Source organism: Planotetraspora mira (assembly GCF_016863275.1).
GTDB lineage: Bacteria > Actinomycetota > Actinomycetes > Streptosporangiales > Streptosporangiaceae > Planotetraspora > Planotetraspora mira.
Window position 1 is genome coordinate 222,015 of record NZ_BOOO01000020.1, and the last position, 56,541, is coordinate 278,555.

The window sequence follows — 56,541 nt, forward strand, 5'->3', positions numbered from 1 at the left end:
CGTCAGGCGGGACTGGCCGCTCTCCGACTACCAGACGGTGTTCGCCGTGGAGCCGGGCAGCGCGGAGATGCCGAGCGCGGGCCGCCCGTTCACGGCCGAACTGGTGGCGGGCCTCGTCTCCCGGGGGGTCACCGTCGCGCCCATCACCCTCCACACGGGCGTGGCCTCGCCGGAGAAGGACGAACCGCCCTATCCCGAGTGGTTCTCCGTCCCGCGGCGGACGGCGGACCTGGTGCGTCTCACGCGGGAGACCGGCGGCCGGGTCGTCGCCGTCGGGACCACCGTCGTCAGAGCGCTGGAATCCGCCGCGCTGGACGGCCCCGTCCGGGCGGCCGACGGATGGACGTCACACATCGTCACTCCGGCCGGGGGCGTCCGGGCGGTCGACGGCCTGATCACCGGCCTGCACGAGCCGCGGTCGAGCCATCTGATGATGTTGTCGGCGATCGCGGGCGAACCGCTGCTGTCGCGCTCGTACGCGGCCGCTCTGGAAGAGGGCTACCTGTGGCACGAGTTCGGGGACACCCACCTGATCGTCTGATCCCCCCGAGAAGCTACGCGGCCACCGGCTGACGGTGCGTCTCCACGACGCCCGCGCGGACCTGGGCCTCGGCGATCCTCGCGAGAGTCCTCCGAGCACGGCGCGGATCTCCGCCGCGGGGCACCTGCACGCCGGGGAAGAAGGTGACCTCGGCGACCAGGTCCCTGATGGCGACGACCCGCATGATGGACGCCACGAGCGAGTCGTCGCCCACGTAGGACGGCCCGGTCGACAGCTCCTCGCCCTGCCGGAACCGCAGCGCCATCGGCCGTACGGGCACGCCCGCGTCGATGGCCGCCTGGAACACGGCGGGCCGGAACGGGCCCATCTCGCGCCCGCACCAGGTGGTCCCCTCGGGGAAGGCGACCACTGTGTCCCCGTCCCGCAGGGCGGCGGCCACGTCGTCGATCGCCTGGGGCAGGGCGGACAGGCGGTTCCTGTCGATGAACAGCGCACCGCCGCCCGCGGCCAGGGTCCGGATCACCGGCCACTCGGCGATCTCGCTCTTCGCCAGCAGCCGGCAGGGGGTGATGGCGGCGACCACGATCGGGTCGAGCCAGGAGATGTGGTTGCCGACGAGAAGCGTCCCGCCCTCCCCTTCGGGTACGGCACGGGCCTCCAGGGAACCGCCGACGAAGGCGAATCCCCGCCGGGCCTCGATCTTGATCCCCAGCGCCCTGATCAACATCCGCGACCACATCATGGTGAACCGCTTGCGCTGCGCCGTACTGCTCAGGCGGGCGACGAAGGCGAGCGGGACGCCCGAGACGACGACGGCCAGAGCACCCAGGACCCGAGCGGCGCGCCGCAGGGGCCCCGCCATCGCGAGGGGCTCCTCCATGCACTCGCTCGGCATGCACGGGGAGACCGGGAACCACGGCGAGGTGGTCACCGGCAGATGGATGATCGTGCTCACAGCATGTCTCCCAGGAAGTGCCGCAGGTAGCGGGTGTCGACGTTGGCCATCGACAGCAGGACGAGGAAGTCCGCGCTGCGGAAGTCGGGGTCGTGAGCGGGAGCCCCGCACACCCAGGAGCCGAGGCGCATGTAGCCGCGCAGCAGGGACGGCAGCACGAACCGGTCCGGCAGGGGCGCCCCGGTGCTCGTCCACGGCTTGCGGGGCGTGACGCGGTACTCCTCCGGGCCGAGCGGCACCCGGTCGACGACTCCGCCGGCGACCGCGCCGCCGTCGTCGAGCGGCACCGAGCAACATCCGGTCAGGTAGCCGTACCCGCCGTTCACCATGTAGTTGGCGATCCCCGCCCACATGAGGCCGACGACCGCACCCGCGCGGTGGTCCGGATGCACGCACGTGCGGCCCACCTCGACGAGGTCGCTCCGGATGCCCGCGAGCCTGCTGAGATCGAACTCGGCGTCCGAGTACAGCCGGTCCGAACGTCCCGGCGGCAGAAGCCGGTAGGTTCCCACGACGGTGTCACCCTCGCGGACCAGCAGGTGGTCGCAGTACGCGTCGAATCCGTCGACGTCGAGCCCGCTCACCGGGGAGTCGAGGACGGCGCCCATCTCCTGGGCGAACACCTCGTACCGCAGTCGCTGGGCGGCTCTGACGTCGGCGGCGCTCTCTGCGAGCCCGACGGTGTAACGACCGGTGTCAAGGGAGATCGTCATGGGCGCGTCCTTCCTCAAGGTCTCCGTGACCATGACGTCATGCGGAAATGACTGTGATCTCTCACACGTGCGGCAGTGAGGCGTCCGCATGGTGAACCTCGTGCACAGTGGTGAGGCTTCGCCCAGTAACCTCAAACAACGTGAACCAGCGCACGCTCCTGATCACGCTCACAGGTCCGGATCGCCCGGGCGTCACCTCTCGCCTGTTCACCGTCCTGGCCGGGTTTCCCGTGACCGTCGCCGACGTGGAACAGGTCGTCATCCGTGGGCGTCTGACGCTCGGCGTCCTGGTCGCCTACGCCGGCGGCCCGCCCACGGGCACCGGCGGCACGATCGGCGGGCTCTGGACCGCCGTCGAGCAGGTGGCCGCCGATCTCGACATGGACCTGGAGATCGCGACCGGCACGGCGTCGCAGGAGAAGCGGCGGCGCGGCCGGCTGCACGTCACCGTTCTCGGCGCGCCCCTGCTGCCCGCCGCCATGGCCGGCATCGCCGGAAGGGTCGCGGCCAGCGGGGCCAACATCGACCGCATCGAGCGGTTGTCCAGCTACCCCGTCACCTGCATCGAGATGGCGGTCTCCGGCGCCGATCCGCAGGCCATGCGGGCGGAACTCGCCGCCGAGGCGGCGCTGCAGAAGGTCGACGTGGCCGTCCAGCGCAGCGGCCTCAGCCGCCGGGCCAAGCGGCTCATCGTCATGGACGTCGACTCCACTCTGATCCAGGGCGAGGTCATCGAGTTGCTCGCCCGGCACGCGGGCTGCCTCGACGAGGTCGCGCGCGTCACCGAGCAGGCCATGCAGGGCGAGCTCGACTTCGCCGAGTCGCTGGTCAGGCGCGTGGCGTTGCTCGAAGGGCTGTCCGAGCAGATCTTCGAGAAGGTCGTCAAGGAGGTCGTCCTCACGCCCGGGGCGCGCACGCTGGTCCGGACGCTCAAGCGCCTCGACTACCGCTTCGCCATCGTCAGCGGCGGCTTCACCCAGATCACCGACGCCCTGGTCGCCGATCTCGGCATCGACTACTCGGCCGCGAACACGCTGGAGGTCGTGGACGGCAGGCTCACCGGCCGGGTGATCGGCGAGATCGTCGACCGGCCGGGGAAGGCGCGCGCGCTGGAGCGCTTCGCCGCCCAGGCGGGCGTGCCCCTCAGCCAGACCGTGGCGGTCGGCGACGGCGCCAACGATCTCGACATGCTCGCCGCCGCCGGCCTCGGCATCGCCTTCAACGCCAAGCCGGTCGTACGGCAGGCCGCCGACACCGCGCTCAACGTGCCCTACCTGGACTCGATCCTCTACCTCCTCGGGATCTCCCGCGACGAGGTGGAGGCGGCCGACGCCGAGGACGGCATGGTCTCCCGCTGGGACTGAGCTTCAGGCGGCCGCCGCCTCGGGCGTCACGTAGGCGAACGCGGACGTGGCGGCGTCGCACAGGCGGACGGTGTCCACGCTCAGGGACCGGAGGGCCTGGTCTGCCACGGCCGTGCGGATGAGGGCCCGCCGCACCTCCGTCCGCGTGTCGCGCGGATCGGCGTCCAGCTCCGCGAGACGCCGCCCCGCGAGCCGCCCCACCGAAGCGGCGACCACCGCCAGCTCGCAGTCCACGTCACCCGTGAAATCGAACGGTTCGCCGGCCTGTACGGCTTGCGCCGTCGTCTCCAGCCGCCGCGCGACCGTCTCGAGCACCTCGGGCACATGGCCGGGATCGCCCGGATCGTCCCGCAGAACCGAGGTGACGGATATCAGATCGTCCCGCACCCGCTGAGCGGCCTCCACGGCCTCTTGGACGGCGTGGGGCACCGTCCCACCGGGCTCGTGCGCGATGTAGTCCAGGGACAGGGCCACCGCGTCCGCGTCCAGCTCGGACTGCTTGATCTTGACCTCGGCCTTCTCCACGGACGGCTTCCCCCGGGCCACCCCCGCAAGTGTGCGGGCGGCTCCGGCATGGGCCGTCAACATCCGGGCGACCCGGTCGGCGAGCCTGACGGTCTCCCCCCGGGGCCACAGCAGGCGCGTACAGGCCACGGCGATCAGCCCGCCGAGGATGGTCAGCAGGATCCGGGACTCCACGACCCCGGTGCCCGCCGGCAGCTGGAAGTCGATGAGCAGCAGCACGCACATGGTCATGAACGTCGACCAGTAGGCCTGATGGACCGACGCCATGCCGAAGGCGAGCGCCGCTGACACTCCGATCAGCAGTCCGAGCCACCAGTAGCCGGGGTCGAAATGGAGGATCGCCACTGTGACGAGCCCGCCCACCGTGCTGCCTCCGATACGCGCCCACACCCTGGCACGCGTCTCGCCGTACGTCGGCTGAACCGTCACGAGGACGGCGATCACCAGCCAGTGCGGGTGGGGCGGCTTGAACAGCACGATGATCGTGGAGGCGAACGCCGTACCGAGGAGGACCCGGAGCGCGTGCCTGACCCGGGGATTGTCGAAGGCGAACGACAGGCGGAGCTCCGGAGGTGTCTTGGGCCGTGCCGTGAGGGTGGGGAGCACGTTGCGGGTGGCATGGAGCGCCCGCGCGGCGCCCCCCGCCTTCGTCAGGGCCTGCCCGATGCGCTCGGCGCAGTGCCCGATCTGCCGCAACAGGACCAGGACCAGCAGTTCCCGTTCCTCGTGCGGGCGGTCCGCGCGCACCTCGTTCACCCGGGCCTCATAGGCGGGAAGCGGGTCCTCGGTGGTGGCGGGGCCTTCTCCGATGAAGGAGCGCAGGGCCTGGGCCAGGGAGTGCGTCAGGTCGTCGGCACCGGCCCTCTCCGCGGCGGCCGGGGCCCGCCCCTGGACCGCGACGTACATGCCGTGCAAGGCCACCGCCTCGTAGAACACCCGCCGGAGCGCCACGGCCACCTTCTCGGCGTCCCGTGATCGGCGTTGCCACCGGTGGCGGACATAGGCCATCAGCGCCTCGACGAGCGAGTCGCCTGCCTTGCGGCGGAGAACGTCCCATTCGTGGGAGTCGCGCTGCGGATCGGCGGCGGCCTCCACCAGGTCGGCCACCGCCTCGGCCGTCTGGGACAGCAGCAGGGCCAGCGGGCGGGTCCGCCGCCACGGCCAGGGAAGAGTGAGCAGCGCGCTGGCGAGCAGCCCGCCGAGCAGTTGCAGGCCCGTGTGCGCGAGGGGGTCGATGGGCAGCGGGTTGGCCGCCGTGAGCAGGAAGGTGAGCGCGGGCGTGATGCCGATGGGCCGCACCAGCACGCCGAGCCCGCCGAGCGCCGAGGCGGCGGGCACGATCAGCCAGCTCTCACCCGAGATGACGATGCCGAGGACGGTGCCCACCGCGAGCGACACCACCACGCCGAGCATGAACGTCCTGCTCACCCGCGCCGGGTCGAGGAGGGCCCTGCTGGCCACCAGCCACGCGCCCAGCCCGACGGTGGCGCCGCCGATCAGGTGCCCGGTGACGATGCCGACGAGCAGGGGGATCACCAGGGAGGCGGCCCCGGTCAACCCGAAGCCGAGCGCGAGCCGGGGATCCGCGGGCCTCAGCGCTCGGATGGTGTTGGCGAGCAGTAGGCGCAGGTCGTCCTCCTGCCGGAATCAGGGATTGTGCGTGCGGATCAGGCGTCCCGTCCTGGGCACGACCTCCTCCCAGGGCGCCGTGAACTCGATCACGGCGAAGGCTCCTGGGGGGAATCGATCGTCCTGCGTGCCGGTGAGGCTCAGGACGAGCTCATGGACTCCGGGGTTGTGCCCCACGAGGACGAGGGTGTCCACCTCCGGGTCCGTACGGCGGAGCAGTTCGAGCAGCTCGTCGGGGTAGGCCTCGTAGATCCCGCCCTCGAACTCGATGGGCGCGTCCAGGCCGAGCAGTTCGGCCGTGCGGCGGGTGCGGACGGCCGGGGAGGACACGATGAGCCCCGGTTCGAGCGGCCGGATCAGATCGCCCGCTTCCCTGGCGTTGCGCTCCCCGCGCGCCGTGAGCCCGCGCTCCCGGTCGGCCAGCCCGGCGACGTGCTCGGCCTTGGCGTGTCTCACCACGATGAGCGTCTTCACCTGACCGCCTTCTCCGACGCGTCCGGCACGGCCGGGCTCTGAACGGCATCCGGCGTTATCGGGCCCTGGACCGCGTCCGGCGTGATCGGGCCCTCGGCCGCGGCCGGGCTTCCGGCGGATCGCGGCGTGGTGGCGACGCCCTGGAACGTCATCCCGCAGCCCATACGGCGAGGCCGACGATCACAGCGAACATCACCAGCATGGCCAGCAGAACCAGTGCCAGACCCCGGCCTCCGGAGGGTTCGTCCATAACAGCCCAGTGTATGGAGAGAGGGTCCCCCATGGTCATGGGGGACCCTCTCGTCAATCGACCTTCGCCGCCGGAATTCAGCTTCCGACGGTCTCCGGGGCACGCTCCTCGTGGTCGTTGTCGTTGTCGTCCGAGGAGGCGATGCTGACCGACCGCCGCTTGGACACGACGACCGCGCCCACGACGACCCCCACGGCGAGGACCGTCACGCCGACGCGGATCGCCACGTTGTCGGCGTAGGTGACGACCGCCGGGGCGATCAGGAGGGCGACCAGGTTCATGACCTTGATCAGCGGGTTGATGGCCGGGCCCGCGGTGTCCTTGAACGGGTCGCCGACGGTGTCGCCGATGATCGTGGCCTCGTGCGCCGGTGAACCCTTGCCGCCGTGGTGGCCGTCCTCGACCAGCTTCTTGGCGTTGTCCCAGGCACCACCGGAGTTGGCCAGGAAGACCGCCATCAGGGTGCCCGCCGCGATCGCACCGGCCAGGTAGGCGCCCAACGGCGCGTAGCCGAGGGCGAAGCCGACCGCGATCGGCGTCAGGACCGCGAGCAGGCCGGGCGTGGCCAGCTCCCGCAGCGAGTCACGGGTGCAGATGTCCACCACACGGCCGTAGTCGGGCAATTCGGTGCCGTCCATGATCCCCGGCTTGGTGCGGAACTGCTCGCGCACCTCGTAGACGACCCGGCCGGCGGCGCGTCCGACCGCGGCGATGGCCAGTCCCGAGAACAGGAACACCACGGCCGCGCCGATGATCAGACCGACGAGGACGTTCGGCGAGTCGATGGACAGATTGAAGCTCGCGAACGAGCCCAGCGCGTCCTTGACGCCCTGCGACGCCGTCGCCAACTGCCCTTCGACCGCCGTCCGGAACGAGCCGAACAGCGCCGTCGCGGCGAGCACGGCCGTCGCGATCGCGATGCCCTTGGTGATGGCCTTCGTGGTGTTACCGACGGCGTCCAGAGAGGTGAGCACCTGGGCACCCTCCCCTTCCACGTCGCCGGACATCTCCGCGATCCCCTGGGCGTTGTCCGACACCGGGCCGAAGGTGTCCATGGAGACGATGACGCCGACCGTGGTCAGCAGCCCCGTGCCCGCCAGGGCGACGGCGAACAGCGCTATGGTCACGTTGCCGAAGCCGAGCAGGAACGCGCCGTACACCGCGCCGCCGATCAGCAGCGCCGAGTAGACGGCGGACTCCAGGCCGACCGAGATGCCGGCCAGGATCACGGTCGCCGGTCCCGTGAGCGAACTCTTGCCGATATCCCTCACCGGGCGGCGGTTGGTCTCGGTGAAGTAGCCGGTGAGGACCTGAATGGCACTGGCGAGGACGAGGCCGATGAGCACCGCGCCGATCGCGATCAGGCGAGGGTCGGAGCTGAGCCCCGCGATCGCCGGGCTGACCCCGCTGAGCCCGGAGAAGCTCGACGGCAGGTACACGAACGCGGCCACCGCGACGAGGACGGCGGAGATCCCGGCCGAGATGAAGAAGCCGCGGTTGATGGCCGACATGCCCGAACGGTCGCCGGAGCGCGGCCGGGTGGTGAAGATGCCGATGATGGCGGTGATGACGCCGATCATCGGGACGATCAGCGGGAAGACCAGACCCTCGGTGCCGAAGGCCGCCTTGCCGAGGATCAGGCTGGCGACGAGCATGACGGCGTACGACTCGAACAGGTCGGCCGCCATACCGGCACAGTCGCCGACGTTGTCGCCCACGTTGTCGGCGATGGTCGCCGCATTGCGCGGGTCGTCCTCGGGAATGCCCTGCTCGACCTTGCCGACCAGGTCGGCGCCGACGTCCGCCGCCTTGGTGAAGATGCCGCCGCCGACACGCATGAACATCGCGAGCAGCGCGGCGCCGAAACCGAAGCCTTCGAGCACGCTCGGAGCGTCACTCTTGTAGATGATCACCACGACGGCCGCACCGAGCAGACCGAGGCCGACGGTGAACATGCCCGCCACACCGCCGGTGCGGAACGCGATGCGCATCGCGAGCTTCTCACCGGATTCACGGGCCGCCGCCGCCACGCGGACGTTTCCGCGGACCGCCAGCCACATGCCGATGAAGCCCGTGAGCGCGGAGAACACCGCGCCGATCACGAAGAAGACCGACCGGCCTACGGCCACGCTGGTCGAATCCGCAGGCAACAGGAACAGTAGGAAAGGAATGAGGACAACGAACACGGCAAGTGTCCGGAACTGCCGTGTGAGATATGCGGCGGCACCTTGCTGTACGGCATGCGCGATGTTCTGCATGCGTTCGGTGCCCTGACCTGCGGCGAGCACTTCTCGCACCAGACCGCCGGCGACCGCGAGGGCCAAAAGGGCCACCGCCGCGACAACGACCACGAGTGTGAGATGGGAACCGCTAAGTGCCACCGCTGTGCCTTCGCCAGCGGCTAGATAGGCAGACATCCGTCCTCCTCGGCCAGACGGGTTGGATTCTGCCCGGAGGGCGCTGCTGACGGTGTACCTGCCGGTCCTAGCGGCGCACTTCCGGGTGATTGGCAAGTGCCGCTTCCGGTTGCATCCGCAATACCTTGGCCGGTGCCGGGAGTCTACGCAGCGACGCCGCGGATATGAAGGCCTCTCGCCTCGGTAATTAGGACCACGTCCAGTAATGGTGCAAGTTTTGCCCCGCCCGATGGTCCTTTTGACCAGGTGAGTCAGGATGCGGGCCTCGCGTGTCACTCCTGTTACGGCGGGCCTTAAAGGGGATATTCAAGATGCCCTTAATGTGCTCAGGAATGGCCGTTCGCCACACTGTCACCAGGGATGACGCGGTTCCAATTACCGGCAGGCCGTTTTCCGGCCGGTCTGGTGCGACGCTCGACCGCCGGGGGGCGATCGCTCACGAGCATGCGAGCCGCGGGATACGCGGCCTCCGAGCCTCAGGGATGTGCCGCCTGGATGGAGCGGCTCGACCGGACGGCCGGAAGCCTCGGCGGCACGGCCGACTTCATGTTCCAGGATGTGGAGCGGCCCTTGCAGTGATTGACGGAGGCACGCGGAAAACCGCCCCCGCTCCCGGGGGCGGACACCCGCTCCCGGTCAGATCGCGGCGATCCCGTCGACCGACGCGGGCCAGCTCATCCTGATCCGCATGCCCTTGGGACCCGGCACCACTTCGACGTCGTCGGCGAGCCCCGCGATGACCGCGACACCCAACTCCGCCATCTCATCAGGCATGAAAGCGCCGTCGACGTCCAGGACGTAGGGCTTCGGCTCCTCGCTCGGGGCGGCGTCGGTGACGGTCACCTCGAACCGGCCCGCGTCATCGCGTAACTCGATGCGGACAGGCTCACCCGGGCAGTGAAGGCGATGCGCCTCCACCGCCCGCGAGCACGCCTCTCCGACCGCGAGGCGGACCTCGTCCAGGATCGCCTCCGCCACCCCGGTGCGCCGGGCGATGGCCGTCGCGACCAGTCGCGCCGTACGCACGTGGGCCGGCAACGCGCTGAACGTCAACTCGACGGTGGCCATGTTGGCTCCTCGGCCGTCACTTGTCCCGGCCGTGGGCTTCCTTGGCCTCTTCCACCGAGGCGTAGATGCCGAAGACCTTCGTGAGACCGGTGATCCGGAAGATCTTCAGAATGCGCTCCTGCGTGCAGACGAGTTCGAGTGACCCGTCGTGCGCCCGGACCCGCTTGAGCCCGCCGACCAGCACACCAAGGCCGGTCGAGTCGAGGAAGTCCACCTTCTCCATGTTCACGAGAAGGTGGAAGTTGCCCTTGTTGACCAGGTCGATCAGCAGCTCACGCAGTCTGGGCGCGGTGTAGACATCGATCTCACCCTCGACATCGACGATGGTGAGACTGTCCTCGGAATGGTGGTCCAACTTCAGATCCACAGATCCTCCAGCGCCGTACTTGCGTAGGTCTCGATGAGAGTCGTGCATCCTGGTAGCCCCAGAACCATGACCCTGACGCGCGGCATTCAACCACGCTCCGACTCCGTGTCTATACGAAATCACGACTCCGGGCGACTCTCCCCGCAGATGGCAAACTGGAAACCAGTGACTCCGTTTACTTCTCCCTCGGAACGATCAGGCCCCCTTCTCGGCCGCCTGCTCGCTGTTCCCGCACGCCAGCGGCGTGTCACCCATGTGGAGCATGTTCCAGCACGTCAGGCGGGTCAAGTCCATTGGCCGGATTGGGCTCCTGAACTGCTCGTTACGCGCTTGGTGAACCAGGGCGTCCCGGGCCTCTGGCAGCACCAGTTCGAGGCCGCCGAGCATGTTCACCGTGGCCGAAACGTGATCATCGCCACAGGAACGGCCTCGGGAAAATCCCTGGCCTACCTGGTTCCGGCGGTGACGGAGATCTTCTCCGGCGGCACCGTGCTCTACCTCACCCCGACCAAGGCACTGGCCGCCGACCAGCTCAGGACCGTCAGGGGATTGCGGCTCGCGCAGGTGCGCGCGGCCACCTTCGACGGCGACACCCCCACCGACGAGCGCCAGTGGGTCCGCCAGCACGCCAACTATGTCCTGACAAATCCGGATATGTTGCATCGGTCGGTCCTGCCCCGGCACGCGTCGTGGTCGTCCTTCTGGCGACGGCTGCGGTTGGTCGTGGTGGACGAGTGCCACGGCTATCGGGGCGTCTTCGGCTCCCATGTCGCCCAGATCCTGCGCCGGCTGCGCCGGGTCTCCGCCAAATACGGCTCTCAGCCCGTGTTCCTGCTGGCCTCGGCCACCGCGAGCGAGCCCGCTCTCGCGGGAATGCGCCTGACAGGCCTTGAGATGGCCGAGGTGACGACGGACGCCTCTCCTCGGGGTTCGACCACCTTCGCCCTGTGGGAGCCTCCTCTGACCGATCTGCGGGGCGAGGGCGGCGCCCCCGTCCGGCGGACGGCGACCGCAGAAGCGGCCGACCTGCTGTCGGATCTCGTGATCGAGGACGTCCGCACACTGGCGTTCGTCCGATCTCGGCGCGCCGCCGAAACGGTCGCCCTCGCCGCGAGGCGCAACCTGGAGGAGATCGAGACGGGCGAAGGACTCGCCCTGCCGTTCGGCGCCGATCTCGTGGGATCGGCTCCGCCGTACGGCCAGGACCCCGCGGGACCGACGGTGCGACGGGCCGGGGAGTTCGAGGAGCCGGCCCTGGCGCGCGGTGAGGAACTCGAGGAGCCGGCCCTGCCGTACGGACCGGGCCTGGGGGGACCGGGCCTGGGGGGACCGGCGGTCGCCGGCGACGGCGGCCCGCATGGGGAGACGCTCACGAGCAGGGAATCCGAGTCCGAGGATGGCGCCCGCATTCTCGACGGCCCACCGGCCGGCCGGCTGGCGGACCGGGTCGCGGCCTATCGAGCGGGCTACCTGGCCGACGACAGGCGTGTGCTGGAGAAGGCCCTGCGTTCGGGAGCCCTGGTCGGCCTGGCGACGACCAACGCGCTGGAACTCGGCGTGGACGTGTCCGGCCTCGACGCCGTCCTCATCGCCGGATGGCCGGGCACCCGCGCCTCCCTCTGGCAGCAGGCGGGCCGGGCCGGGCGCGCGGGGCAGGACGCGCTGGCCGTGCTGATCGCGCGCGACGATCCTCTGGACACCTATCTGGTCCACCATCCCGAGGCGTTGTTCGGCCGCCCGGTGGAAGCCATCGTTCTCGATCCGGACAATCCGTACGTGCTGGCGCCCCATCTCTGCGCAGCCGCCTCGGAGATCCCGATCACCGACGACGACCTCGAGATCTTCGGCCCGGCCGCCCGGGACGTGCTGGACGATCTGGTCGCCCGCGGGCTGCTGCGCCGACGTACGACGGGATGGTTTTGGACGAGCCGAAACAGGGCCGCCGACCTTGCGGACATCAGAGGATCGGGCGGGAGCCCGATCCAGGTGGTCGAGTCCGGCACCGGGCGGCTCCTGGGCACGGTCGACGAGTCGTCGGCGCACACCACCGTCCACACCGGGGCGGTCTACCTGCACCAAGGCGAGACGTTCGTGGTCGAGGAGCTGGAACTCGACGCCGGGGTCGCCCTGGTCTCCACGGCCGAGCCCGACTATTCGACCTTCGCCAGGGACGTGACGGACATCCGCGTGATGGAGTCGCTGCGGTCTCAGGCTTTCGGTCCCGGTGAGCTGCATTTCGGCTCTGTGGAGGTCACCCATCAGGTGGTCTCCTACCTCAAGCGCCGCCACCAGACCGGCGAGATGCTCGGTGAGGAGCCTCTCGACCTACCGGCCCGGACACTGTGCACGCGCGCGGTGTGGTGGACTCTGCCCTCCGCCGCTCTCATCCCGCTGACGGCGGACCCGGACGGCAAACCGGTCGATCTGGGCGGCGCGGCCCACGCGGCCGAGCATGCCTCGATCGGCCTCCTCCCGCTGTTCGCCACGTGCGACCGCTGGGACATCGGCGGCGTCTCGACAGAACTCCACCCCGACACGGGATTGCTCACCGTCTTCGTCTACGACGGTCATGAGGGTGGTGCGGGGTTCGCCGAACGAGGGTACGCCAAAGCGGCCGAGTGGCTCTCCGCCACCCGTGAAGCGATCTCCTCCTGCGAGTGCGAGAGAGGCTGCCCGTCCTGCATCCAGTCACCCAAGTGCGGCAACGGCAACGAGCCTCTCGACAAGGCCGGCGCCCTCCGCCTTCTCGGCGTGCTGCTGGGCTCCTGATCGGCTCACCGGCCCCCCACGCCGCTCACGGCTCCCTGCGGCGCCGTCCGGTGTAGGGATCGTCGTCGTCCCCGATCCATTCGCCCTCTGCCGGTCGGTAGAACCTTCCCTGATCGGCCGCGTCCTCCACCGGAACCTGCTCGAGGGGGCCGGTTCGATCGGTGTCCGCGGGCACGGGGGAGGCCACCAGCACGGGTTGCGACCTTCCCGCCCCGCTGACGAGCACGATGGAGGGACGCCTGGCGATCGTGGTGGCGGTGCCCCTGACCAGCCCCCACGTGGTGGTCGCGGAGGTTCCCGAAGCGGAGCTTCCTGAAATCGTCGGCGCGAGTCCCGGATGACGACGCGTGGCCGCCGGCGCCAGGGCGGGAACGCCCGTCCCGCCACCGGCGGAACCCGGAGCGACGGCACGCAGCCCGCCCGTCCAGATGCGGCTCCCCGCCCCTGCAGGCCGGGCCACACTCGCGCCGGCGCCGATCGGCACCGCCGCCACGGCTCCGGCACCTGAGGGCGCGTAGACGCCCTTGCGGCGCTTCAACCGGCCGCGCACGTGGGCGCCCAGGAGGAGCGCCGCGCCGACCAGAGCGAGCAGGATGCCGTAACCGGGTCCGCTGAGCAGCGAACCGGACGGCTCCAGGACGGGTTCGCCCGCCATGGAACCCGGAGGAGCGACCTCCGGCGGGGTCGCGTCCGCATCGGGCAGGTCGGGAAGAGTGAGACCGGCCTTCGAGGTGCCGCCGGCCAGTCGCTGGAGGGGCTGCGATCCGGCCGTGGCCGTCGAGCCCCGAGTCGGGACGGAGGAGGTCGCGGAGGGCGACGCGGAGGACGACGTCACCACCGAGGACGTCGCGGTCGGAGTCGGCTGCGCCGCGACCGGCATGTTCAGGTAGGAGACCGCGGATCCGCTCGAAGCGACGGTGCCGCCCGAGCCGTCGGAACGCACTGCCTTCACGGAGAACCCGACCCGCTGACCCGCCGCCCCCGCGGGAACCGTGAGACTCGCACGGCAGGACGAGCCCGAGCACGCCGTGGCCAACGGGATGGCTTCCGACTTCGCCGCCGTCGTGCTGGAGACCGTGTAGGACCGCAGATCGGGTTCGGACCCCTTGGCCCACGTGACGACCACGTCAGAGGTGCCCGTGAGCACGGCGTTGACGGCGGAGGGCGCGGCCGGAGGCCTGCTGACCGTGAACGTGGACGTCTTGTAGGTCTTCGCCGTGATCTCTCCGCGGAGCGACACCGTGAAGACGCCGTTCGGAACGGCCCCGGGATCGAACGAGCCCTTGATCGTCTGATTGAGACCGCCCTGGGCGACCCTCCGCCGGGGTACGGACGGTCCCTCGACGTAGAGGCCCATGCTCAACTGCAGAAGGCCGGTCTTGGCCGAGATCGTCACCGGGCCCGAGGTCTTGATGACCTCTCCAGCCGATGGTGAGGTGATGCCGCTGGGTGCCGCGCTCGCCGGGGCGGCGCCGACCATCAGAACGGACACCGTCGCGAGCGGCACGACTCCCGCCGCCACGGCCAGGCTGCGAAGCGCGGTCACGACCCATCCTTCCGCCAAGAACCGGCCTGGGACCCGATCCCGAGGAATCTTCAGGATGACCGGGAGTACCCGAAACCTTAGCCAGTCGTCCACTCTTAGACGCCGCGTCCAAGAAGTCGTGATTCTATTGCGACGAACACCCACGGTCACATATCCCTGTAAACCTCCCCATGCCAGGATCATCGGGCTGCTCACGACTTCACGCCGACTGGTCCCGCCCTTGCCACGGCGGCAGCCGTACGACTGCCGAAAACCGGAAGCGCGAAACGCACGGAGACCGCGACGGTGGCGATCCCGTCCGAAATCGAGCACCTGTGCACTCGCGCCCCGTTGGCGTCCGCCACCGTCCGCGCCCGCGCGCAGCCGTCCTCCAGGGCGGACGCCGCCCGGGCCGCCGCGGCGAGCGCGCTGAGATCGGCCGCGCTCTGCGCGCGGTGCCGTGCCACGCGGGCGACCGCGACGTCCACGACGGCCATCGTCGTGATCCAGACCACCGCCATGATCGCGATCATCCACACCGTCGCGGAGCCCTTGTCCGGACGTCCCGACCACCTCATGGCCGTACGCCCGGCTCGAGCATGGAGACGGCCGACGTCTTCACGTCGACGGCAGGCGACATCGGACCCCACGCAGGCTCGACCCGGACGGAGACCTCGACACGGGCGACCTCCGCACCGGAGGAGACGTCGATCCTCGCGTTCGCCGGGACCGACCGGGCGACGGCCTCGCGGACGGCCCCGGCCGGCTCACCTCGCGCGGCGGCCCGGGCGCCCGCCCGGGCCGCGTCCACGCATTGGAGATGCACACCGACGACGGTGACCGCCCACAACGAGGCGGCCAGCACGATCACCAGAGCCGGAAGGGCGACGGCCGTCTCCGCCGTCACCGAGCCCCGCTCCCGCCTCGGCCTGCCGATGCTCACCGGTCCCGGTTGTGCCGAGACCACATCGGCCGACACAACATCGGCCGAGACCACGTCGGCCGAGGTACCGGGGCCCGGAGTGCCCACGCTCCGAGGTGACGCCACGATCCTTCGCACGCTCTGTTCCTCCCTTCAGGACTCTCTTCCGGAATCTGCCGCGAGCCCCATTCAGCCGGCCAGCTTGAGCGCCTTCTGAATGAGCGCGGAGAGCATCGACCTCACCTCGGCACTGGTCACGATCTTGAAGAGCAACGCGGCGAATCCGCAGGCGGCGATCGTCCCGACGGCATACTCCGCGGTCGACATGCCGGCCTCGGCCCCCGCGCGGGCTCTCGCGAATGCTCCTTCCGCGACTCGCGAACGGGCGTCGACGGAAGCTTCGGCCGGCGCGTCCGTCCGAGCCCCCTCCCGGCCCCCGCTCCGAACTCCCGCCCGTCCTCGGGCGGGGGTCTCCGCGCAGACGAGAAGCGTCCACTGCACCCCCGCCCGGTGGGCCGCGGCCCGGACGGCGCCGACCACGCGCCGAATGAACTGAGCCGGCGCCTGCTCGACGCCGAGGGATGTGGGCTCCGCTCTCCAACCGACCATCGGTCCTCCTGACACCCTGGGACGGCCCATCCGCCCGCTGCCGGAGCCACGTTGCTGGATTTCGCGTCGCCTTCTTCGCGGCGAATCGGCATCTGTGGATGAGTCGCTTCCTGAGCGGCACCTGTGGATTCCAGAAAGCACGAGGCCACGCGGCATTGCCCGGCCGCTGCCCGCATCGGCTGTCCACAGCTGTGGAAGACGCTGTCCACAACGCCTGGAGGCTTTACGCGCGACGCGATGGACCGGCGCGCTTCACACCGGGATCGCATCGATGGTCACGGCAGAAGGATCTGTGTCGCCAAACCCGCGACCACAGGCACGATCCCCAGGAACACGAACGCGGGGAGGAAGCACAGACCCAGAGGCGCCACAGCCTGGACTCCGACCTTGCGAGCGGCGGCCGCGGAGGCGGCCCGAGAGACCTGGCGCGCGTCATCGGCGAGCCGCGTGAGCGCGTCGGCGACGGGAGCCCCGTTCCGCGCGGCCCTGATCATCGTCCGAGCCAGCGCACCCAGCGGCGGGTCGCTCCCGACGGCCGCCCAGACGTCCTCCGGGTTCGCCCCGAGCCGCACCTGGGCCGCCACCCAGGAGAGCCTGTCGCCGAGAGGTCCGCCAAGGGCGTCCGCCGTGGTCTCGATCGCCCCGCTCAACGGCTGACCAGCCCGCAGGCAGGCCGCCATGAGGTCGGCCGCGAACGGAAGATCGGCGGTCATCCGCTCGCGGCGACGGCGCGCCTCGGCCGGCTCCCGTCTGCCGACCATCACGAGCACGCCACCCGCGACCAGCACGCCCACCACCACCCCCGGGAGACCGCCCACGAGCAGGAAGGCGACGAACCCCACCGGCGCCGCGACCGCGAGCGACGGCACAGGGACATCACCGCCGGAGCCGTCCGTCGTGCCGGGACCACTCGGTACGCGGATTCCGCGGAGCCGCTCCACCGGGGACATCGCAACCGGCCAGGCCAGCACCGCGAGCACGGTGAGGGCCATCGCGGTCATCACGATCATGTCGCCCGACCTCCCGGCACGCGCCTGCGCGGCTCCTGATCGACCGGCTCCCGTCTCTTCGGGGACCGTCCCTGCGCTCCGGCGACGAGACGACCGGTCCACCAGACACCCGTCGCGTCGAGCGCGAGGCCGATGGTCAGGCAGCCGAGCCCGGCTGGGCTGCCCAGCAGGAACGACACGGGACTCATGCCGAGACCCGCCGCCATGAGGAAGCCCAGCAGGGGAAGGCCGGCCAGCATGCGGGCCGTCGCCCGCGGACCCGCGAGCTGCGCGGCCACGTCTTGCCGATGAGACTCCTCGGCGCGGAGCGACGCCGCCAACCGCTCGACGAGCGCGACGAGGTCGCCCCCGACGGTCACACTCACCTGCCAGCAGGCGGCGAGCCGTACAAGCCCCTCCCCGCCCTGAAGAGGAGCGGCGCGAGCGAGAGCGGCCGGAACGTCGCCGCCGTCGCGGGCCGCGGCGACCACCGGCAGCAGGGCGGCAGCGTCGGGCACGGTCATGGCGGAGACCGCTCTTGCCAGCGCTTCGCCCGCCTGTTTCCCCGCGGCGACCTCGGCGGCCACGCCCTCGCACAGCTCGATGCACGCCGCGCGCCAGGCCGCCGCCTCGGCCATCGGGCGCCGGCGTTCCACCAGCGCCTTCCACACCGCGTGGCCGGGTCTCGGATCACGCACACCGAGAACGGCGGCCAGTCTCTCGGCCTGGGCACTCGGGCCCGCGCCGACCCAGGCCGCGACCATGGCGGCCAGGACGGCTACGGCGACCATGAGATCTCCGGGCACAGCCGGCTCAGCGCGTCCAGGGCTGGGCCTGGACTGACACGTCCGCCGGCCGCGAACGTCAGCGCGGGCACGGCGACCACCAGCCCGGAGGCTTCGCGTTCGAGCAGGCAGACCTCCGCCACCCGGCGACGCCCGCCGCCGGGCTCGCGGACGAGATGGACCACGAGGTCGAGGGCGGCCGCGATCTGACTGTGCACGGCCTCGCGGGAAAGACCGGCCGCGCACGCGAGCGCCTCCAGCCGGGCGGGCACATCCGTCGCCTTGTTGGCGTGCAGGGTGCCGCAACCGCCCTCGTGACCGGTGTTGAGCGCCGCCAGCAGATCGACGACCTCACGGCCGCGCACCTCGCCCACGACCAGACGGTCGGGCCGCATGCGGAGGGCCTGCCGTACCAGGTCGCGAAGACCGACGCCTCCGGCGCCTTCGAGGTTGGGCGGCCGGGCCTCGAGCCGCACCACGTGAGGGTGGTGGGGGCGCAGCTCCGCGGAGTCTTCGACGAGGATCAGGCGCTCTCCCGGATCGGCGAGGGAGAGCAGACTCGACAGGAGGGTCGTCTTCCCCGTGCCTGTGCCGCCGGTGACGAGGAACGCCTGGCGCGCGGCCACGATGGCCCGCAGGACCGCCGCCCCGGATCCCGTGACGAGCTCCTCGATCGTGAAGACGCGGCGTGACGGCAGCCGGAGCGACAGACAGGTGCCGTCGGGCGCGATGGGCGGCAGCACCGCGTGCAGGCGCACCCCGCCTGCCAGGCGCGCGTCCACGTAGGGGCTGGCGTCGTCGAGCCGCCGCCCGGCGGCGGCCGCGAGACGCTGGGCCAGCCGCCGGACCTCTTCGTCGCCGGGGAAGGTGACCGACGTGCGGCGCAACCCGTCGCCGTCGTCGATCCACACCTCGCGCGGGCCGTTGACCAGGACGTCTGTCACGCCGGGCTCGGCCAACAGTCCTTCGAGAGGGCCGGCGCCGATGAGCTCCGCCTTCAGGACACGGGCGATCGCGAGGACCTCGGCGTCTCCGAGCACCGCACGCTCGGCTCGCAGTGCGGCGGCCACCTGCGCCGCGGTGGGCGGTGCACCGGCCCGCGACAGCCGTGCCCTGACCGCCTCGGCCAGCTCCGCCGAGACGGTGTTCACCGTGGTCACGGCGCGAGCTCCGACAGCAGTTCGGAGCAGAACCGGCCGAGCGGGGTGCGGCCGAGCGGGGGCGGATCGCCCCGATCCAGCGTCTCGACGAGACCGCGCGACTCGGGAACGAGCCCCGCGCAGGGAAGGTCCAGGGCCGTGGCGACGACATCCGGTTCGAGCGTCCCCGCGCGGATGACCGCCCGCAGGTCGCCGGTGTGACGCCGGAGCAGCGCGAGCGTCTGGGCCGCCGCGAGAGTCCCCCGGACATCGGCCTGGACCACCACCAGCGTCGCCGTCGCCCTGGACAGGGCCTCCGCCTCCCCTTCGCCCACCGTTCGCGGGAGGTCGACGACCACCAGATCGCACCCGCGCCTGGCGGCGTCCAGCACGGCTCGCATCGCCTCCCGTGGAATGTCCGCCGGCTCGCCGCGATGCCAGGACAACACGGTGAGCTCGCCGAACGTCGGCAGCGCGCCCTGGAGCGCGGCGAAGCTGACCCGGCCCTCCCGCCCGACGATGTCCGGCCAGCGGGCCCCGGTCGCCTCCTCCTGGCCGAGGACGACGTCGATGCCCCCGCCCAGGGGGTCGGCGTCGATGAGCAGCGTCCTCGCCCCCGCGCGCGAGGCCGTGAGGGCCAGCGAGGCCGACAGGACCGTCGCGCCGGCGCCTCCCCTCCCGCCGACGACGCACACCACGGTGCCCGACCTGGTCACAGGGTCGGCCAGCTCGCCCAACTCCTCGACCAGAAGCCGCTCCTCGTGAGGCAGTTCGAGCACGGCCTGCGCCCCCACGGCCACGCATCTGCGCCACATGTCCGGATCGTTGCGCACCCGGGTCACGAGCAGCACGTTCGGCCGGGGAGGCGGCGCGACGGCGGCGAGGGCGTCGGCGAGATCACCTCCGACGACCACGAGCGGGGCCCGGGTCCAGTACGGCCGGGCGTGGCCTGCCGCGTGGGCGACGTCGATCTCCACTCCGGCGGCTGCGGCGATGCGCAGCAGATCGTCGAGGAGATCCTGGTCGTCGGTGATGGCCAAGGGCCGGTGCATCGGTCTCTCCCTGTCGGTCGGGGAGACCACCGTGCGCCGTCACGTCTTCCCGCCCGGCGCCCGAACGCGGCTCTGTGGATGAGGACCGGCCTGTGGACGACGGTGTCGTCCCACGGCCGCGGCGGCTCAGGCCGTGCGGCGGAAAGTGGAAGAGAAAGCAGGCGACCCCCGCTGGGGGGGAGAGCGGGGGTCGCCAACCGGTCCGGCTCTGGGGGGGTAGAGCCGGCTCCGTATTAGAAGAAAGCTTTAAGTAGGAGGCCACCGCGTGACAAGTCGCACATGCTAGGCCTCCTTAGGAAGAGACACACCGTATGCTGCCCGATCGATATGAGGTTCGTCGAGCATCCTCTCTAAACTGAGTCAGTTTTTTTCACTGAGTCAGTCTCGACTGTGGACATCCACTTCCGGTTCCGGTAGGGCCACCGGTCACACCGAGTGAAACCAGCAACCCGTATCGGTCGAGTGAGCCCCAACTACGGAGACTCTCCCTTACCGCCATAAGACCATACGAATGCCTGTTTCCGGAAGAGCGTGATCGTCGTAAAGGTCTTGGTCCCGGGGTTTCCAACCGAAGCAATCGGACGTAGAAAGGGCTTACGGGCTGCAAGGTCCGCGTACGGCCGCAGGGCACCCACGCGCGACCAGCCGCGGGAGGCGTGCCGAGACGGGCTTGACCCGGTCCGGCAAATTCGAGGTGCACGCTTGGTAACCCAGTGTGACGTACAGGCGACGGCGTTCCATCCCAGGGACGCCGTCCGCTTTGCCCCCAGCTGATTTCCCGTTTCCCCGGCGAAACCGGGCCCGGCGGCAATGCATGCCGTTCCCCGGCTTTGCGCGGCTCCACGTTCTCCCCTTTCGCCACCTGTATCAGCGCGACAGCGCTTCGCATACGGCGGTGGTCTCGCGGGCTCCCAGGACGGTGGCCGCGGCGCAGTGCCGCACCCACGTCCCCACGCCCTCGGCGGTGCCCGTGAGATAGCCCCGCAGGCTCTCGCCGTACGCGTCGCCGAGATCGGCGTGACCCACCTCGACGGCGACGAGCGACTTGGGATCGAGCCCGTACTCCACGAGCGTGAGCCGCGCGGCCGCCCGGGCGACCACGCCGTCCACGACACCGAACGGCCGGAGCACGGCGAGCTCGGCGTGCACGATCGCCGACAGGACGAGGGCCGGCGCCTGTGAGGTCGCCGAGACCAGCTCCGCCAGGGCGGCCATCCGCGCCGCGGCCTCCTCAGGACCCGGCGCCGCGCCGAGCCCGAGCGGGTCCGCGGAGGTCGGCGCGGTTCTCGGCCGGCCGGGATCAGAGGTCAGGCCCGTCGCCGCCAGGGTGTGCAGGCGGGCGAGGACCTGGGGAGGGGCCGATCGCCAGGTCTTGCCGAGCCGTCCGAGCTCGGCTGACGCCCGCAACGCCCCCTGGACGACCGGGTCGGTCACCTCGCCCAGCCGGAGCGGCTCCAGCCCGACCTCGACGCCTTCCAGCGACGCCGAGGCACGCGCGCCGCGGAGGGCGGACTCCGCCGACACCTCGGGGCTCCGACGGCGCAACAGCCGATGTCCGTAGAGGCGGTCGACCGCCTCTCGCGCCTCCTGGACGGCCTGGGGCACACCAGGCAACGCGGCGACGGCGGCCAATGGGTCGTTCACAGAGATCGACCTTACCGGCCAGTAGGGGTCGTTCGGCGAGCCGGTCGAGCCGCTGAGCGCAGGAAATGCACACTTGTCCCTCTAAAGGGCTGATTTCCCAGCCATAGCGCTATTAACGGAGACAAGAGGTGGTCACACCGGCTGGTCGTAGGCTGCCTGTGGACCTACCTGGATTACTTGTACTTTGCGCCCCTGGCCTGGTGAAGTGGGACACACACATCCATGGCTTGGCCGAGGCGGCCGAACGAAAGTGATTCCACAACGCTGTGAAGGAGTACGGAGTGGCCCCCGAGACCCCCGGTCACGAGACCCAGGAGACGCTGTCGAACCTGCTGAGTGAGACGCGGCGGTTCGCACCACCGGCCGACCTGGCAGCGGCCGCGAACATCACGGCGAGCGCCTACGAGGAGGCGGCCGAGGACCGGCTCGCCTTCTGGGAGCGCGCGGCCGAACGGCTGACCTGGGCCCAGCCCTGGGAGACCACCCTGGAGTGGAATCCCCCCTTCGCCAAGTGGTTCATCGGCGGCAAGCTGAACGTGGCCTACAACTGCGTCGACCGCCACGTCGAGGCCGGCAGGGGCGACAAGGTCGCCTACTACTGGGAGGGCGAGCCGGACGGCGACAGCCGGACGATCACGTACGCGGACCTCCAGGTGGAGGTCTCCAAGGCGGCCAACGCCCTCGAGGAGCTGGGCGTCCGCAAGGGCGACCGGGTCGCCATCTACATGCCGATGATCCCCGAGCTGCCGATCTCGCTGCTCGCCTGCGCGCGCATCGGCGCCATCCACTCGGTGGTGTTCGGCGGCTTCTCCTCGGCGGCCCTGAAGAGCCGCATCGACGACGCGGACGCCAAGATCGTCATCACGGCCGACGGCGGCTATCGGCGCGGGGCGCCGAGCGCGCTCAAGCCGACGGTCGACGAGGCGGTGGAGCAGTGCCCGGGCATCGAGCACGTGCTCGTCGTCCGCCGGACCGGCCAGGACGTCGCGACCACCGACAAGGACGTGTGGTGGCACGACATCGTCGACCGCCAGCCGTCCGAGCACGAGCCCGTGCCGCACGACGCCGAGGACCCGCTCTACATCCTCTACACGAGCGGCACCACCGGGAAGCCCAAGGGGATCCTGCACACCACCGGCGGCTACCTCACCCAGTCGGCCTGGACGCACCACGCGGTCTTCGACCTCAAGCCGGAGAGCGACATCTACTGGTGCACGGCCGACATCGGCTGGGTGACCGGGCACTCCTACATCGTGTACGGCCCGCTCGCCAACGGCGCGACCAGCGTGATCTACGAGGGCACGCCCGACACTCCCCACCGCGGCCGGTTCTGGGAGATCGTGCAGAAGTACGGCGTGACGATCCTCTACACCGCTCCCACGGCGATCCGGACGTTCATGAAGTGGGGCGACGACATCCCCGCCAAGTACGACATGTCCTCGCTGCGGGTGCTCGGGTCGGTCGGCGAGCCGATCAACCCCGAGGCGTACGTCTGGTACCGCGAGCACATCGGCGGCGAGCGCTGCCCGGTGGTCGACACCTGGTGGCAGACCGAGACGGGCGCCATGATGATCAGCCCGCTGCCCGGCGTCACCGCGGCCAAGCCGGGCGCGGCCATGCGGCCGCTCCCCGGCATCGTGGCGGACGTGGTGGACGACCAGGGCGTGTCCGTGCCCGACGGCGGCGGCGGCTTCCTCGTCGTCCGCGAGCCCTGGCCGTCGATGCTCCGCACGATCTGGGGCGACGACAAGCGGTACATCGACACCTACTGGTCACGCTTCGACGGGATGTACTTCGCCGGCGACGGCGCCAAGCGCGACTCGGACGGCGACCTGTGGCTGCTCGGCCGCGTCGACGACGTCATGCTGGTCTCCGGCCACAACATCTCGACCACCGAGGTCGAGAGTGCGCTGGTCAGCCACCCGAAGGTCGCCGAGGCGGCCGTCGTGGGGGCGACCGACCCCGTCACCGGCCAGGCCATCGTGTCGTTCGTGATCCTGCGCGGCAACGCGGAGGAGGGCGCGGACATCGCCACCGAACTGCGCGCCCACGTGGCCAAGGAACTCGGCCCGATCGCCAAGCCGCGTCAGATCATGATCGTGCCCGAGCTGCCCAAGACCCGTTCCGGCAAGATCATGCGTCGCCTGCTCCGCGACGTGGCCGAGAACCGCTCGCTCGGTGACGTCACCACGCTCACCGACAGTTCGGTGATGAACCTCATCTCCGAGAAGTTGCCGAGCGCCAAGAGCGAGGACTGAGCCGGTCGGCTCACCTGGGGCGTGGGTGCTCGGCACCCGCGCCCCTTCGCATGCTTCGGTAACCTTGTCCCCAGGTGTGCCGGGAAGTCTGGTCGGCGAACTGACAGAAGCCGATCCGTGGGAGAGACAATGGACCGACCCACCGAGGGACGGCCACCCAGATCCACCGTCGGGTACGCCCAGCGGATGGCCGAGGCCCTGCGGGCGGAGACCATCGGCGGCATCGTGGTCCTGGCCGCCACCGCCATAGCGCTGATCTGGGCGAACTCCCCATGGGGCCCTTCGTACGACGCGTTGAGGAATACCGTTGTCGGCCCGACGCACCTCACGCTCTACGAGTGGTCCGCCGAGGGCCTGCTCGCGATCTTCTTCTTCGTCGCCGGCATCGAGGTCAAGGAAGAACTCGTCCATGGCGAGCTGACGAGCCTCAAAGGCGCCGCCCTGCCGGTGATCGCCGCTTTCGCGGGCATGGCCGTACCGGCGCTGTTCTATCTGGCGGTCAGCTGGGGCACTCCAGGCGCCACCAGAGGGTGGGCGATCCCGACGGCCACCGACATCGCGTTCGCCCTGGCCGTGCTCGCCGTGACGGCTTCGGCGATGCCCGCCGCGCTGCGCGCCTTCCTCCTCACGCTGGCCGTGGTGGACGACCTCGGGGCGATCACCGTGATCGCCCTGTTCTACAGCGAGAGGGTGCACCTTCTGCCGCTGCTGGGGGCGGCGGCAGTCCTCGCCATGTACTGGTTCCTCCAGCGGCGGCGTTTCCGCCATGTGGTCGTCTATGCGGCGCTCGGCGTGGCCGCCTGGACGCTCATGCACGAGAGCGGCGTGCACGCGACGGTCGCCGGGGTGCTGTGCGGGCTGCTGACCAGGGCCGGCAACGAAACCGACGGCCGGCTCTCTCCCGCCGGCCGTGCCGCCCACTTCGCACGTCCCCTCTCGGCCGGTCTCGCGGTACCGGTGTTCGCGTTCCTCGCCGCGGGGGTGAAGCTGGACCCGGCGTCACTCGGCTCGGTCTTCACTGACAGGATCGCCCTCGGCGTCGTCGTCGGGCTGGTCGTCGGCAAGTTCGCCGGGGTGCTCGGAGGGGCCTGGTTGTCGGTGCGCCTCGGGTTCGCGAGGATCAGCGACGACCTGCGCTGGCATGATCTCGCGGCGGTGTCCGTCCTCGCCGGGATCGGTTTCACGGTCTCGCTGCTGATCGGCGACCGGGCCTACCCGGGCTCCGATCGCGTGACCACGGCGGTGCTGATCGCCAGCCTGATCGCCGCGGCGCTTGCCGCCGCCCTTCTTCACGTGCGCGTACAGGCGCGAACACGACATGATGTTCTGTAGACGCAGATAGGAGATCGCTGATGCCCGAGGACGAATCGCTCGGCGCGCTGGTCGCTCAGGCCAGCCATCAAATCTCGACCCTCGTCCGTTCGGAGATCGAGCTGGCCAAGGCTGAGCTCAAGTTCGACGCGAAGCGGGTCGGCGTGGCCGCCGGGCTGTTCGGGGCCGCCGCCTTCATCGCGCATCTGTGCCTGATCCTGGCCTCGTTCACCATCGCGTACGGCCTGGTCGCGCTTGGGATGTGGACGTGGGCCGCGTTCCTCATCGTCACGGTCTTCTACCTCGTGGTCGCCGTAGGGCTGAGCTTCGTCGGGTACCGCCGTCTCAAGGGCCTGTCGGGAATGAAGCGCACCGCCCGGTCACTGAAGGGCCTCGCGAGCACCACCGAGGCCGACGCGGCGCCCCCGACCACCCCCGCGACGTCCAAGCCCTCTCCTCCTCCGCCGTACACCGGCCCCACCGCCGGACAGGTCGGCGCACACCGGGAGTCCATCAGCGATGGCACTTGACGAGTCCGTGGTCCGGGTCGAGGGCCCGTGGACCCACCGCGACGTCCACGCCGGGGGCACCCGGTTCCACGTCGTGGAGGCGGGTGAGGGGCCGCTGGTGCTGCTTCTCCACGGCTTCCCCCAGTTCTGGTGGACCTGGCGGCATCAGCTCGCGTCCCTGCCCGCCGCCGGTTACCGTGCCGTCGCGGTCGATCTCCGGGGGTACGGCGCGAGCGACAAGCCTCCTCGCGGGTACGACCTGCCCACGCTCGCCGTGGACGCCGCCGGCCTGATCCGCGCACTCGGCGAGACCGGGGCCGTGGTGGTGGGCCACGACTGGGGCGGGCTGCTCGCCTGGACGATGAGCGTGCTCGACCCGAAGACGGTGCGCCGCCTGGTCCCCGTGGCCGCTCCGCACCCCCTGCGGATGCGCGCGGCTCTGCTGACCGACTTCTTCGGGCAGATACGGGCCAGCGGGCACGCCTTGGGGTTCCAGGTCCCGATCGTGCCGGAGCGCCGGCTGACGGCCGACGGAGGCGCGCTCGTGGGGCGGCTGATCGACGCCTGGGCGGGCCCGGAGTGGCCACCGGGCGACGTGAGGCGTACGTACCAGGACGCATTCCGCATTCCGGGAGTCGCCCACTCGGCCCTGGAGTACCACCGCTGGTTCGGGCGTTCGACGCTCCGGCCCGACGGGCTGCGCTACGCCAGGCAGATGCGGACGGAGATCGAGGCGCCCACCCTGCAACTGCACGGCGCCCTCGACACATGCGTGCTCCCCCGGACCGCCCAGGGTTCCAGCAGGTACGTCGCCGCGCCGTACCGGTGGAGGCAGATCGAGGGGGCCGGGCACTTCCCCCACGAGGAACGGCCGGACCAGTTCGACGCCGAATTGATCTCCTGGCTCACCGACCCCGAACCCGACCGATGACCCCCAAGCCCCGCTCCCCCTTGGGCGTGATCATGCACAAGTTCGTGGAAAGGCCACCTGACCTGGCCACTCTCCGATCGTGATCATGCACAGGTTCGGCAAGTGCCGTCCCGACCTGCGAAAACCCCCTCCGTGATCATGCAAGAGTTCTCGATCAATAACCATGAGCAGGCTGAACACTGTTCGTGATCATGCGATGCGGAGAAGACATGCGCGACCGTGATGAAGCAGGCAGACCACGCAGTTCCCGTCCCCGGGACGACTACGGCAGGCCGCTGCCGTACGGCACGGAAGGTGTGCCGCGCGTTCCGGACGACTACACCCCGGATGCCCTGCAGGCGCTTCGCGAGGCGCGCCGGTTCCTCGAGACCGGCCGCCCGTTCCACGCGCACGAGGTGCTGGAGGCACGCTGGAAGACCGGCCCTGCCGACGAGCGGGAGCTCTGGCAGGGGCTCGCCCAGATATGTGTCGGTTTGACCCACATTCAGCGGGGCAACCCGTCCGGGGCCGTCGCCCTCCTGGCCCGTGGAGCCGCCCGTCTCGGCTCGTACGGCTCTCGCAGGCCGTTCGACCTGGATCTCCGGGCGATGACCTTGGCCGCCGATCAGATCATCGTTGAGATCGACTCGGGGACCTCCGACGCGGACATCGCGATCGCCCGCATCGTGGGACATCTGGGCTGAGATGGGCCTCGCGACCGATGGACCGCATGATCACGCATCGGGTCCGGCCAGGTCAGGCCGGGGACGGCCGAATCCGTGCATGATCACGAATGGCGCCTTCGCAGGTCATGCGGCATTTTCCCGAAACCGCGCATGATCACGGAGGGGGTTTTCGCAGGTCGGGACGGCAATCGCCGAACCTGTGCATGATCACGCCCAAAGGGTGGCCAGGTCAGGCCACCTTTCCACGAACCTGTGCATGATCACGCCTGACGACGTCACGCCTGAGGGGTCAGTCGCATTCCTGGGTGCCTACGCGGGCTACTGCGGCGCTGCCGTCCTCGGCGTCGGGAAGGACCTCCTCGGCCGTGAGCGCGTAGCCCGTCTCCGGCTGGTCGGTGGCCGCCGCGAAGATCACGCCGAACACCTTGCCGTCCGGGCTGAGCAGAGGACCTCCCGAGTTGCCCGGCTGGACCTTGCCCCGGATCGCGTACACCTCCCGGTCGACCTTCCGGTGGTTGTAGATGTCGTACGACTCCGCCCGCTGCTTGACCCTGATCCTCGCGGCGAGCGGGGTGAAACCGTGACCCTTGGGGTATCCGGCGATGACCGCGCTGTCGCGACTCTCGGCCGAGTAGTCGAAGCGAAGCGGCTGCACCTGAAGGTCGGGCACGTCGAGGATGGCGATGTCCCTGTCGGGGTTGTAGAGCACCACACGGGCGTCGTGGCCGGCCCCCGTGGAGTCGGTGACCCGGAGGTCCCGCGTCACCCCTGCGACCACGTGGGCGTTGGTCATGATCTTGTGGGCTGCGTAGACGAATCCGGTGCCCTCGATGCGCTTGCGGCAGGACGGCGCGGTGCCCTGCACCTTCACGATGGACTTGCGAGCCCGGGTGAGGTTGGGACTGCCGGTCAGCACCCCTTCGTCGGGAGGCGCCACGTTCTGGCCGCCGATGGAGGTGATCACCTGGGGCCACTCGGAGGAGTCGACGAAGTCCCTGAACGGCTTCTGCAGCGCCCGGACGCCACTCGGCATGGCGTCGTCGACCGTCTGCCAGACCACCGATCCGTTGACCTGGTCCTTGATCACGGCGAGGCTCATCGAGACCATCAGCGACCCGAGCAGCCACGCGATGAGCAGGACGGACAGGCCGCTGGCCACCGAGCCGCCGAAGGCGTCCACCGTCTTCGCGGGCTCCCAGGCCACGTGGCTGCGCACCACCGCCCCGACCGTGGACGACGCGAACTGCCCCACCGTCGCCGCCAAGAACACGATCACGATGGCCAGCAGCGCCCTCTCGATGTCGCCGCTCAGGATGGCGCCCGCGATCGGCGGCGCGACGAACATCCCAAGCAAGGCTCCGCCGACGAATCCGATGAAGCTGAAGGCCCCGATGATGAAGCCCTGCCGATAACCGGATACGGCGAAGGCCACCACGAGGCCGATCAGTATGAGATCCAGGAGATCACCGCGCACAGTTTCAACGGTATCCAGCCGCGACCCTCATCGTGCAGGCGTCCCACAGGTCTGCTCGATATCGTGACGTCATGGAGGCAGGGGACGGACGATCCGCCGACGGCGAAACCCAGCGTGAGCAGGCCCGTCGGGGCTCCGGAGGGCCGACCGGCGATCACGGATCCGGTGTCGGCGAACTCATCCGGATGGCGCTCGACGACAAGGACCCGGACGGGACCACACGTTGGCAGGCCATCACCGCGCTGCAGGCACGAGGTGACCTGGAGACGTTCACCGTGGCCAGGCGGCTGTGTGCGAGCGCGTCCGCCGTCGAGCGCGTGCTCGGCGTGGACATCCTCGGGGAGCTGGGCCGTGACCGGCCGTTCGCCGACAGGACCCTGCCCGTCCTGCGCTATCTCGCCGTGAGCGAGAGCGATTCCCATGTGCTCTATTCGGTGCTCATCGCTTTCGGGCACCTGCGCGACGTGCGCGCCCTGCCATCCGTGATCGAACTCTCGGGGAGCGACGATCCCGTGGTCCGGTACGGCGCGGCCTACGCGTTGCCCAACGTCATCGGCGACCCGCCCGACCCGGCCGGGCTCTCCGCGCTGCGACGTCTGACATCGGACACGGACGAGGACGTCGCCGACTGGGCGACGCTCGGCCTGACACTAACCTCGGGCGGCCAGGTCAAGGACTTCGGGAGGCAGATCCTCGATCCGTGACCTGTCCCACGGCCGCTCGAATCCCGCCGCGGACAACACGCCGTCGAGAACTCCCGCGGTGAATCCCCACACCAGCAGACCGCGCACGCGGAACGCGGGGTGCGACACGGCTCCGGCGGGATAGCGGAGCTGGAGCCGGTTGGCCGGATCGACGAGTTCGGCGACGGGGATCCGCTCCACCGCCTCCACCTCGTCCGGCGAGGCGGCGTGCACGGCACACGGCGTGTGCCACCAGGCCAGCACCGGCGTCACCCGGTTGTCGCTCCGCGACACGTACAGCTCGGACATGGTGCCGACCACCTCGACGCCTCGCGGGTCGAGACCGGTCTCCTCCTCGGCCTCACGCAAGGCGGCGCCGATCGGGCCGTCGTCTTCGGGGTCCAGACCGCCGCCGGGGAATGCGGGCTGCCCGGCGTGCACACGCCCCTTGGAGCTGCGCTGGATGAGCAGGATGTCGGGACCCTCCGACCCCTCCCCGAAGAGCAGCAGCACCGCCGCGCGCCGGCCGTCGCCGTTGGCGGGCGGCCGCAACGCGGCAGGCACCCGGGTCCGTACGGCTCCCGCCGCCAAGTCGGTCAACCAGCCGGGAACCACGTGCACCTCCGATGAGCGCTGACTCGGCCCTTCGGGGGCCTGAGCCGACCAGCCTGCCGTACAACGATCGTGGAGCGCTCAGGCTTCCCACTGAGGGGAAATCGTGCGCGGCGCCGTGACCGGCCGCCCGGAGTCACGAGAACGGACCGGACTTGACCAGCTTCCCGGCCTCCTCGGGATCGGTGGGGCCGGTGCCGTACGACGGGCAGAGCGCGGCGAGCGGGCAGGCGCCGCAGGCCGGCTTGCGCGCCTGGCAGATCCGGCGGCCGTGCCAGATCAGCCGATGGGACAACATCGTCCACTGGGACTTGGGGATGAGGTCCCCGACCTCGTGCTCGATCTTCACGGGATCGGTCTCCGTGGTCCACCCGAAGCGGCGGGACAGCCGCTGGAAGTGGGTGTCCACGGTGATCCCCGGAACGTTGAAGGCGTTGCCGAGGACCACGTTCGCGGTCTTGCGGCCGACCCCCGGCAGCTTGACCAGCTCGGCGAGGGTGGAGGGGACCTCTCCTTCGTGCCGTTCACAGAGTGCCTGGGCCATGCCGATGATGCTGTTCGTCTTCGCCCGGAAGAACCCGGTTGATTTGATGATCCCCTCGAGCTCCGCCCGGTCGGCGGCGGCGAACTCGGCAGCTGTCCGATACTTCGCAAAAAGGACCGGAGTAACCATATTTACCCTTTTGTCCGTACACTGCGCCGAGAGGATCGTGGCGACCAGCAGTTCAAGGGGGTTGCCGAAGTCGAGCTCGCAATGAGCGTCAGGATAGGTTTCGGCGAGGATTCGATTGATCCGCCGGGCACGACGCACCAGAGCGAGCCGGGACTCGACAACCGATGGGACTTTGCGGGACACCCCGTAAGCCTATGCGGAAGGCGTGGGTCACAATGGCTAGCACGGAGCCGACGACCGAGCGCGAACCACAGTAAAGGAGGCACCGTGAGCACCGAAGAAGTACTGAGCAAGGCTCCCCTGTTCTCCGCGCTCGACCGTGAGAGCGCCGCGGCGCTGCGGACCAGCGTCACCGAGGTCGAGCTGCCCAAGGGCCGTACGCTCTTCAGCGAGAACGAGACGGGAGACCGGCTCTATGTGGTGCTCGAGGGCAAGATCAAGTTAGCGCGAACAGCCCCCGACGGCCGTGAGAACCTGTTGAGCGTCCTCGGCCCGGGTGAGATGTTCGGCGAACTGTCCCTCTTCGACCCTCGCCCTCGTACGGCGTCCGCCATCGCGTTGACCGACGTCCGGCTCGCCGGGCTGGGGCACGACGATCTGCGTCCATGGCTGACCGGCCGTCCCGAGGTGGCCCTCCATCTGTTGCGCGCTCTCGCGCAGCGGCTCCGCCGTACCAACGACGTGCTGGCCGACCTGGTCTTCACCGACGTTCCCGGCCGCGTCGCCAAGCAACTGCTCGACCTGGCCGACCGTTTCGGGAAGAAGACCGACGACGGCATCCGGGTGCACCACGACCTCACCCAGGAGGAACTGGCCCAGCTTGTGGGCGCCTCACGGGAGACGGTGAACAAGGCTCTGGCCGACTTCGCCCAGCGAGGCTGGCTGCGCATCGAGGCCAAGGCCGTCGTGATCATGGACAGGGAACGGCTCTTCAACCGCTCGCGCTAGAGCGTCTTGAGGTAGTTGAGCTGGGCCGCGACCGACATCTCCGCGGCGGGCCACAGTGACGCGTCCACGTCGGCGTACACGATCTCGACGATCTCGCGGGCGTCCTTGGCTCCCTGCCTGATGGCCGCGCGGATCTGCTCCAGCCGCTGACGCCGGTGAGCGATGTAGGCGTCGAGCACGCCGATCGGCTCGGGCAGCACCGGCCCGTGGCCGGGAAGCAGCGCCTCGGCCTCGAGCATCTCGGCGCCGCGCCTGAGCCTGTCGAGGCTGCGAAGATAGTCGCCCAGATCCCCGTCGTGGGCGATCACAGTGGTCCCCCGGCCGAGGATCGTGTCACCGGTGAGCATCGCGCGGTCCTCCGGCAACCAGAAGCACAGCGAGTCGAACGAGTGCCCCGGCGTGCCGACGACCCTGACCTCCGTGCCGCCGGCCGTGACCACGTCCCCGTCGCCGAGTCCCTCTTCCCCCAGCCGATGCCGGGGATCGAGCGCGCGGACCGGCGCGCCCACCATCTCGGCGAACCGCCTGGCGCCACCGCTGTGATCCTCGTGCCCATGGGTGAGCAGGATCGCCGTCACCCTGCGCTCCCCCAGGTGACCGGTTATGCGCTTGAGGTGCGTCTCGTCGTCCGGACCCGGATCGACGACCAGCACGTCGTCCGACCGTCCCACGACCCACGTGTTCGTGCCGTCGAGGGTCATCGGCGAAGGGTTGGGGGCGAGCAGGCTGATGGCGCCGGCCGTACCCGATCCGTCCGGGCCGTCGACCGGGATCCGCAGTCCGCTCATGCCGAGTCCCGCGTCGCGTTGGGGAGGCGGTAGTCGATGTCGGGGACGTCCAGCACGACCTGGCCGTCATGCTCCCTGGCGGACGGCATGAAGGTCGTTATCGTCTGGTCGTTCGCGAACACGCCGTCGATCCTCTCGAACGCCGCTATCTCGGTCAATGTATGAAATGTCGGTGGCATGAGCATGATCTCGCCTGCCCTGGCCCGGGCGAGTGCGGTGTCCGCGGTCATCCATGCCACGACGTCCGCCTCGCCGCCCACGTCGCGCGTCCGCTGGCCGGCGGGGAGGGCGGCCACGAAGAACCGCGTGTCGAATCGCCGGGTCTCGATCTCGGGCGTGATCCAGTGCGCCCAGGCCTTCAGCAGATCGGACCTCAGCACGAGCCCGCGACGGTCGAGGAACTCGGCGAACGAGAGGGTGCGGTCGATCAGCGCCAGGCGGTCGGCCTCCCAGTCGTCGCCCGTGGTGTCCGCCACGACGGTCTCCGGGTCGGGCCCGGCGAGCAGGACTCCGGACTCCTCGAAGGTCTCCCGTACGGCGGCGCAGACCAGGCCCCGGGCGGTCCGCTCGTCGGCCCGGAACGCCTCACCCCATTCGGCGGGCGAGGGACCGGCCCAGCCGACGGCATGATCGGTGTCGCGGGGGTCGACCGATCCTCCGGGGAAGACATAGGCGCCCGCGGCGAAGGCCATCGTCGCCTTGCGCTTCAGCAGGTAGACCTCGAGGGGATCGTCCCGGAGCAGCACGACGGTGGCGGCGTCACGGGCGGGGACAGGGATGATCTGGCCGGCCAGGATGCCTCGCGCACGTTCCCCGAACTCTCCCGGCAGCGGAATGCCCACGTGCGTCCTCCTAGCAGAACATCACTCGGTTTCCGGAACCTCATGCTATTCACCCCGCCGCCCCAATCACACACCCCTCGCGCGTGATCATGCACAAGTTCGTGATCAATAGGCCCGAGCTGCGCCGATGCATATCGTGATCATGCACAGATTCGAACAAGCCTGCCCCGACCTGGCCAAACACGCTTCGTGATCATGCGCACATTCGTCCAAACCCTTGACCACCTGCACAAACAAGCTCCGTGATCATGCACGAGGTCGGCACGCGATCGTCATACCGTCGCCCGACAAGGCCGAGGTCATCCGCGTGCATGATCACGAAGGACATCGGCACAGGTCAGCCCGCACAACCACGAAAGTGTGCATGATCACGAAATGCATAAGCACAGCTCAGGCCCATTGATCGCGAACCTGTGCATGATCACGCCCGGAGATGGGGCTGGTCAGCGGCCCCGTCTCCGAAGGTGTGCATGATCACGCGCAAAGAAAGGGGGGTTAGGGGTGGAGCTGGGCGATGATCTCGACTTCTACGGGGGCGTCGAGGGGGAGGACGGCGACGCCGACGGCGCTACGGGCGTGCTTCCCCGCATCCCCGAAGACCTCTCCGAGGAACTCGCTCACTCCGTTGACGACCTGCGGCTGGCCGGTGAAGTCCGGCGCGCTGGCGACGAACCCGACGACCTTCACGATCCTGGCGATCTTGGAAAGATCTCCGACGACCGACTTCAGGGCCGCCAGGGCGTTGAGCCCGCAGATACGGGCCTGCTCCTTCGCCTCGTCGGCCGAGACCTCAGCGCCCACCTTGCCGGTGACGGCAAGCTTCCCGTCGACCAGCGGCAGCTGGCCCGAGGTGTACACGTAGTCGCCCGTCCGTACGGCGGGCACATAGGCGGCCAGCGGGGGCACGACCTCGGGCAGCACGAGCCCGAGGTCGGCGATCCGCTCTTCCGGCGTCGCCATCACTTGGGCCGCTTCATGTAGGCGACGAGCTGCTCAGGGTTGGGCCCCGGGACGACCGAGACGAGCTCCCAGCCGTCTTCTCCCCAGTTGTCCAGGATCTGCTTCGTCGCATGCGTCAGCAGCGGCACCGTGACGTACTCCCACTTGGTCATGCGCACAGGCTATCGATGCCGCCGCCCCCGTCGCTCTCGCCTGCGCCCGTTCCATGGGACACATGAGGCGCCACCCGGATCGCCGCTGCCGCCCGGGCCAAGTCTTGCCAAATCGACGTGCAAGCCATCCTGCGCGGTTCACCACGAAGTCGGGCGAGATGAATCGGCATGTGACCGTTGGGTAGCCTTCCAAGCGTGGGCGAGTGGAGCAGGCCGGCCGACCGGCACAGCTGTGGCGGGGCCCGCGCATCGACCCCGTCAGGCAGGCCGGAGGAGGCGAAGTGAGACAGCCAGCCGGCAGAAAGAGCGCAGCCCGTGACTCCGACTGGGAAGGCGTGCGGCTGCACGTCGTGACCGGGAAGGGCGGCACCGGCAAGACCACGGTGGCCGCGGCGCTCGCCCTCGCACTGGCCGCGGGCGACCGCAAGGTGTTGCTCGTCGAGGTCGAGGGACGGCAGGGCATCGCCCAGGTCTTCGACCTTCCGCCGCTGCCGTACGAGGAGCGGAAGATCGCTGTGGCGCCCGGAGGCGGCGACGTCTACGCGCTGGCGATCGATCCGGAAGAGGCCATGCTCGACTACCTCGAGATGTTCTACGGCATCAAGCGCATGGGCAAGGCGCTCACCCGGATGGGCATGATCGACTTCGCCACGACCATCGCGCCCGGCCTGCGCGACGTCCTGGTCACGGGCAAGACCAGCGAGGCCGTACGGCGGCGCGACAAGTCCGGGCGGAGGGTCTATGACGCGATCGTCATGGACGCTCCCCCGACCGGCAGGATCGCCCGCTTCCTCAACGTCACCCAGGAGGTCGCCGGGCTGGCCAGGGTCGGCCCGGTCAAGAACCACGCCGACATGGTCCGCGGCGTCCTCGCCTCGCCGGAGACGGCCGTGCACTTCGTGACGCTCCTGGAGGAGATGCCCGTCCAGGAGACGCTCGACGGCATCGCCGAGTTGCGTACGGCCAAGCTCCCCGTCGGGGGCGTGTTCATCAACATGGTCCGGCCGACGACCCTGCCGGACGCCGTCCTCGACGCCGCCGCGGCGGACAGGTTCGACCTCTCGGAGCTCGCGCTCGGGCTGAAGGCGGCCGGGCTCGCGGACGGCAAGGCCGACGCGTCGCTGATCGCCGAGGCCCTCGCCCTGGAGGTCTCGGAGCATGCCCTCCGTACGGAGCTGGAAAGGCGCGAGCGCGGCACCCTGGACACCGCCGGCGCCCCTCGGTACGACCTGCCGTTGCTGGCCGACGGCGTGGACCTCACCGGCCTCTACGAGCTCGCCGAGGCCATCAACGGCCAGGGCGCGGCATGACGGCCGCATACTCGTCCGATCGGGCAGAAGAGGTTGATCTGTGAGCAGGACCGCCCCCGCGCTGGACATCGACGCGATCCTGGACGACGACGCCACGCGGATCATCGTGTGCTGCGGCTCGGGCGGCGTCGGGAAGACCACGACGGCGGCGGCGCTCGGGCTGCGCGCCGCGGAGCGCGGGCGGTCGGTCGTGGTGCTCACCGTCGACCCCGCCAGGCGACTGGCCCAGTCCATGGGTCTCAGCGAGCTCGACAACACCCCCCGCCGGATCACCGGTAACGGCAGCGCGGCCGACAGGGTCGACGCGGCGAACGGCGGTGAACTGCACGCGATGATGCTCGACATGAAGCGGACCTTCGACGAGATCATCGAGGCCCACGCCGACCCGCAGCGGGCGCAGCAGATCCTGACCAACCCGTTCTACCAGTCGTTGTCGTCGAGCTTCTCCGGCACGCAGGAGTACATGGCCATGGAGAAACTGGGCCAGCTCCGCCGTTCGGGCGACTGGGACCTGATCGTGGTCGACACCCCGCCGTCGCGGTCCGCCCTCGACTTCCTGGACGCGCCGGAGCGGCTCGGGCGGTTCCTCGACGGACGGCTGATCCGCATCCTCACGGCCCCGGCCAAAGCCGGAGGACGAAGCGCGTTCAAGCTGCTCAACGCCGGCTTCGGCATCATCGCGGGCATGCTCACGAAGGTGCTCGGAGCGCAGGTGCTGAAGGACATCCAGACCTTCGTGTCGGCCCTCGACGCGGTCTTCGGCGGATTCCGGCAGCGCGCCGAGCAGACCTACCGTCTCCTGCAGGCGCCGGGCACCGCCTTCCTCGTCGTCGCCGCGCCGGAGCGCGACGCCATGCGCGAGGCCTCCTACTTCGTCGAACGGCTGGCCGACGACCGCATGCCCCTGGCCGGTGTGGTGGTCAACCGGGTGCACCAGGCATCGGCTTCCACGCTGTCCTCCGCCCGGAGTTACGCCGCCGCCGAGGATCTGGAGGCGCGCGGCGAGCACGACCTGACGGTCGCCGTGTTGCGGTTGCACGCCGATCGCATGCAACTCGCCGCACGTGAGCAGCGGGAGCAGGAACACTTCACCTCGGCGCACCCCACGGTGCCGCTCGCCCAGGTGCCCGCCATGCCGGAAGACGTCCACGACCTGGCGGGACTGCGCCAGATCGGACGGCTTCTCGCGTCGTAGCGTCGTGCCGCGTCGCAGGTGTCACGACGCGCACGCGGCGGTCTTCTCGTCGCGGCCACCGTGCCACGCGGTGACGGCGTGGCAGGCGTGGCATCGGTGATGGATGGAGGGGGAGACGCGGAGAGCGCCTGCCACGAAACCCGAACAGCCGGGGTACCGGCCGTGAGATCAGACTGACCCGACGTGGTGACTCGGGCCCGAGATGCCGCAAGGGTGTGCGGTGGTGCCCAGCCGGTCGGGGTTCAGCCGGCGATCAACTCATTGGTGCGTTCGTACTCTTCCTTGGCTGATTCGAGCAGATCGCGCCAGGAGTCGACGTCGGGCCGTCGCCTCAGCAGCGCTCTACGTTCCCGCTCGGTCATTCCGCCCCACACCCCGAACTCGATGCGATTGTCCAGCGCATCGGCGAGGCACTCGGTACGAACGGGGCATCCTCGACAGATCAGCTTCGCCCGGTTCTGTGCGGCGCCTTGCACGAAAAGCGCGTCAGGATCCGCACCTCGACAGGCGGCACGGGAGGTCCAATCCGTGATCCACATGTTCGACCCCACTCCCCTTAGGTGGTCAGTCGTCACTTCGGCCGACGGGCGCGGGCGTCGAGCCTCCTTGTTGCAGTTGCCGCAGAGGAGAACGTACGCAAGGAGACGATCGGACCGACAGTCCCCGGGGGGACCAATTTCTCGCATGGTCATGTCAGGCCATGTGGCCGGGAATGACTAGTCCTCCCCGGGAACCTGTAATGCAAGCTGGTGCAATTGGTGCCGATCGAGTGACCTTTCCCACGTACTCTTGGATCCGTGCAAGCTAAGGGCAAAGGCCGGCCGTCGGCGTTCTGGAACCTTCTGCGGCTGATCGCTGCGGCCGGCGTGGCCGGTCTGATAGCGGCGGCCATCGCCCTTCCGGCCGTGGGCGGAGCGGGTGTCACCGTGAAGTCGGCGACCGAGGCACTTCGGCTTGCCCCGGAGGACCTGCCCGAGCCTCCGCTGCCCGAGAAGACGACGTTCCTCGACGTCAACGGCAAGCCGTTCGCCCAGTTCTACTCGGAGAACCGCGTGTCGGTCTCCCTCAACCAGATCGCGCCGATCATGCAGAAGGCGATCGTGGCGATCGAGGACTTCCGGTTCTACGAGCACGGCGCGCTCGACCTCGAAGGCACGAGTCGCGCGCTGATCAAGAACGTAACCACGGGCGGGGTGACCCAGGGCGGTTCGTCAATCACCCAGCAGTACGTCAAACAGGTCCTGTACAACATGGCGGAGTCCGATGAAGACAAGGCCGCCGCCGTCGCCCCCACCTTCTCGCGGAAGCTGAACGAGATCCGCTACGCGATGGCCATCGAGAAGAAGTACTCCAAGGACGAGATCCTCAACCGGTATCTCAACATCGCCTATTACGGCGCGAGCGCGTACGGCATCGAGGCCGCGTCCCTGCGGTTCTTCGGCAAGCATGCCTCCCAGCTCAACCTGACCGAGGCGGCCACGCTGGCGGGAGCCGTACAGGACCCGAACGCGACCGACCCGCATCGAGGCAAGGGACCCAGCGGGAAGCTTCTCGAACGGCGCAACACGGTGCTGGACCGGATGGCCGAGCTGAAGATCATCACGCCGGACGAGGCCGCGAAGTCGAAGGCGAAGAAACTCGGCTACAAGGACATGCCGATCCCGGGTGGCTGCGAGGAGAGCGCGTACCCGTACTTCTGCCTCTACGTCAGCAACGAGATCAGGAACAACCCGCAGTTCGGGAAGACGCCCAAGGACCGCGAGAAGTTCCTCAACCGCGGCGGCCTGACCATCAAGACCACGCTCACCCCGAAGATGCAGAAGGCCGCCGACAAGGCGATCAAGAAGTACGTCCATGCCTCCGACAAGCCGGTGGCGTCCGAGGCGCTCATCGAGCCCGGCACGGGTGCGATCCGGGCGATGGCGTCCAGCCGCAAGTTCGGGCGGAACAAGAAGAAGAATGAGATCTCCTACAACATCGTGGCGAACTCCGACCACGGTGGCGGAACCGGGTTCCAGGCCGGGTCGACGTTCAAGATGTTCACGCTGGTCACCGCCCTCAAGGAGGGCCTGAAGTTCAACGACGGCTTCAAGGTCGGCGGCACGTTCGAGGCCAACGCCTACTCCGACTTCAAGAACTGCAAGGGCCAGAGCGTCGGAGCCCCGGGCGTCGCGCAGCACAACTCCGAGGGTGGCGAGGGCGGGTTCGAATCCCTCCAAACCGGCACATGGGGGTCGGTGAACACCTTCTTCATGACGCTGGAGCGGAAGGTCGGCCTCTGCAACGTGGTCAAGACCGCCAAGGACATGGGGATCACCCGCTCCGACGGTACGAAGCTCCGCGAGGTCCAGACCTTCACCCTCGGTGCCAACGAGATGGACCCGGTCACGGTAGCCGCCGCGTACGCCACGCTCGGGGCACGCGGAAAGTACTGCAAGCCCATGGCGATCACCGCCGTCGTCGACCGGAACGGCAAGTCGACGTCGGTCAAGCCGTCGTGCAAGCGGGTCATCGAGCCGGCGATCGCCGACGCGGCGAGCAACATCCTCAGTGGGGTGTTCACCAAGGGCACGATGTCCGGAGTGGGCGGCATCCCTGGCAGGGACGCGGCCGGCAAGACCGGAACGGGCGACCAGTCACGGACCGTATGGTTCGCCGGATACACCCCCGACCTCGCCGGGGCGGTCAGCCTCGGTGACCCCCGTGGCCCGGTCAAGTACCCGCTGAGCGGCGAGACCATGAACGGCCACCAGTACGGCTCGGTGTTCGGCGCCACGATCCCCGGCCCGATCTGGAAGGCCACCATGATCGCGGCGCTGAAGGGCACCGACCCGACGAGCTTCGTCCGGCCCGACATGTCGAGGTTCGGCGGCTGCCGGACAGCCTGCGCTCCCAAGCCTCCGAAGAAGGAGGACAAGCCCGGGGACCCCAAGGGCCCCGGAGGGCCGGACGACCCCGGAACCGGGGGCCCGGGCCAGGGCCCGAATCCCCCGATCGTCCCGCCCGCCCAGTGACGATGTGAAAAGCCCTCCCCGCCACCGGCGGGGAGGGCTTTGTTCTGCCTGGCATGAGGGGGACGGGTTCTCTCCCCCTGCGGGCCGGCGGCCTCAGTCGCTGAGGCGGGCACGTACGGCCTGGGCGACGCGGCCGCCCTCGGCCCGGCCGGCGACCTTGGGGTTGAGGACCTTCATGACCTGCCCCATCGCCTTGGGGCCGGCCGCGCCGCTCTCCGCGATCGCCTCGTCGACGAGTGCGCCGAGCTCAGCGTCGGACAGCTGGGCGGGAAGGTACTCGTCGAGGATGGCCTGCTCGTCGAGCTCCGCCTGCGCCTGCTCGGCGCGGCCGGCGTTGGCGAAGGCCTCCGAGGCCTCCCTGCGCTTCTTCGCCTCGCGGGTGAGGACCTTGACGATCTCGTCGTCCGAGAGCTCCCGCGCCGTCTTGCCCGCGACCTCCTCGACGCCGATGGCGGCCAGCGCCATCCGGATCGTCCGGAGCCGCACCTCGTCACGAGCCTTCATCGAGGTCGTGAGATCGGCCTTCAACTTGTCCTTCAACGCACTCATGGATCCATCTTGCCGTGTCAGCGGCCCGCTTCTCGCCAGGTTATGTCTGAGGGGGGACAGCGGTCGGGCATGATGGGCTGTGTGAGGAAAGCCACCGCGATTCCCTTGTCCATCCTCGGTCTCGGTGTGGCCGGTCTCGGCTACGCGTCCGTCGTGGAGCGGAACTGGTTCCGCCTTCGCCGGTTCGACGTGCCCGTGCTCGCTCCCGGGCAGCGCCCGATCAGGATTCTCCAGATTTCTGATCTTCACCTCACCCCTGGCCGTTCCAGGCTCATCAACTGGGTGCGCTCGCTGGCCTCCCTGGAGCCCGACCTGGTGGTCAACACGGGTGACACGCTGGCTCACCCCGACTCGATCGGGCCGTACATGCGGGCCGTGGAGCCGCTGCTGGACCGGCCGGGCCTGTTCGTCTACGGCTCCAACGACCTCTACGCCCCGAGGCCGAAGAACCCGGCCCGATACCTGTGGCGTACGTCCAAGAACGACTCTCGACAGCACATCCCGAACCTCCCCTGGGAGGAACTGGGGGCCGCCATGACCGCGGCGGGCTGGGTTGACATGAACAACGCCACGGCGCGGTTGAAGGTCGCGGACCTGGACGTCCACGTGGGCGGCATCCACGACTCTCACATCGACAGGGACCGGTACGACGAGATCGCCGGGCCTACGCCCGCCGACGCCGATCTCCGTCTGGGCGTCATGCACTCTCCTGAGCCCCGGAACATGTCCCGCTTCGCGGCGGACGGGTATCAGTTGCTGCTCGCGGGCCACACGCACGGGGGGCAGCTGTGCATCCCGTTCTATGGCGCCCTCGTGACCAACTGCGGGATCGACCGGGCGCGCGTGAAGGGGCTGAGCAGGCACGAAAGCTCCTGGCTCCACGTGTCGGCGGGTCTCGGGACCTCGCCGTACGCCCCGGTCAGGTTCGCCTGCCCGCCCGAGGCCACATTGTTGACCTTGGTGCCCCGCCGACCGGCACGCTGACGCACAAGCACGCACAAAGTCCGCTAGACTTGCCGAGTCGCAGGGCAAGACGACCTGCGCGTCGGGGTGTAGCGCAGCTTGGTAGCGCGCTTCGTTCGGGACGAAGAGGCCGCAGGTTCAAATCCTGTCACCCCGACCAAGAAGTACCAGCTGAGAGGCCGGTTCCGATCATCGGAACCGGCCTTCCGCATCTCCTGGGCGGCGTTCTGAAACCGTGATCGACCCGGAGATGTTCAGCCGAGCTCGGCGATCAGCCGGCGCAGGGTGTGGAACGCGGGTTTGGGGGAGTAATCGTCACGCAGGACGCCGAACCGATGAAACTTGTCGTCCTTGGAGCTGTCGGCGTCGCGGAGGGTGAACAGCTCCCAGTGCGTGATGTTGAGATCTGCGCGCAGAGCGTGCACGGTGCGGATGATGCTCTCCAGGACGGCAGCCTGCTGCTCCTCCGGCCGATCCGGGCCGGTCGGCCAGCCGTTCTCGCAGATCCTGATCGGCACTGAGGTCGGGATGCCCGCCGTCGCCAGGTCTCGTTCCCGAAAGTCGCGCAACAACTGTTCAACGATGATCGGCAGTTCGTCCGCGCTCAGCCTCGGACCGAACACGTCCGGGTAGATGTCGATGCCCGCGTAGTCGACCGCCGCCGCGAACTCCGCGCCTCCCGAATCGCGGACCCCGGCCCAGAAACCGCTGGCCGCCGGATCGATGTCCGGGACCACCGCGAACCCGATCTCCGCGGTCGCCCCCACCTCTCGCTTGGCTGCCGCGCCGGCCAGCACCCCTCGCACCAGGGCGTCCAGCGCGCCGGGGAAGGCCCCGTCCGCGGCGGCTCCGGCCCAGGTCAGGTTCGGCTCACCGGTGACCTGGAGCGCGGCCAACTCCCGACCGTGCCGGGTCACCACCTGCGACACGAACGAAGCCCACGCCGCCACGTCGCCACCGGGATCCCGGTAACACAGCACCAAGTCCAACGGCACACCGATTCCGGCGAGCTGAGCCACCTGCGCACTCACCTCGGCGGTCGACTCGGGCCCGGACCAGACCACGTACATCCGCGGCAGGAGGGCGTCGCCATCCCCCTGCAGTTCGCCGAGCGCGCGTCCGATCGCCTCGAAGTCGTCCGGCGGTCCCACGGCGAGCCCGTCCGGCCCACCCGCCATCCCCAGCGGGAAGACCCCGAAAACCAAGGGAGCAGTCATGTCCCGACCCTAGATCGCCTCCCTCCGCGGCACGCACCAAAAGCCGCATTTCTGAGCAGACCTGAACGCAGGCCCGAAGCAGTCGGCCGAGCGCCTTCGGACGCCCCCGAAGCGGTAGCCGTCCACAGGGTGTGATCGGGACAAACGGTCACCCTTACTCTGACCGAAGACCTCCCGCTATAGGCTCCCACTACGTGCCCTTTGAGCTGCGGTGGAGGACATACGCCCCGTGGATGGACCTGGTTCGCCCCGCCCGGCCGTACGCGCCGGGCCATTTCGGGCTGCCCTGCGCCGGACCGGTGGTCGCCCCTTCCCGCCTATCGGACGCGGTTGTCCATGGACCGCCTAAATCTCAACAAACAGGCCATACGGCCATATATCGCGGCAATAGCGTCGAAACTGTGGTTTAGAGGATTTGGAGCATCATGAGCAAGGCGGCTCGGCAGTCGGCCCGTGAGCGGGTCCGCGAAGAGCGAATCCGGCAGGCCCAGAAGGAGAAGCGCCGGCGGATCATCGTGATCACGTCCATCGCGGTGGTCGTGATCGCCGCCATCGTGGCCGGCGTCCTCGTACAGGCGAACAGGACGAAGCCGACGTCCTTCTCGGGCGCGGTCGCTCCGATCACGGTCCAGGAGGCCGGCACGGTCACCATGGCCCAGCCCGCGGCGACCAAGCCCGTGCTGGACATCTACGAGGACTTCCAGTGCCCGATCTGCAAGGAGTTCGAGCACATCAACGGCGGCCTGATCAAGCAGTACGCCGCCGAAGGCAAGATCAAGGTGGTCTATCACCCGATCGCCTTCGTCAACCCGCAGGGCTCCCTTCGGGCGGCCGCGGCCGCACAGTGCGTGCCGAACAACTCCTGGTTGGCCTTCCATGACGTCCTGTTCGCCAAGCAGCCCGACGAGAAGGTCGCCCTGACGATCGACGACCTCAAGAAGTTCGCCGCGGACGCGAAGATCACCGACCCGGCCGTGCTGTCCTGCATGGAGTCCCAGCGCTACGCCCCTCAGGTCCAGCAGTTGACGCAGACGGCGCTGGCGTCGATCCAGGGCACTCCCACGCTCCTGCTCGACGGCAAGAAGGTCGACGACAACGACGCGCTGACCTCCTCCGGCCTTCGCGACGTCCTCCAGACGGCGACCAAGTAGCCGGGCGGTGGGGTCCCGCCGTGCCGTACGGCTCGGCACGTGCCCGCACGGAGGCGGGACCCCACCGTACACGACCGAATGACACCCTCCAGACGACACGCCAACACGACATGTTGGGTGTGACTTTCTCCGGACCCCTATATATGGTGTTCCCTGCAGCTGGTTCGGCCGCCCATCCAGGGTCGGCCGAGGCAAGAGGGAATCCGGTGCGGACGTGCTCGCGTGCCCGGCGCGCGAGCCTCGCCAATTCCGGAACTGCCCCGCAGCGGTGATTGGGAACGACCGCTGTCACATGCACTGGATCCATCCGGCCCGGGCCGGGGACGGTCCGGGAAGCGACAGCCAGTAGGAAACACGGCGTCCGCCGTGCCGCCCATGAGTCCGAAGACCTGCCAGCGCGCCGCGCACGACCACGTGTGCGCGGCTGGTCCGAGGCCGCGCGGGACGGCTGACGGCTCCGGCGCCGCCTTCAGGGCGTATGTGCCGGTATGCCACCCTGCGCGCCGATCGGGCCACCGGTCAGAGGGTCGCGAGGGGAGAGCTGTGACGGTCATAGAGGGTGTTTCATCAGGGGTTGCCGGTGCCGAGACGCCGCACCGGGTTCAGATGCGGGTGCGCAAGCGCAACGGTTCCACCGAGCCGGTCGACGTCAACAAGATCGTTCGAGCGGTCGAGCACTGGGCCGGGGACCTGAACGACGTCGACCCGCTGCGGGTGGCGACGAAGACGATCAGTGGGTTGTACGACGGTGCGACCACCGACGAGCTGGACCGGCTGTCGATCCAGACCGCCGCCGAGATGATCGGTGAGGAGCCGCAGTACTCCCGGCTGGCCGCCCGGCTGCTGTCGGGATACATCGAGAAGGAGGTCCGCGGCCAGGGCGTCGCCTCCTTCAGCCAGGCGATCCGGCTCGGCCACGCGGAAGGGCTCATAGGAGACGCGACCGCCGAGTTCGTCGCGGCCAACGCCCGCAAACTCGACGACGCCGTCGATCCCCGGGGTGACCTGCGGTTCGAGTACTTCGGCCTTCGGACGGTGTACGACCGCTACCTGCTGCGGCACCCGGTCACCCGGCTGGTGGTGGAGACCCCGCAACATTGGCTGCTCCGGGTGGCCTGCGGGTTGGCCCACAATCCCGCGGAGGCGATCGAGCTCTACCGGCTGATGTCGTCGCTGGCCTATCTGCCCAGCTCACCGACCCTGTTCAACTCCGGGACGCGGCACAGCCAGATGTCCTCGTGCTACCTCGTCGACTCTCCGCGCGACGAACTCGGGTCGATCTACGAGCGGTACGCGCAGGTCGCACATCTGTCGAAGTTCGCCGGCGGGATCGGCATCTCCTGGTCGAGGGTGCGCTCCCGGGGCGCGCTGATCCGCGGCACCAACGGCCAGTCCAACGGCATCGTCCCCTTCCTGCGCACGCTCGACTCGTCGGTCGCGGCGGTCAACCAGGGTGGCAGGCGCAAGGGCGCCGCCTGCGTCTACCTGGAGCCGTGGCACCCGGACATCGAGGAGTTCCTCGAACTGCGGGACAACACGGGCGAAGACGCCCGGCGCACGCACAACCTCAACCTGGCCAACTGGATCCCCGACGAGTTCATGCGCCGGGTCGAGGCCGACGGGATCTGGTCGCTGTTCGACCCCGACGAGGTCCCCGAACTGCCCGACCTGTGGGGGGAGGAGTTCGACGCGGTCTACCGCACGGCCGAGGAGCAGGGCCGCTACGTCCGCCAGGTCCAGGCCCGCGACCTGTACGGCAAGATGATGCGCACCCTGGCCCAGACCGGCAACGGGTGGATGACCTTCAAGGACGCGTCGAACCGGCTGTGCAACCAGACCGCGGAACCGGGCGACGTGGTCCACCTGTCCAACCTGTGCACGGAGATCATCGAGGTTTCCAGCGACACCGAGACGGCCGTGTGCAACCTCGGCTCGATCAACCTGGCGGCGCACATGGCCGGCGGCGGGATGGACTGGGAACGGCTGCGCGCCACGGTGGGCACCGCCGTGACGTTCCTCGACCGCGTGATCGACATCAACTACTACCCGAGCGAGCAGGCGGCGGCGAGCAACCCCCGCTGGCGCCCGGTCGGGCTCGGCGTCATGGGCCTGCAGGACGTCTTCTTCGCGCTGCGCCTGCCGTTCGACTCGCCCGCCGCGAAGGAGTTGTCGACGCGCGTCGCGGAGGAGATCTACCTGACCGCGCTCGAGACCTCGGCCGATCTGGCCGAGCGGTTCGGCGCCCACCCGGCCTACGACCGGACCCGGGTGTCCAGGGGCGACCTGCAGCCCGACCTGTGGGGCGTGACCGTGACGCAGACCGAACGCTGGGGAGCGCTGCGCGAGCGGATCGCCGCCCACGGAGTGCGCAACTCCCTGCTGATCGCGATCGCCCCGACCGCCACCATCGCCTCGATCGCCGGGTGCTATGAGTGCATCGAGCCGCAGGTCTCCAACCTGTTCAAGCGCGAGACGCTCAGCGGCGAGTTCCTCCAGATCAACACCGCGCTCGTGGGCGAGCTCAAGGCCCGCGGCCTGTGGACCCAGGAGATCAGGGACGCGATCAAGCGGGCGGAGGGCTCGGTGCAGGGCATCGAGGCGCTCCCCGTCGAGCTGCGCGAGCTGTTCCGCACCGCGTGGGAGCTGCCCCAGCGGGCGCTGATCGACCTGGCCGCCGCGCGGGCGCCGTACATCGACCAGAGCCAGTCGCTCAACCTGTTCATGAGCGCGCCGAACATCGGCAAGCTCAGCTCGATGTACCTCCACGCGTGGAAGTCGGGTCTGAAGACGACCTACTACCTGCGCTCGCGTCCCGCGACCCGGATCCAGCAGGCCACGGTGGCCGTGGCCAGGCCCGCGATCCCCGTGGACGAGGCCGTCGCCTGTTCGCTGGAGAACCCCGAGTCCTGCGAGGCCTGCCAGTGACCCGCGTGCACTCCGACCCCGACGAGAAGAAAGACACCCCGATGTTGCTCGACCCCGGCATGGACCTGACGTTGCGGCCCATGCGCTACCCGCACTTCTTCGAGCGCTTCCGCGACGCGATCAAGAACACCTGGACGGTCGAAGAGGTCGACCTGCACTCCGACCTCAAGGACCTCGCCCGGCTGTCGTCGGCGGAACGGCATCTGATCAGCCGGTTGGTCGCCTTCTTCGCCACCGGCGACACGATCGTGGCCAACAACCTGGTGCTCAACCTCTACCAGCACGTCAACTCGCCGGAGGGGCGGCTCTACCTGTCGCGCCAGCTGTTCGAGGAGGCCGTGCACGTCCAGTTCTATCTGAACCTGCTGGACACCTACGTGCCCGACGAGCGGGAGCGCTTCGCGGCCTTCGACGCGATCGAGAACATCCCCTCCATCCGGCGCAAGGCCGAATTCTGCTTCCGCTGGATCGACTCGGTCTTCAACCTGCGCGAGCTGCGGACGCGTGACGACAGGCGGGCGTTCCTGCTCAACCTGATCTGCTTCGCGGCCTGCATCGAGGGCCTGTTCTTCTACGGCGCCTTCGCCTACGTGTACTTCCTGCGGTCGCGCGGACTGCTCAACGGCCTCGCCTCCGGTACCAACTGGGTGTTCCGCGACGAGTCGATGCACATGGCCTTCGCCTTCGACGTGGTCGAGACCGTACGGCGCGAGGAGCCGGACCTGTTCGACGACGACATGCGGCGCCAGGTCAGCGAGATGCTCGCCGAGGCGGTCGACTGCGAGGTCCAGTTCGCCGAGGACCTGCTCGGGCAGGGCGTGTCCGGCCTGTCGCCGACGGACATGCGCGCCTACCTGGAGCACGTGGCCGACCGGCGGCTCGCGCAGCTCGACATCCCGCCGCTGTACGGGTCGAAGAACCCGTTCGCCTTCATGGAGCTACAGGACGTCCAGGAGTTGTCGAACTTCTTCGAACGGCGGGTCTCGGCCTACCAGGTCGGGGTGACCGGCACGGTCAGCTTCGACGACGATTTCTGAGGGCTCGCGGCGACCTCCTCCGCGTCGCGCGGGAAGGCCACCACCGCCGGAGGCACCCGGTAGAGCGAGGCGTCGGAGGAGTACTCCGCGCGGCGTCTCGACGTGGCGTCGACGTCGCGCACACCGGCCCGGCGCAGCGCCGCGGCCAGTTCCGCCGGCTTCAGGATCCCCCCTCCCCGGCGCTCCCGTGCGTGTGCGTGTGGCGGGGAGCGTGGACGGGGGTCTGGTCGCCCGCGCGCAGCGGCGCGTTCTCGTAGCGGCCCTCGTGGGCGATGATCGGGCGCCGGTCCCCCACCAGCTCGGGGTGGCGTTCCTCCAGGTCACGGCGGGCCTCGGCGGTCCGCCGCAGGTGGGTGACGTACTCGCGGTCGCCGCCGTAAGTGCCCCGCCAGGTCTGCGGCATCATCTCGGCGCGCGGAGGCGTGCCGGCGGAGCCGCCGACGCCGAACCTGCTGGGGACCTTGCCGGTGGCCGCGCCGCATTGCGGGCAGTCCGGCAGAGGGGCGGCGAAGGACTGGATGACCTCGAAACGATGGCCGCCGCCACAGCGCAGCTCGTATATCGCCATTGCCGTCACCTCACCACAGTGCGATCGATCGGGTCAGGATCCCCGCCACGTCGTCCTCGCCGACCGGCAGAGGGGCGGTGGCGAGCAGGCGCTGCTGTTTCATCGCGCCCTCCACGAGTGCGGGCACGTCGGCCTCCGTGTAGCCCACGCCGCCGATGCCGTTCGGGATGCCGATGTCCCGCATCAGGTTAATCAGCACCCCCGGAAGGAGTTCCGCGAGGTCGTCGGGCTTGGCCGCCGCCGGGTCGAGCAGCTCGGCGGCGCGCAGGTGCCGCTCCGGCTCGGCCTCGAAGGTGAACCGGAAGGCCTCGGGGGCGGTCAGCGCGACGGCCATCCCGTGCGGCACCATCGGCTCGTCGGCCGGATAGCCGTCCGGGTGGAAGTCCTTGACGCGTCCCGCGATGGGATAGGCGTTGGCGTGCGGGATGTGCACACCCGCGTTGCCGAAGCCGAGGCCGGCGAAAGTGGCCGCCAGCGCCATGTCCCCCCGGGCCGCCGCGTCGTCCCCGTGGCGTACGGCCCTGCGGAAGGAGCTGGCGAGCAGGCGCAGCGCACGCTCGGACCACATGTCGGCGACGGGGTTCGAGCCGCAGTACGGCACCCGCTCCTCCGGGCGCTTGTGCTCGAAGGAGGTGTACGGCCTGGCGGTGTAGCTCTCCAGCGCGTGGCAGAGGATGTCCATCCCCGCCGCCGCGGTCACTCCTGGGGGCTGGGTCAGCGTGAGGTCGGGGTCGACGACCGCGAGGACGGGGCGGAGCCGTACGTGGCTGATCCCTGTCTTGACCTCCTGCTCCAGCACGTCGAGCACGCAGATCGTGGTGCTCTCCGAGCCCGTGCCCGTGGTCGTGGGCACCGCCACCAGCGGCTTGAGCGGCTGTGACGGGGCCCGGCCGCCTCCGACCGGCGCGTTGACGTAGTCCATCAGCTCGCCGGGGTTGGTCGTGAGGAGGTTGACGGCCTTGGCCGTGTCGATGCTCGACCCTCCCCCGACGGCGACGAAGGCGTCCCAGGGGCCGGACGCGCGGGCGTTCTCGATGGCGGCGGCCAGGCTCTCGTCCGTCGGCTCGACGTGCGCGCCGTCGTAGACGTGCGCCTCCATGCCGTAGCCGGCGAGCTGGTCGGCGACCCGCTGGGGCCCGCCGGTGGCCGCGACGCGGGGATCGGTGACCACGAGGACCCGGCGGACGCCGTACTGGGCGAGGTCGAAGCCGATCTCCGCCGACGCGCCGGGGCCGAACTTGAGCGCGGGGGCGCCGTAGGTGAATACGGACTCGGGGTTGCTGGGAGCGTCGTACACGGTCGCCTCCCCTCAGCTGTAGAAGCCGTCAGGAGCCGTGCGCATGGCGCGGAGCTGCTCCGCGTCATGGCCGAAGATCACATCGGCCTCCGACCTCTCCGCGATCGAGCGGATCTTCTCGACGGAGGCGTACCAGGCGCTGAGATCGTTGACAATGGCCGCCGGGGTGGCGGGAGGGCCGTAGGAGTCGCCCATGTAGACCGCGTCCGAAGTGAAGATCATGGTGCCGGACTCCGGCAGGTCGACCCGCATGGCCATGGTCCCCGGGGTGTGCCCGGGGGCCTCGATGAGCGTCACCCCGGGAAGGATCTCGGTGTCGCCGGAGACCGTCTCGAAGTCGAGGCCCTCGTAGTCGGACTTCAGATGCGCTCCGTTGAACGCGCCCTCGTAACCGAAGGCGAACTCCTTCTCCTTGTCGTTGCAGACCAGGCGGGCCCCGGTGCCCGCGAACGTCCGGACGTTGCCCGCGTGGTCGAAGTGCAGGTGCGAGAGCACCACGTAGTCGAGGTTCTCGGGGCTCACGCCGAGCCGGCCGAGGTTGGCGTCGAGGTACTGCTCGTCGGAGACCTGGTCGTAGGGGAAGAACTCCTGGAGGCCGGTGGGGACCCAGCGGGTCTCCCAGTCGCGGGGGCAGCTGGTGTCCCACAGGAGGGTGCCCTCGTCGGTCTCCACGAGGACGGCGTGCGTCGTGCAGGGATACCACTCGACCGGCTTGTCGCGCTCGGCTCTGGGTCTGATGGAACGGCCCGGCTTCAGCAGCAGCCAGGACAGGTCGCAGCTCATCGCTCCGCAGTCGAGGACATGCACCTTCATGACCGCTCCTCCGCTTCGCATTGTTACCAGCAGATTTCCGAATCTGGCATGTAGCATGCTGCATGTCAACGATTGAGCACGGCGGCGTTCGGGGGTAGGGTCCCCCACACGGGTCGAGTTCCGGAAGGTGCCAAGTGCTAGCGGTCGACGGCGCGTCCAGCCTCACAGAGCAGGTCATCGAGTCCGTCCGCGAGGCCATCCACTCCGGTGAGCTGCGTCCCGGCGAGCTCTACTCCGTCTATCAGCTCGCCGCGCAGCTCAACGTGTCACGCACCCCGGTCCGCGAGGCGATGCTCCGGCTGGCCGAGGCCGGCATGGTGCGGTTCGAGCGCAGCCGCGGCTTCCGCGTGCTCAGGCGCGACCCCAGGGAGATCGCCGAGGTCTTCCACCTCCGCCTGCTGCTGGAGGTGCCGGCCGCCCGCATCGCGGCGGGCCGGGCCGAGCCCGCGCTGATCGAGGCCATGCGCGGCGAGCTCGACGCCATGCGCGCCGCCGCCGCCGACCATGACGAGCCCCGCTTCATGCGGCACGACTGCGCGTTCCACGAGCTTCTGCTCGCCGCGGGCGCCAACCGCAAGCTCGTCAGCATGGTCGGCAACCTGCGTGACGCGACGATGACGCTGGGGGCGTCCACCGTCGACCGCTCCAGGACACTCGCCGACATCGCCGCCGAGCACGAGCCCATCCTCGCCGCGGTGGAAGCCGCCGACGCCGACGCCACCGCCCGGGCCATGCGCTCCCACATCGCCCACATGGGCGAGTTGCTGCTCGCCCAGGTCGCCGCCGAGAACGGCGTCGCCGCAGCCCCCGAGGACGTCGATCTGATCCACAGCGCGTGATCCCGCCTCCCGGTGAGCACGGCTAGGCGCCCAGCAGGTCGCGGACCCTGGCCGCGTACGCCCGGGGGTGGGTCAGGTTGCCGTTGTGGCCGCCGGGGAACTCCTGGGCCTCGACCCCGAGCAGGGCGGCGAGCTCGACCGCGCAGCGGTGGTCGAAGACCGTCCGCGGCGTGGCCCGGCCGACCGCCGGGATGATCCGGATCGGCGAGCCCGCCAGCGCGGCGACCTCCAGCGTGTCCCGGGCGACGGCGGCGAAGTCGTTCTCGACGAAGAACGCGAAGTTCGCCTTCCTGCGGTCGTCCATCGGAAACCGGGTGACGCCCGGCTCGGTCTCCTGGGCGACAGGATCGATGCCGAGGATGCGCGCGACCTCGGCGAACGTCGCCGCCAACCCCTCCCGCCGGTAGAGGTCCCGCAGCTCGAGGAGCTCCTGCTCCTGCCGCACCCGCAGTTCACCGGGCAGCAGCCGGGGGGCGACCGGCTCATGGGCGATCAGGGTGTGCAACAGCCCAGGATGTCCGATCGCGACGTGAAGGCCGAGGACGGCCCCGAAGCTGCAGCCGAGCATGGAGGCGGGCTCGTCGGTCACCTCAGCCAGCAGGCGCCGTACATCGTCGGCGTGCTCCGCCACGGTGGCGCCCGCGGCGGGGTCGTCGAGAGTGCTGCGGGACAGGCCGCGGCGGTCGTAGGTCACCACCGTGTAGTCCGCCACCAGATGGTCGACCAGGTCGCGGCTGCGCCCCGCGTCCCCCTCGCCGCTCTGCGAGATGAGCAGCACCGGCCCGCTGCCACGGACCTCGTAGTAGAGCTTCGCACCGGGCACGCGCACCATTTCTGCGGTGTTCATGAGCAATTCCTTCCGATCAGATGCATCACTCTTGATGCATCTATTTAGATGTATCATGAACGCATGAACGGTGTCGAGCTCTTCCTCCTCGGACGGACCCTGATGAAGATCGGCGAGGAGGCCATGCCGGCGGAGGGCATCGGCCCGCAGACCACCGGCGTCCGAACCGTCCTGGTGGTGGTGACCGACCTGCGTGAGCATCCGGAGACGTCGGTCGGCGAGATCGCCGCCCGCACCGGCCTTCCGCAGAGCGCCGTGTCGGGGGCCGTCGCCAGGCTCAAGGAGGCGGGCTCCATCGTGACGGAGACGGATCCGCGAGACCGCCGCCGCGTCCTGATCCGGCACGCGCCGGAGGTCTCCGCCCGGCTCGCGCACGTGCGCGCCTCGTCGATCGAGGGGGCGATCGCCTCGGCGGCCGGGACCGACGATCCCGAGCAGGTCGCCGAGATCGTCGCCATGCTCCAGGCGCTCGCTCGGCGGTTGTCCCCCGGAGACACTCCCGCGCATCGGTGAAATCACCAGTTGTCATCCGAGAAACGAACCCGAACGACATTTCCCTTTTAGGGATGACATGTGCGCGTAACACTGGGGAGCGTGTCTCGCGCCCCCCGGACTGTTCAGGCACCGGTGCTGCGCGGCCGTCACGACGAGCAGGAGTCGCTGAGGCGGTTGCTCGCCGGGGCCCGCACCGGATCGGGCGGGGCGACGCTCCTGCTCGGTGCGGCCGGGATGGGCAAGACCACGCTGCTCGACCTCGTCGCGGCGGAGGCGCACGACTTCACCGTGCTGAGGGTCTGTGGCGTGGAGCCGGAGGCACAGGTCGCGTTCTCCGGTCTGCACGGCCTGTTGCGGCCTGTCACGGCGGCGCTCGCGGCGCTGCCACCCGTCCGCGCCGCCATCCTGCAGCGGGTGATCGAGCTGGGTGTGGCCGACGCCGGGCTCGCGCTGCCGGCGGCGGTGCTCGACCTGCTCTCTGCCGTCGCGGCCGGAAGACCGGTGCTCGTCTGCGTCGACGACGTGCACCATCTCGACGCGGCCAGCCGCGACGTGCTCTTCTTCGCCGCCCGCCGCGTGTCCGGGGAACGCGTCGCGCTGGTCTTCACCGCGGACGACCGGTACTGCGGCCCGGGCGGCGTCCCTTCCCGTGTGCTGGCCCCTCTCGACGGGACCGCGATCCGGGAACTGGCCGACGAGCTCGCACCCGTACGGCTCGGCGACGACCTGCGGGCATCGCTGGAACGGATCGCCCGGGGCAACCCGCTCGCCCTCAGTGAGCTCGTCGGCTCGCTCACACCAGAACAACTGGCGGGCACGGCCGCGCCGCCGGGATCGTTGCCTCCCGCCGGGCGGTTGTGGCGTGCCCACGCCGGCAGGCTGGCGGGCCTGCCCTCCGACACCCGTGACCTCCTGCTCCTCATGGCGGCCGATCCGGACCTGGACACGGCGACACTGCTTCGCGCCACCGGTCCGAGATGCCCCCTCGTCGGCCTCGAACCGGCGGAGAGCGCGAACATCGTCCAGGCGGTCGACGACCGCTACGTCTTCAGCGAGCCCGCCATGCGCGCGGTGGTCTACGACGGAGCCTCGGCCGCCCGCAGGCGTGCGGCGCACCGCGTGCTGGCGAACCTCCTCGACCCCGGCCACCAGCGCCTGCGCCGCGCCTGGCACCGTGCGGCGGCGCTCGACGGCCCTGCGGAGGAGCTGGGCGACGAACTCGCCGCCGCGGCCGAGGCGGCCCGCCGCCAGGACGGCCATCCCGAGCCGTTCCTCGCGTTCGAACGCGCCGCCGAGCTGACCGAGCACGGTGACGTCAGGTCGGCACGGCTGGCCTCGGCCGCCCGTCACGCGTCGATCGCGGGCCTGCCCCAGCACGCCAGGTCGCTGCTCGCCCGGCTGCGCTCGCTGACGATCAGCGAGGAGACGCGGGGCCGGGCGGAGCTGCTCCACGGCAGCCTGGAGTTGCTCGCGGGAGAGACCGCGAGCGCCCACGACAAGTTCCTGGCCGCGGCCGGATGGCTCCTCGACCGCGACCGCGCGCTGGGCATCCGCGCGCTCGTGCGCGCCGCCGAGGCGAGCTACTTCGCCGGGGACAACCAGCGGTTCATCGCCATCGCCCGCCAGGCCGCCGCCGTGCGCCGTTCCGACGACTCGCCGGCCACGCAGCTCATGTTCGAGTATCTGGCCGGCCTGGCGGCGACCTTCAAGGGACGGCACACCGAGGCCGCCGGACCACTGCGCCGGGTGTTGCGGCTCGCCTCCACCGTGCGGAATCCGGCGATGCCGGTCTGGGCGGGCGTCGCGAGCCTCCTGCTCGGCGAGGACGGGCACGCCCACATGCTCGCCACGAGAGCCGTGGAGGTCGCGCGCAACCGGGGGAACGACTCGGCGCTGCCGCACCTGCTGGAGTCGGTCATCCAGGCCGAGATCTGGATGGGCCGCTACGACTCCGTCGCCGCCAACGCCATGGAGGGGCTCCGCCTGGCCCAGGAGACCGGACGGCTGAACGCCGCCGGCCACCACCTGGCGTGGCTCGCCCTCACCGCGGCCGTCCAGGGTGACGAGGAGACCTGCAGGATCCGGGCCCAGGCGGCCTTCGAGCTCGCCGACGCCCACGGGCTCGGCGTCGCCGCCGCCCTGGGCAACTGGGCCCTGGCCCACCTCGACCTCGCCGCGGGCCGCGTGGCCGACGCCGCCGCCCGCCTGGGGGCCGAACGCAGGAACAACCACGTCGTCGTGCGGGTCATGGCGACCCCCACCTTCATCGAGGCGGCGGCGCGTACGGGTGACCGGGAACAGGCCAGGGCGGCTCTACGGGTGCTCGACCGCTGGGCGGACAGCACACGCAGCCCCGACCGGCTCGCCCTGGCGATGCGCTGTCACGCTCTCCTCGCCGGCCCCGGCGAGGCGGAGCGGCTCTTCCACGACGCCCTGGACCTGCACCAGCAGGGCTCCTGCGAGTTCGAGACCGCCCGCACGCGCCTGCTGTTCGGCGGCACCCTGCGCAGGAGCCGGCGGCCGACCGCCGCCAGGAAGCACCTGCACGACGCGCTCGAGACGTTCGAACGGCTCGGCGCCCGCCAGTGGGCCGAACAGGCGGAGGGCGAGTTGCGCGCGGCGGGCCAGACCGTCCGGCCCGCCCTCGCGCAGAAGACCGACCAGCTGACGGCCCAGCAACTCCAGATCGCCCGGCTCGTGGCGGAGGGTGCGACCAACCGCGAGGTCGCGGCCCGCCTCTATCTCAGCCCGCGCACCGTCGAACATCACCTCAGGAACATCTTCGCCAAGCTCGGCATCCGCTCCCGCGTCGAACTGGTCCGGCTGCTGTCATGACCGGTGCCGCCACACCGGGTCATCTCACCGTGTCGTGACGAGGCACGTGATTTCGCCGATGCCCGGGTGACACGGCGGCCGAACAATTGCGACGGTCAGCAGTCATCGGGAACCCCCACCCGGCGCGAGCCGTCCACTCCACGGAACCGGACGGCCGCCTGCGTGGCTCCCCATCTACCGCAGGGAGCACAAGCGACGTGCAGCCACGGATGATCCCCTCCCGTTCCGTCCATCCCGTCACCCCCTCCCCGGCTCGGCGCTCCCGCGCCGCCCGGCTGGTCGCCGCCGTCGGCCTGGCGCTCGCCATGGTCGCGGGCGGAGCCGCCTTCGGCGCCCCCGCCCAGGCCGCGGCCAATCCGTACGAGCGCGGCCCCGCTCCCACCAACGCGAGCATCGAGGCCACGCGCGGTCCGTTCGCGACCGCGCAGACGTCGGTCTCCTCACTCGTCTCCGGGTTCGGCGGCGGCATCATCTACTACCCGACCGACACCAGCCAGGGAACCTTCGGGGCGATCGCGATCTCCCCGGGCTACACCGCGTCCTGGTCGAGCCTCAGCTGGCTCGGCCCCCGCCTCGCCTCCCAGGGCTTCGTGGTCATCGGCATCGAGACCAACTCCGTCTTCGACCAGCCGGACAGCCGTGGGCGGCAACTGCTGGCCGCGCTCGACTACCTCGTCCAGTCCAGCTCGGTGCGCAGCAGGATCGACTCGAGCAGGCTCGCCGTGGCGGGCCACTCGATGGGCGGCGGCGGCACGCTCGAGGCCGCGAACTCCCGGCCGTCACTGCAGGCGGCCATTCCGCTCGCGCCGTGGAACCTGACCAAGAGCTGGTCGGGGATCCGCGTACCGACGATGATCATCGGCGGCGAGTCCGACAGCGTCGCCCCGGTGTCCTCGCACTCGGAGCCGTTCTACAACAGCATCCCGGCGTCGTCGGAGAAGGCGTACATGGAGCTCAACAACGCCTCGCACTTCTTCCCGCA

The 56,541-nt window shown here is 69.8% G+C and carries 53 protein-coding genes, 1 tRNA gene, 1 pseudogene and 1 riboswitch (2 of these 56 running past the window's edge); of the genes and pseudogenes, 24 read left to right on the forward strand and 31 right to left on the reverse strand.

From position 1 onward, the window contains the following. Positions 1–541, forward strand: partial view of an S-adenosylmethionine:tRNA ribosyltransferase-isomerase gene (locus Pmi06nite_RS20710; RefSeq protein WP_203954703.1) — the 3' portion only. It extends 467 nt beyond the left edge of the window; the window shows 541 of its 1,008 coding nt (coding positions 468–1,008); its start codon lies beyond the left edge, outside the window; it ends in the stop codon at positions 539–541. A gap of 13 nt (positions 542–554) precedes the next feature. On the opposite strand, the gene Pmi06nite_RS20715 is transcribed toward Pmi06nite_RS20710, so the two are convergent. Both Pmi06nite_RS20715 and Pmi06nite_RS20720 read right to left on the reverse strand, forming a co-directional pair. Next, positions 555–1,457, reverse strand: a complete 903-nt coding sequence (locus Pmi06nite_RS20715; RefSeq protein ID WP_203954704.1) for a lysophospholipid acyltransferase family protein — start codon at positions 1,455–1,457, stop codon at positions 555–557. Continuing rightward, positions 1,454–2,170 carry a GNAT family N-acetyltransferase gene (locus Pmi06nite_RS20720; protein ID WP_239114061.1) on the reverse strand — a complete coding sequence of 239 codons (717 nt, stop codon included), beginning with the start codon at positions 2,168–2,170 and terminating at the stop codon, positions 1,454–1,456. The genes Pmi06nite_RS20715 and Pmi06nite_RS20720 overlap by 4 nt, the downstream gene beginning before the upstream one ends. 140 nt (positions 2,171–2,310) lie before the next feature. On the opposite strand from Pmi06nite_RS20720, the gene serB reads away from it, so the two are divergent. Further along, positions 2,311–3,534 (forward strand): phosphoserine phosphatase SerB, encoded by a 1,224-nt coding sequence (gene serB / locus Pmi06nite_RS20725; protein ID WP_203954706.1) that lies wholly within the window; start codon positions 2,311–2,313, stop codon positions 3,532–3,534. Positions 3,535–3,537: 3 nt separating this feature from the next. On the opposite strand, the gene Pmi06nite_RS20730 is transcribed toward serB, so the two are convergent. The 4 genes from Pmi06nite_RS20730 to Pmi06nite_RS20745 all read right to left on the reverse strand — a co-directional run bounded on the left by Pmi06nite_RS20730 (position 3,538) and on the right by Pmi06nite_RS20745 (position 8,829). Then, entirely contained in the window at positions 3,538–5,616 is a 2,079-nt protein-coding gene (locus tag Pmi06nite_RS20730; RefSeq protein ID WP_203954707.1) for an FUSC family protein, read from the reverse strand. Between the two features lie 90 nt (positions 5,617–5,706). Continuing rightward, positions 5,707–6,162 (reverse strand): SixA phosphatase family protein, encoded by a 456-nt coding sequence (locus Pmi06nite_RS20735; protein WP_239114062.1) that lies wholly within the window; start codon positions 6,160–6,162, stop codon positions 5,707–5,709. Next, complete coding sequence (locus tag Pmi06nite_RS20740; protein ID WP_203954708.1) at positions 6,159–6,314, reverse strand: hypothetical protein; 156 nt, start codon at positions 6,312–6,314, stop codon at positions 6,159–6,161. Before Pmi06nite_RS20740 ends, Pmi06nite_RS20735 begins: the two co-directional genes overlap by 4 nt. A gap of 175 nt (positions 6,315–6,489) precedes the next feature. Continuing rightward, positions 6,490–8,829 carry a sodium-translocating pyrophosphatase gene (locus Pmi06nite_RS20745; RefSeq protein ID WP_203954709.1) on the reverse strand — a complete coding sequence of 780 codons (2,340 nt, stop codon included), beginning with the start codon at positions 8,827–8,829 and terminating at the stop codon, positions 6,490–6,492. Between the two features lie 444 nt (positions 8,830–9,273). On the opposite strand from Pmi06nite_RS20745, the gene Pmi06nite_RS42610 reads away from it, so the two are divergent. After that, positions 9,274–9,408 (forward strand): hypothetical protein, encoded by a 135-nt coding sequence (locus Pmi06nite_RS42610; RefSeq protein WP_275409586.1) that lies wholly within the window; start codon positions 9,274–9,276, stop codon positions 9,406–9,408. A gap of 57 nt (positions 9,409–9,465) precedes the next feature. On the opposite strand, the gene Pmi06nite_RS20750 is transcribed toward Pmi06nite_RS42610, so the two are convergent. After that, positions 9,466–9,897: an ATP-binding protein gene (locus tag Pmi06nite_RS20750; RefSeq protein WP_203954710.1), complete on the reverse strand. Its 432-nt coding sequence runs from the start codon at positions 9,895–9,897 to the stop codon at positions 9,466–9,468. Between the two features lie 16 nt (positions 9,898–9,913). Then, positions 9,914–10,264, reverse strand: a complete 351-nt coding sequence (locus tag Pmi06nite_RS20755) for an STAS domain-containing protein (protein WP_203881757.1) — start codon at positions 10,262–10,264, stop codon at positions 9,914–9,916. A gap of 405 nt (positions 10,265–10,669) precedes the next feature. On the opposite strand from Pmi06nite_RS20755, the pseudogene Pmi06nite_RS43230 reads away from it, so the two are divergent. Next, positions 10,670–11,062: pseudogene (locus Pmi06nite_RS43230) on the forward strand (DEAD/DEAH box helicase); the annotation flags it as partial. Between the two features lie 96 nt (positions 11,063–11,158). Beyond that, positions 11,159–13,033, forward strand: coding sequence for a Zn-binding domain-containing protein (locus Pmi06nite_RS20760; protein ID WP_505881870.1), 1,875 nt, complete (start codon positions 11,159–11,161; stop codon positions 13,031–13,033). A gap of 25 nt (positions 13,034–13,058) precedes the next feature. Here the strand turns inward: Pmi06nite_RS20760 and Pmi06nite_RS20765 are convergent, their stop codons facing one another. The 9 genes from Pmi06nite_RS20765 to Pmi06nite_RS20805 all read right to left on the reverse strand — a co-directional run bounded on the left by Pmi06nite_RS20765 (position 13,059) and on the right by Pmi06nite_RS20805 (position 21,698). Beyond that, positions 13,059–14,579, reverse strand: coding sequence for a fibronectin type III domain-containing protein (locus Pmi06nite_RS20765; protein WP_203954711.1), 1,521 nt, complete (start codon positions 14,577–14,579; stop codon positions 13,059–13,061). Positions 14,580–14,770: 191 nt separating this feature from the next. After that, entirely contained in the window at positions 14,771–15,136 is a 366-nt protein-coding gene (locus Pmi06nite_RS20770) for an Rv3654c family TadE-like protein (protein WP_203954712.1), read from the reverse strand. Then, entirely contained in the window at positions 15,133–15,618 is a 486-nt protein-coding gene (locus Pmi06nite_RS20775) for a TadE family type IV pilus minor pilin (protein ID WP_239114064.1), read from the reverse strand. Before Pmi06nite_RS20775 ends, Pmi06nite_RS20770 begins: the two co-directional genes overlap by 4 nt. Positions 15,619–15,669: 51 nt before the next feature. Continuing rightward, positions 15,670–16,089, reverse strand: a complete 420-nt coding sequence (locus Pmi06nite_RS42615) for a DUF4244 domain-containing protein (RefSeq protein ID WP_203954713.1) — start codon at positions 16,087–16,089, stop codon at positions 15,670–15,672. 275 nt (positions 16,090–16,364) lie between these two features. Further along, the gene (locus Pmi06nite_RS20785; protein ID WP_239114065.1) at positions 16,365–17,099 is read right to left on the reverse strand and encodes a type II secretion system F family protein; all 735 of its coding nucleotides are present in this window, start codon (positions 17,097–17,099) and stop codon (positions 16,365–16,367) included. After that, a complete protein-coding gene (locus Pmi06nite_RS20790; protein ID WP_203954714.1) occupies positions 17,096–17,869 on the reverse strand; it encodes a type II secretion system F family protein in 774 nt (257 codons plus the stop codon). The genes Pmi06nite_RS20785 and Pmi06nite_RS20790 overlap by 4 nt, the downstream gene beginning before the upstream one ends. Further along, positions 17,857–19,023: a TadA family conjugal transfer-associated ATPase gene (locus tag Pmi06nite_RS20795; protein ID WP_373317319.1), complete on the reverse strand. Its 1,167-nt coding sequence runs from the start codon at positions 19,021–19,023 to the stop codon at positions 17,857–17,859. Before Pmi06nite_RS20795 ends, Pmi06nite_RS20790 begins: the two co-directional genes overlap by 13 nt. After that, the gene (ssd, locus tag Pmi06nite_RS20800) at positions 19,020–20,054 is read right to left on the reverse strand and encodes a septum site-determining protein Ssd (protein WP_203954715.1); all 1,035 of its coding nucleotides are present in this window, start codon (positions 20,052–20,054) and stop codon (positions 19,020–19,022) included. Before ssd ends, Pmi06nite_RS20795 begins: the two co-directional genes overlap by 4 nt. A gap of 867 nt (positions 20,055–20,921) precedes the next feature. Beyond that, positions 20,922–21,698: a Fic family protein gene (locus Pmi06nite_RS20805; protein WP_203954716.1), complete on the reverse strand. Its 777-nt coding sequence runs from the start codon at positions 21,696–21,698 to the stop codon at positions 20,922–20,924. 281 nt (positions 21,699–21,979) lie between these two features. On the opposite strand from Pmi06nite_RS20805, the gene acs reads away from it, so the two are divergent. The 5 genes from acs to Pmi06nite_RS20830 all read left to right on the forward strand — a co-directional run bounded on the left by acs (position 21,980) and on the right by Pmi06nite_RS20830 (position 27,390). After that, the gene (gene acs / locus Pmi06nite_RS20810) at positions 21,980–23,956 is read left to right on the forward strand and encodes an acetate--CoA ligase (protein ID WP_203954717.1); all 1,977 of its coding nucleotides are present in this window, start codon (positions 21,980–21,982) and stop codon (positions 23,954–23,956) included. Between the two features lie 129 nt (positions 23,957–24,085). Continuing rightward, complete coding sequence (gene nhaA / locus Pmi06nite_RS20815; protein ID WP_203954718.1) at positions 24,086–25,288, forward strand: Na+/H+ antiporter NhaA; 1,203 nt, start codon at positions 24,086–24,088, stop codon at positions 25,286–25,288. Between the two features lie 20 nt (positions 25,289–25,308). Next, entirely contained in the window at positions 25,309–25,797 is a 489-nt protein-coding gene (locus tag Pmi06nite_RS20820; RefSeq protein WP_203954719.1) for a phage holin family protein, read from the forward strand. After that, positions 25,787–26,707 (forward strand): alpha/beta fold hydrolase, encoded by a 921-nt coding sequence (locus Pmi06nite_RS20825; protein ID WP_203954720.1) that lies wholly within the window; start codon positions 25,787–25,789, stop codon positions 26,705–26,707. Before Pmi06nite_RS20820 ends, Pmi06nite_RS20825 begins: the two co-directional genes overlap by 11 nt. 209 nt (positions 26,708–26,916) lie before the next feature. Then, positions 26,917–27,390: a DUF309 domain-containing protein gene (locus Pmi06nite_RS20830; protein ID WP_203954721.1), complete on the forward strand. Its 474-nt coding sequence runs from the start codon at positions 26,917–26,919 to the stop codon at positions 27,388–27,390. Between the two features lie 271 nt (positions 27,391–27,661). Here Pmi06nite_RS20830 and Pmi06nite_RS20835 read toward each other — a convergent pair whose 3' ends face one another. After that, positions 27,662–28,846 carry a MarP family serine protease gene (locus Pmi06nite_RS20835; RefSeq protein ID WP_203954722.1) on the reverse strand — a complete coding sequence of 395 codons (1,185 nt, stop codon included), beginning with the start codon at positions 28,844–28,846 and terminating at the stop codon, positions 27,662–27,664. Positions 28,847–28,917: 71 nt separating this feature from the next. Here Pmi06nite_RS20835 and Pmi06nite_RS20840 point away from each other — a divergent pair, with 71 nt between their 5' ends. After that, a complete protein-coding gene (locus Pmi06nite_RS20840; RefSeq protein ID WP_203954723.1) occupies positions 28,918–29,550 on the forward strand; it encodes a HEAT repeat domain-containing protein in 633 nt (210 codons plus the stop codon). Here Pmi06nite_RS20840 and Pmi06nite_RS20845 read toward each other — a convergent pair. Both Pmi06nite_RS20845 and nth read right to left on the reverse strand, forming a co-directional pair. Continuing rightward, positions 29,497–30,150 carry an NUDIX hydrolase gene (locus Pmi06nite_RS20845; protein WP_203954724.1) on the reverse strand — a complete coding sequence of 218 codons (654 nt, stop codon included), beginning with the start codon at positions 30,148–30,150 and terminating at the stop codon, positions 29,497–29,499. The two genes, Pmi06nite_RS20840 and Pmi06nite_RS20845, sit on opposite strands and share 54 nt — an antisense overlap. A gap of 127 nt (positions 30,151–30,277) precedes the next feature. Beyond that, positions 30,278–30,997: an endonuclease III gene (gene nth / locus Pmi06nite_RS20850; protein WP_203954725.1), complete on the reverse strand. Its 720-nt coding sequence runs from the start codon at positions 30,995–30,997 to the stop codon at positions 30,278–30,280. Between the two features lie 84 nt (positions 30,998–31,081). Between nth and Pmi06nite_RS20855 the strand changes: the two genes are divergently transcribed. Then, on the forward strand, positions 31,082–31,762 hold the full coding sequence (locus Pmi06nite_RS20855) for a Crp/Fnr family transcriptional regulator (RefSeq protein ID WP_203954726.1): 681 nt from the start codon (positions 31,082–31,084) through the stop codon (positions 31,760–31,762). On the opposite strand, the gene Pmi06nite_RS20860 is transcribed toward Pmi06nite_RS20855, so the two are convergent. The 4 genes from Pmi06nite_RS20860 to sp36 all read right to left on the reverse strand — a co-directional run bounded on the left by Pmi06nite_RS20860 (position 31,759) and on the right by sp36 (position 34,504). Next, positions 31,759–32,550 carry an MBL fold metallo-hydrolase gene (locus Pmi06nite_RS20860; RefSeq protein ID WP_203954727.1) on the reverse strand — a complete coding sequence of 264 codons (792 nt, stop codon included), beginning with the start codon at positions 32,548–32,550 and terminating at the stop codon, positions 31,759–31,761. The genes Pmi06nite_RS20855 and Pmi06nite_RS20860 overlap by 4 nt on opposite strands. Beyond that, positions 32,547–33,392, reverse strand: a complete 846-nt coding sequence (locus Pmi06nite_RS20865) for an NUDIX hydrolase (RefSeq protein WP_239114067.1) — start codon at positions 33,390–33,392, stop codon at positions 32,547–32,549. The genes Pmi06nite_RS20860 and Pmi06nite_RS20865 overlap by 4 nt, the downstream gene beginning before the upstream one ends. Before the next feature lie 495 nt (positions 33,393–33,887). Continuing rightward, positions 33,888–34,352: a RidA family protein gene (locus Pmi06nite_RS20870; protein WP_203954728.1), complete on the reverse strand. Its 465-nt coding sequence runs from the start codon at positions 34,350–34,352 to the stop codon at positions 33,888–33,890. Further along, positions 34,352–34,504, reverse strand: a complete 153-nt coding sequence (gene sp36 / locus Pmi06nite_RS20875) for a Sp36 family protein (protein ID WP_203954729.1) — start codon at positions 34,502–34,504, stop codon at positions 34,352–34,354. The genes Pmi06nite_RS20870 and sp36 overlap by 1 nt, the downstream gene beginning before the upstream one ends. Positions 34,505–34,785: 281 nt before the next feature. On the opposite strand from sp36, the gene bagA reads away from it, so the two are divergent. Both bagA and bagB read left to right on the forward strand, forming a co-directional pair. Further along, positions 34,786–35,814 (forward strand): ATPase BagA, encoded by a 1,029-nt coding sequence (gene bagA, locus Pmi06nite_RS20880; protein ID WP_239114068.1) that lies wholly within the window; start codon positions 34,786–34,788, stop codon positions 35,812–35,814. Positions 35,815–35,854: 40 nt separating this feature from the next. After that, complete coding sequence (gene bagB / locus Pmi06nite_RS20885; RefSeq protein WP_203954730.1) at positions 35,855–37,009, forward strand: ATPase BagB; 1,155 nt, start codon at positions 35,855–35,857, stop codon at positions 37,007–37,009. Between the two features lie 242 nt (positions 37,010–37,251). Here the strand turns inward: bagB and Pmi06nite_RS20890 are convergent, their stop codons facing one another. Further along, positions 37,252–37,548, reverse strand: a complete 297-nt coding sequence (locus Pmi06nite_RS20890) for a WhiB family transcriptional regulator (RefSeq protein ID WP_036326687.1) — start codon at positions 37,546–37,548, stop codon at positions 37,252–37,254. 258 nt (positions 37,549–37,806) lie between these two features. On the opposite strand from Pmi06nite_RS20890, the gene Pmi06nite_RS20895 reads away from it, so the two are divergent. Then, positions 37,807–40,023 (forward strand): transglycosylase domain-containing protein, encoded by a 2,217-nt coding sequence (locus Pmi06nite_RS20895; RefSeq protein ID WP_203954731.1) that lies wholly within the window; start codon positions 37,807–37,809, stop codon positions 40,021–40,023. 93 nt (positions 40,024–40,116) lie between these two features. Here Pmi06nite_RS20895 and Pmi06nite_RS20900 read toward each other — a convergent pair whose 3' ends face one another. Then, positions 40,117–40,572: a GatB/YqeY domain-containing protein gene (locus tag Pmi06nite_RS20900; RefSeq protein WP_203954732.1), complete on the reverse strand. Its 456-nt coding sequence runs from the start codon at positions 40,570–40,572 to the stop codon at positions 40,117–40,119. Between the two features lie 72 nt (positions 40,573–40,644). Here Pmi06nite_RS20900 and Pmi06nite_RS20905 point away from each other — a divergent pair, with 72 nt between their 5' ends. Together Pmi06nite_RS20905 and Pmi06nite_RS20910 are read left to right on the forward strand one after the other, a co-directional pair. Next, complete coding sequence (locus Pmi06nite_RS20905; RefSeq protein WP_239114077.1) at positions 40,645–41,556, forward strand: metallophosphoesterase; 912 nt, start codon at positions 40,645–40,647, stop codon at positions 41,554–41,556. 62 nt (positions 41,557–41,618) lie between these two features. Then, positions 41,619–41,695: transfer RNA gene (locus tag Pmi06nite_RS20910), tRNA-Pro, on the forward strand. Positions 41,696–41,789: 94 nt separating this feature from the next. On the opposite strand, the gene Pmi06nite_RS20915 is transcribed toward Pmi06nite_RS20910, so the two are convergent. Further along, positions 41,790–42,752 carry a hypothetical protein gene (locus tag Pmi06nite_RS20915; protein ID WP_203954734.1) on the reverse strand — a complete coding sequence of 321 codons (963 nt, stop codon included), beginning with the start codon at positions 42,750–42,752 and terminating at the stop codon, positions 41,790–41,792. A 425-nt stretch (positions 42,753–43,177) separates the two neighbouring features. Between Pmi06nite_RS20915 and Pmi06nite_RS20920 the strand changes: the two genes are divergently transcribed. From Pmi06nite_RS20920 to Pmi06nite_RS20930, 3 genes are all read left to right on the forward strand, one after another. Next, the gene (locus tag Pmi06nite_RS20920; RefSeq protein ID WP_203954735.1) at positions 43,178–43,903 is read left to right on the forward strand and encodes a DsbA family protein; all 726 of its coding nucleotides are present in this window, start codon (positions 43,178–43,180) and stop codon (positions 43,901–43,903) included. Positions 43,904–44,046: 143 nt separating this feature from the next. Beyond that, positions 44,047–44,314: riboswitch (cobalamin riboswitch) on the forward strand. A gap of 195 nt (positions 44,315–44,509) precedes the next feature. Beyond that, positions 44,510–46,828, forward strand: a complete 2,319-nt coding sequence (locus Pmi06nite_RS20925; protein WP_203954736.1) for a ribonucleoside-diphosphate reductase subunit alpha — start codon at positions 44,510–44,512, stop codon at positions 46,826–46,828. Next, positions 46,825–47,865 (forward strand): ribonucleotide-diphosphate reductase subunit beta, encoded by a 1,041-nt coding sequence (locus Pmi06nite_RS20930; protein WP_239114069.1) that lies wholly within the window; start codon positions 46,825–46,827, stop codon positions 47,863–47,865. Before Pmi06nite_RS20925 ends, Pmi06nite_RS20930 begins: the two co-directional genes overlap by 4 nt. 160 nt (positions 47,866–48,025) lie before the next feature. Here the strand turns inward: Pmi06nite_RS20930 and Pmi06nite_RS20935 are convergent, their stop codons facing one another. The 3 genes from Pmi06nite_RS20935 to Pmi06nite_RS20945 are packed head-to-tail and all read right to left on the reverse strand — an operon-like array spanning position 48,026 to position 50,543. Continuing rightward, on the reverse strand, positions 48,026–48,433 hold the full coding sequence (locus Pmi06nite_RS20935) for an FmdB family zinc ribbon protein (protein ID WP_203954737.1): 408 nt from the start codon (positions 48,431–48,433) through the stop codon (positions 48,026–48,028). Between the two features lie 10 nt (positions 48,434–48,443). After that, positions 48,444–49,730, reverse strand: coding sequence for a hydroxyacid-oxoacid transhydrogenase (locus tag Pmi06nite_RS20940; protein WP_203954738.1), 1,287 nt, complete (start codon positions 49,728–49,730; stop codon positions 48,444–48,446). A 12-nt stretch (positions 49,731–49,742) separates the two neighbouring features. After that, positions 49,743–50,543, reverse strand: coding sequence for an N-acyl homoserine lactonase family protein (locus tag Pmi06nite_RS20945; protein WP_203954739.1), 801 nt, complete (start codon positions 50,541–50,543; stop codon positions 49,743–49,745). A 134-nt stretch (positions 50,544–50,677) separates the two neighbouring features. Between Pmi06nite_RS20945 and Pmi06nite_RS20950 the strand changes: the two genes are divergently transcribed. Next, positions 50,678–51,382: a GntR family transcriptional regulator gene (locus Pmi06nite_RS20950; protein ID WP_203954740.1), complete on the forward strand. Its 705-nt coding sequence runs from the start codon at positions 50,678–50,680 to the stop codon at positions 51,380–51,382. Positions 51,383–51,404: 22 nt separating this feature from the next. Here the strand turns inward: Pmi06nite_RS20950 and Pmi06nite_RS20955 are convergent, their stop codons facing one another. Then, on the reverse strand, positions 51,405–52,229 hold the full coding sequence (locus Pmi06nite_RS20955) for an alpha/beta fold hydrolase (protein WP_203954741.1): 825 nt from the start codon (positions 52,227–52,229) through the stop codon (positions 51,405–51,407). Between the two features lie 63 nt (positions 52,230–52,292). On the opposite strand from Pmi06nite_RS20955, the gene Pmi06nite_RS20960 reads away from it, so the two are divergent. From Pmi06nite_RS20960 to Pmi06nite_RS20970, 3 genes are all read left to right on the forward strand, one after another. Beyond that, positions 52,293–52,742, forward strand: a complete 450-nt coding sequence (locus Pmi06nite_RS20960) for a MarR family winged helix-turn-helix transcriptional regulator (RefSeq protein ID WP_203954742.1) — start codon at positions 52,293–52,295, stop codon at positions 52,740–52,742. An 81-nt stretch (positions 52,743–52,823) separates the two neighbouring features. Further along, entirely contained in the window at positions 52,824–55,559 is a 2,736-nt protein-coding gene (locus Pmi06nite_RS20965) for a helix-turn-helix transcriptional regulator (protein WP_203954743.1), read from the forward strand. Between the two features lie 305 nt (positions 55,560–55,864). Then, positions 55,865–56,541, forward strand: partial view of an alpha/beta hydrolase family protein gene (locus Pmi06nite_RS20970; protein ID WP_239114078.1) — the 5' portion only. It continues 145 nt past the right edge of the window; 677 of the gene's 822 nt are visible here — the first part of the coding sequence; the start codon lies at positions 55,865–55,867; its stop codon lies beyond the right edge, outside the window.

Coding starts and splice junctions, on each gene's coding strand:
- Pmi06nite_RS20870 (WP_203954728.1), bottom strand. CDS start 34,352: ATGGCGACGCCGGAAGAGCGGATCGCCGACCTCGGGCTCGTGCTGCCC.
- ssd (WP_203954715.1), bottom strand. CDS start 20,054: ATGCACCGGCCCTTGGCCATCACCGACGACCAGGATCTCCTCGACGAT.
- Pmi06nite_RS20920 (WP_203954735.1), top strand. CDS start 43,178: ATGAGCAAGGCGGCTCGGCAGTCGGCCCGTGAGCGGGTCCGCGAAGAG.
- Pmi06nite_RS20770 (WP_203954712.1), bottom strand. CDS start 15,136: ATGAGGTGGTCGGGACGTCCGGACAAGGGCTCCGCGACGGTGTGGATG.
- Pmi06nite_RS42615 (WP_203954713.1), bottom strand. CDS start 16,089: ATGGTCGGTTGGAGAGCGGAGCCCACATCCCTCGGCGTCGAGCAGGCG.
- Pmi06nite_RS20905 (WP_239114077.1), top strand. CDS start 40,645: ATGGGCTGTGTGAGGAAAGCCACCGCGATTCCCTTGTCCATCCTCGGT.
- Pmi06nite_RS20960 (WP_203954742.1), top strand. CDS start 52,293: ATGAACGGTGTCGAGCTCTTCCTCCTCGGACGGACCCTGATGAAGATC.
- Pmi06nite_RS20760 (WP_505881870.1), top strand. CDS start 11,159: ATGGCCGAGGTGACGACGGACGCCTCTCCTCGGGGTTCGACCACCTTC.
- Pmi06nite_RS20900 (WP_203954732.1), bottom strand. CDS start 40,572: ATGAGTGCGTTGAAGGACAAGTTGAAGGCCGATCTCACGACCTCGATG.
- Pmi06nite_RS20935 (WP_203954737.1), bottom strand. CDS start 48,433: ATGGCGATATACGAGCTGCGCTGTGGCGGCGGCCATCGTTTCGAGGTC.
- Pmi06nite_RS20945 (WP_203954739.1), bottom strand. CDS start 50,543: ATGAAGGTGCATGTCCTCGACTGCGGAGCGATGAGCTGCGACCTGTCC.
- Pmi06nite_RS42610 (WP_275409586.1), top strand. CDS start 9,274: ATGCGAGCCGCGGGATACGCGGCCTCCGAGCCTCAGGGATGTGCCGCC.
- Pmi06nite_RS20825 (WP_203954720.1), top strand. CDS start 25,787: ATGGCACTTGACGAGTCCGTGGTCCGGGTCGAGGGCCCGTGGACCCAC.
- Pmi06nite_RS20830 (WP_203954721.1), top strand. CDS start 26,917: ATGCGCGACCGTGATGAAGCAGGCAGACCACGCAGTTCCCGTCCCCGG.
- Pmi06nite_RS20955 (WP_203954741.1), bottom strand. CDS start 52,229: ATGAACACCGCAGAAATGGTGCGCGTGCCCGGTGCGAAGCTCTACTAC.
- Pmi06nite_RS20720 (WP_239114061.1), bottom strand. CDS start 2,170: ATGACGATCTCCCTTGACACCGGTCGTTACACCGTCGGGCTCGCAGAG.
- Pmi06nite_RS20890 (WP_036326687.1), bottom strand. CDS start 37,548: ATGTGGATCACGGATTGGACCTCCCGTGCCGCCTGTCGAGGTGCGGAT.
- Pmi06nite_RS20750 (WP_203954710.1), bottom strand. CDS start 9,897: ATGGCCACCGTCGAGTTGACGTTCAGCGCGTTGCCGGCCCACGTGCGT.
- Pmi06nite_RS20820 (WP_203954719.1), top strand. CDS start 25,309: ATGCCCGAGGACGAATCGCTCGGCGCGCTGGTCGCTCAGGCCAGCCAT.
- sp36 (WP_203954729.1), bottom strand. CDS start 34,504: ATGACCAAGTGGGAGTACGTCACGGTGCCGCTGCTGACGCATGCGACG.
- Pmi06nite_RS20915 (WP_203954734.1), bottom strand. CDS start 42,752: ATGACTGCTCCCTTGGTTTTCGGGGTCTTCCCGCTGGGGATGGCGGGT.
- Pmi06nite_RS20745 (WP_203954709.1), bottom strand. CDS start 8,829: ATGTCTGCCTATCTAGCCGCTGGCGAAGGCACAGCGGTGGCACTTAGC.
- Pmi06nite_RS20860 (WP_203954727.1), bottom strand. CDS start 32,550: ATGAGCGGACTGCGGATCCCGGTCGACGGCCCGGACGGATCGGGTACG.
- Pmi06nite_RS20740 (WP_203954708.1), bottom strand. CDS start 6,314: ATGACGTTCCAGGGCGTCGCCACCACGCCGCGATCCGCCGGAAGCCCG.
- nhaA (WP_203954718.1), top strand. CDS start 24,086: ATGGACCGACCCACCGAGGGACGGCCACCCAGATCCACCGTCGGGTAC.
- Pmi06nite_RS20840 (WP_203954723.1), top strand. CDS start 28,918: ATGGAGGCAGGGGACGGACGATCCGCCGACGGCGAAACCCAGCGTGAG.
- Pmi06nite_RS20785 (WP_239114065.1), bottom strand. CDS start 17,099: ATGATCGTGATGACCGCGATGGCCCTCACCGTGCTCGCGGTGCTGGCC.
- Pmi06nite_RS20790 (WP_203954714.1), bottom strand. CDS start 17,869: ATGGTCGCCGTAGCCGTCCTGGCCGCCATGGTCGCGGCCTGGGTCGGC.
- Pmi06nite_RS20925 (WP_203954736.1), top strand. CDS start 44,510: ATGCGGGTGCGCAAGCGCAACGGTTCCACCGAGCCGGTCGACGTCAAC.